This is a genomic window from Pseudomonas sp. 6D_7.1_Bac1, assembly GCF_025465945.1.
In the GTDB taxonomy this organism is placed as follows: Bacteria; Pseudomonadota; Gammaproteobacteria; order Pseudomonadales; family Pseudomonadaceae; genus Aquipseudomonas.
In genome coordinates this window covers 230,686-283,441 of the sequence record NZ_JANLNW010000074.1, presented here as the reverse complement: position 1 = coordinate 283,441, position 52,756 = coordinate 230,686, and the positions used below count along the sequence as shown (strand labels likewise).

General features: G+C 57.6%; 72 protein-coding genes (2 of these 72 running past the window's edge). 43 read left to right on the top strand and 29 right to left on the bottom strand.

Going from position 1 to position 52,756, the window contains the following annotated elements:
- From NTD87_RS22395 to NTD87_RS22370, 6 genes are all read right to left on the bottom strand, one after another.
- Positions 1-281 carry the 5' end (the start) of a tyrosine-type recombinase/integrase gene (locus NTD87_RS22395; protein WP_262116363.1) on the bottom strand. 769 nt of this gene lie to the left of the window's left edge, so the window shows 281 of its 1,050 coding nt (coding positions 1-281); the start codon lies at positions 279-281; its stop codon lies off the left edge, out of view.
- A gap of 1 nt (position 282) precedes the next feature.
- Positions 283-525, bottom strand: coding sequence for a DUF4224 domain-containing protein (locus NTD87_RS22390; protein ID WP_262116362.1), 243 nt, complete (start codon positions 523-525; stop codon positions 283-285).
- Positions 526-569: 44 nt separating this feature from the next.
- Positions 570-848, bottom strand: coding sequence for a hypothetical protein (locus NTD87_RS22385; RefSeq protein ID WP_262116361.1), 279 nt, complete (start codon positions 846-848; stop codon positions 570-572).
- Between the two features lie 218 nt (positions 849-1,066).
- The gene (locus NTD87_RS22380) at positions 1,067-1,510 is read right to left on the bottom strand and encodes a hypothetical protein (protein WP_262116360.1); all 444 of its coding nucleotides are present in this window, start codon (positions 1,508-1,510) and stop codon (positions 1,067-1,069) included.
- A 375-nt stretch (positions 1,511-1,885) separates the two neighbouring features.
- A complete protein-coding gene (locus NTD87_RS22375; protein WP_262116359.1) occupies positions 1,886-2,548 on the bottom strand; it encodes a hypothetical protein in 663 nt (220 codons plus the stop codon).
- A 394-nt stretch (positions 2,549-2,942) separates the two neighbouring features.
- A complete protein-coding gene (locus tag NTD87_RS22370; protein ID WP_262116358.1) occupies positions 2,943-5,000 on the bottom strand; it encodes a DNA cytosine methyltransferase in 2,058 nt (685 codons plus the stop codon).
- A gap of 85 nt (positions 5,001-5,085) precedes the next feature.
- Between NTD87_RS22370 and NTD87_RS22365 the strand changes: the two genes are divergently transcribed.
- Positions 5,086-5,346, top strand: a complete 261-nt coding sequence (locus tag NTD87_RS22365; protein ID WP_262116357.1) for a hypothetical protein — start codon at positions 5,086-5,088, stop codon at positions 5,344-5,346.
- Between the two features lie 7 nt (positions 5,347-5,353).
- Here the strand turns inward: NTD87_RS22365 and NTD87_RS22360 are convergent, their stop codons facing one another.
- From NTD87_RS22360 to NTD87_RS22350, 3 genes are read right to left on the bottom strand one after another with little or no spacing between them, the layout of a single operon-like run.
- Positions 5,354-5,566 carry a hypothetical protein gene (locus NTD87_RS22360; RefSeq protein WP_262116356.1) on the bottom strand — a complete coding sequence of 71 codons (213 nt, stop codon included), beginning with the start codon at positions 5,564-5,566 and terminating at the stop codon, positions 5,354-5,356.
- Positions 5,563-5,742: a hypothetical protein gene (locus tag NTD87_RS22355; RefSeq protein WP_262116355.1), complete on the bottom strand. Its 180-nt coding sequence runs from the start codon at positions 5,740-5,742 to the stop codon at positions 5,563-5,565. Before NTD87_RS22355 ends, NTD87_RS22360 begins: the two co-directional genes overlap by 4 nt.
- Complete coding sequence (locus tag NTD87_RS22350; RefSeq protein WP_262116354.1) at positions 5,739-7,037, bottom strand: DNA-methyltransferase; 1,299 nt, start codon at positions 7,035-7,037, stop codon at positions 5,739-5,741. Before NTD87_RS22350 ends, NTD87_RS22355 begins: the two co-directional genes overlap by 4 nt.
- 139 nt (positions 7,038-7,176) lie before the next feature.
- On the opposite strand from NTD87_RS22350, the gene NTD87_RS22345 reads away from it, so the two are divergent.
- Positions 7,177-7,791 (top strand): hypothetical protein, encoded by a 615-nt coding sequence (locus NTD87_RS22345; protein ID WP_262116353.1) that lies wholly within the window; start codon positions 7,177-7,179, stop codon positions 7,789-7,791.
- 97 nt (positions 7,792-7,888) lie between these two features.
- On the opposite strand, the gene yejK is transcribed toward NTD87_RS22345, so the two are convergent.
- Positions 7,889-8,896, bottom strand: a complete 1,008-nt coding sequence (gene yejK / locus NTD87_RS22340) for a nucleoid-associated protein YejK (RefSeq protein ID WP_262116352.1) — start codon at positions 8,894-8,896, stop codon at positions 7,889-7,891.
- 107 nt (positions 8,897-9,003) lie between these two features.
- Here yejK and NTD87_RS22335 point away from each other — a divergent pair, with 107 nt between their 5' ends.
- Positions 9,004-9,180 carry a hypothetical protein gene (locus tag NTD87_RS22335; protein WP_262116351.1) on the top strand — a complete coding sequence of 59 codons (177 nt, stop codon included), beginning with the start codon at positions 9,004-9,006 and terminating at the stop codon, positions 9,178-9,180.
- Here NTD87_RS22335 and NTD87_RS22330 read toward each other — a convergent pair.
- From NTD87_RS22330 to NTD87_RS22270, 13 genes are all read right to left on the bottom strand, one after another.
- Positions 9,162-9,503 carry a hypothetical protein gene (locus tag NTD87_RS22330; RefSeq protein WP_262116350.1) on the bottom strand — a complete coding sequence of 114 codons (342 nt, stop codon included), beginning with the start codon at positions 9,501-9,503 and terminating at the stop codon, positions 9,162-9,164. The two genes, NTD87_RS22335 and NTD87_RS22330, sit on opposite strands and share 19 nt — an antisense overlap.
- Positions 9,504-9,584: 81 nt before the next feature.
- Entirely contained in the window at positions 9,585-11,219 is a 1,635-nt protein-coding gene (locus tag NTD87_RS22325) for a YqaJ viral recombinase family protein (protein ID WP_262116349.1), read from the bottom strand.
- Positions 11,216-12,073 (bottom strand): ERF family protein, encoded by an 858-nt coding sequence (locus NTD87_RS22320; protein WP_262116348.1) that lies wholly within the window; start codon positions 12,071-12,073, stop codon positions 11,216-11,218. Before NTD87_RS22320 ends, NTD87_RS22325 begins: the two co-directional genes overlap by 4 nt.
- A gap of 155 nt (positions 12,074-12,228) precedes the next feature.
- Complete coding sequence (locus tag NTD87_RS22315) at positions 12,229-12,405, bottom strand: hypothetical protein (protein ID WP_262116346.1); 177 nt, start codon at positions 12,403-12,405, stop codon at positions 12,229-12,231.
- Positions 12,402-12,602 carry a hypothetical protein gene (locus NTD87_RS22310; protein WP_262116345.1) on the bottom strand — a complete coding sequence of 67 codons (201 nt, stop codon included), beginning with the start codon at positions 12,600-12,602 and terminating at the stop codon, positions 12,402-12,404. The genes NTD87_RS22315 and NTD87_RS22310 overlap by 4 nt, the downstream gene beginning before the upstream one ends.
- Complete coding sequence (locus NTD87_RS22305) at positions 12,602-12,790, bottom strand: hypothetical protein (protein ID WP_262116344.1); 189 nt, start codon at positions 12,788-12,790, stop codon at positions 12,602-12,604. Before NTD87_RS22305 ends, NTD87_RS22310 begins: the two co-directional genes overlap by 1 nt.
- On the bottom strand, positions 12,787-13,191 hold the full coding sequence (locus NTD87_RS22300) for a hypothetical protein (RefSeq protein ID WP_262116343.1): 405 nt from the start codon (positions 13,189-13,191) through the stop codon (positions 12,787-12,789). The genes NTD87_RS22305 and NTD87_RS22300 overlap by 4 nt, the downstream gene beginning before the upstream one ends.
- A 23-nt stretch (positions 13,192-13,214) precedes the next feature.
- Entirely contained in the window at positions 13,215-13,451 is a 237-nt protein-coding gene (locus NTD87_RS22295; protein WP_262116342.1) for a DUF551 domain-containing protein, read from the bottom strand.
- Positions 13,452-13,472: 21 nt separating this feature from the next.
- Complete coding sequence (locus tag NTD87_RS22290) at positions 13,473-13,712, bottom strand: hypothetical protein (RefSeq protein ID WP_262116341.1); 240 nt, start codon at positions 13,710-13,712, stop codon at positions 13,473-13,475.
- Between the two features lie 433 nt (positions 13,713-14,145).
- On the bottom strand, positions 14,146-14,928 hold the full coding sequence (locus tag NTD87_RS22285; protein WP_262116339.1) for a hypothetical protein: 783 nt from the start codon (positions 14,926-14,928) through the stop codon (positions 14,146-14,148).
- 76 nt (positions 14,929-15,004) lie between these two features.
- The gene (locus NTD87_RS22280; RefSeq protein ID WP_262116338.1) at positions 15,005-15,388 is read right to left on the bottom strand and encodes a response regulator transcription factor; all 384 of its coding nucleotides are present in this window, start codon (positions 15,386-15,388) and stop codon (positions 15,005-15,007) included.
- A gap of 1,768 nt (positions 15,389-17,156) precedes the next feature.
- Positions 17,157-17,801 carry a hypothetical protein gene (locus NTD87_RS22275; protein ID WP_262116337.1) on the bottom strand — a complete coding sequence of 215 codons (645 nt, stop codon included), beginning with the start codon at positions 17,799-17,801 and terminating at the stop codon, positions 17,157-17,159.
- A gap of 64 nt (positions 17,802-17,865) precedes the next feature.
- The gene (locus NTD87_RS22270; RefSeq protein WP_262116336.1) at positions 17,866-18,627 is read right to left on the bottom strand and encodes a helix-turn-helix transcriptional regulator; all 762 of its coding nucleotides are present in this window, start codon (positions 18,625-18,627) and stop codon (positions 17,866-17,868) included.
- 98 nt (positions 18,628-18,725) lie between these two features.
- Here NTD87_RS22270 and NTD87_RS22265 point away from each other — a divergent pair, with 98 nt between their 5' ends.
- The 12 genes from NTD87_RS22265 (at position 18,726) to NTD87_RS22210 (ending at position 25,173) form a co-directional block, all read left to right on the top strand.
- Positions 18,726-18,947 (top strand): transcriptional regulator, encoded by a 222-nt coding sequence (locus NTD87_RS22265; protein WP_262116335.1) that lies wholly within the window; start codon positions 18,726-18,728, stop codon positions 18,945-18,947.
- 158 nt (positions 18,948-19,105) lie between these two features.
- A complete protein-coding gene (locus NTD87_RS22260; protein WP_262116334.1) occupies positions 19,106-19,903 on the top strand; it encodes a phage regulatory protein/antirepressor Ant in 798 nt (265 codons plus the stop codon).
- Positions 19,900-20,232, top strand: a complete 333-nt coding sequence (locus NTD87_RS22255) for a hypothetical protein (RefSeq protein ID WP_262116333.1) — start codon at positions 19,900-19,902, stop codon at positions 20,230-20,232. Before NTD87_RS22260 ends, NTD87_RS22255 begins: the two co-directional genes overlap by 4 nt.
- Positions 20,232-21,029 (top strand): Pyocin large subunit-like protein, encoded by a 798-nt coding sequence (locus NTD87_RS22250; RefSeq protein WP_262116332.1) that lies wholly within the window; start codon positions 20,232-20,234, stop codon positions 21,027-21,029. The genes NTD87_RS22255 and NTD87_RS22250 overlap by 1 nt, the downstream gene beginning before the upstream one ends.
- Entirely contained in the window at positions 21,010-21,831 is an 822-nt protein-coding gene (locus NTD87_RS22245; protein ID WP_262116331.1) for an ATP-binding protein, read from the top strand. The genes NTD87_RS22250 and NTD87_RS22245 overlap by 20 nt, the downstream gene beginning before the upstream one ends.
- Positions 21,831-22,268, top strand: coding sequence for a hypothetical protein (locus tag NTD87_RS22240; RefSeq protein ID WP_262116330.1), 438 nt, complete (start codon positions 21,831-21,833; stop codon positions 22,266-22,268). The genes NTD87_RS22245 and NTD87_RS22240 overlap by 1 nt, the downstream gene beginning before the upstream one ends.
- Positions 22,261-22,848: a DUF1367 family protein gene (locus NTD87_RS22235; RefSeq protein ID WP_262116329.1), complete on the top strand. Its 588-nt coding sequence runs from the start codon at positions 22,261-22,263 to the stop codon at positions 22,846-22,848. The genes NTD87_RS22240 and NTD87_RS22235 overlap by 8 nt, the downstream gene beginning before the upstream one ends.
- The gene (locus tag NTD87_RS22230) at positions 22,845-23,426 is read left to right on the top strand and encodes a recombination protein NinG (protein ID WP_262116328.1); all 582 of its coding nucleotides are present in this window, start codon (positions 22,845-22,847) and stop codon (positions 23,424-23,426) included. The genes NTD87_RS22235 and NTD87_RS22230 overlap by 4 nt, the downstream gene beginning before the upstream one ends.
- Positions 23,423-24,100, top strand: coding sequence for a hypothetical protein (locus NTD87_RS22225; RefSeq protein ID WP_262116327.1), 678 nt, complete (start codon positions 23,423-23,425; stop codon positions 24,098-24,100). The genes NTD87_RS22230 and NTD87_RS22225 overlap by 4 nt, the downstream gene beginning before the upstream one ends.
- A 166-nt stretch (positions 24,101-24,266) precedes the next feature.
- Positions 24,267-24,536 (top strand): DUF2513 domain-containing protein, encoded by a 270-nt coding sequence (locus tag NTD87_RS22220; protein WP_262116326.1) that lies wholly within the window; start codon positions 24,267-24,269, stop codon positions 24,534-24,536.
- 62 nt (positions 24,537-24,598) lie between these two features.
- Entirely contained in the window at positions 24,599-24,910 is a 312-nt protein-coding gene (locus NTD87_RS22215; RefSeq protein WP_262116325.1) for a peptidase M48, Ste24p, read from the top strand.
- A 2-nt stretch (positions 24,911-24,912) separates the two neighbouring features.
- Complete coding sequence (locus NTD87_RS22210) at positions 24,913-25,173, top strand: hypothetical protein (protein ID WP_262116324.1); 261 nt, start codon at positions 24,913-24,915, stop codon at positions 25,171-25,173.
- Between the two features lie 48 nt (positions 25,174-25,221).
- Here NTD87_RS22210 and NTD87_RS22205 read toward each other — a convergent pair whose 3' ends face one another.
- Entirely contained in the window at positions 25,222-25,608 is a 387-nt protein-coding gene (locus NTD87_RS22205) for a hypothetical protein (protein ID WP_262116323.1), read from the bottom strand.
- A gap of 67 nt (positions 25,609-25,675) precedes the next feature.
- Positions 25,676-25,885 carry a hypothetical protein gene (locus NTD87_RS22200; protein WP_262116322.1) on the bottom strand — a complete coding sequence of 70 codons (210 nt, stop codon included), beginning with the start codon at positions 25,883-25,885 and terminating at the stop codon, positions 25,676-25,678.
- A gap of 89 nt (positions 25,886-25,974) precedes the next feature.
- Here NTD87_RS22200 and NTD87_RS22195 point away from each other — a divergent pair, with 89 nt between their 5' ends.
- From NTD87_RS22195 to NTD87_RS22105, 19 genes are all read left to right on the top strand, one after another.
- Positions 25,975-26,499: a hypothetical protein gene (locus tag NTD87_RS22195; protein WP_262116321.1), complete on the top strand. Its 525-nt coding sequence runs from the start codon at positions 25,975-25,977 to the stop codon at positions 26,497-26,499.
- A 1-nt stretch (position 26,500) separates the two neighbouring features.
- The gene (locus tag NTD87_RS22190; protein ID WP_262116320.1) at positions 26,501-27,988 is read left to right on the top strand and encodes a terminase; all 1,488 of its coding nucleotides are present in this window, start codon (positions 26,501-26,503) and stop codon (positions 27,986-27,988) included.
- The gene (locus NTD87_RS22185) at positions 27,988-29,451 is read left to right on the top strand and encodes a DUF4055 domain-containing protein (RefSeq protein WP_262116319.1); all 1,464 of its coding nucleotides are present in this window, start codon (positions 27,988-27,990) and stop codon (positions 29,449-29,451) included. The genes NTD87_RS22190 and NTD87_RS22185 overlap by 1 nt, the downstream gene beginning before the upstream one ends.
- Positions 29,426-30,517, top strand: a complete 1,092-nt coding sequence (locus NTD87_RS22180; protein ID WP_262116318.1) for a minor capsid protein — start codon at positions 29,426-29,428, stop codon at positions 30,515-30,517. Before NTD87_RS22185 ends, NTD87_RS22180 begins: the two co-directional genes overlap by 26 nt.
- A gap of 62 nt (positions 30,518-30,579) precedes the next feature.
- On the top strand, positions 30,580-30,864 hold the full coding sequence (locus tag NTD87_RS22175) for a hypothetical protein (protein ID WP_262116317.1): 285 nt from the start codon (positions 30,580-30,582) through the stop codon (positions 30,862-30,864).
- 121 nt (positions 30,865-30,985) lie between these two features.
- On the top strand, positions 30,986-31,702 hold the full coding sequence (locus NTD87_RS22170) for a hypothetical protein (protein ID WP_262116316.1): 717 nt from the start codon (positions 30,986-30,988) through the stop codon (positions 31,700-31,702).
- Between the two features lie 11 nt (positions 31,703-31,713).
- Positions 31,714-32,661, top strand: a complete 948-nt coding sequence (locus tag NTD87_RS22165) for a major capsid protein (protein ID WP_262116315.1) — start codon at positions 31,714-31,716, stop codon at positions 32,659-32,661.
- Positions 32,662-32,709: 48 nt separating this feature from the next.
- Positions 32,710-33,024: a hypothetical protein gene (locus tag NTD87_RS22160; protein WP_262116314.1), complete on the top strand. Its 315-nt coding sequence runs from the start codon at positions 32,710-32,712 to the stop codon at positions 33,022-33,024.
- A 3-nt stretch (positions 33,025-33,027) separates the two neighbouring features.
- Positions 33,028-33,531: a DnaT-like ssDNA-binding protein gene (locus NTD87_RS22155; RefSeq protein WP_262116313.1), complete on the top strand. Its 504-nt coding sequence runs from the start codon at positions 33,028-33,030 to the stop codon at positions 33,529-33,531.
- 16 nt (positions 33,532-33,547) lie between these two features.
- The gene (locus NTD87_RS22150; RefSeq protein ID WP_262116312.1) at positions 33,548-33,919 is read left to right on the top strand and encodes a hypothetical protein; all 372 of its coding nucleotides are present in this window, start codon (positions 33,548-33,550) and stop codon (positions 33,917-33,919) included.
- Positions 33,916-34,572 carry a hypothetical protein gene (locus tag NTD87_RS22145; protein ID WP_262116311.1) on the top strand — a complete coding sequence of 219 codons (657 nt, stop codon included), beginning with the start codon at positions 33,916-33,918 and terminating at the stop codon, positions 34,570-34,572. The genes NTD87_RS22150 and NTD87_RS22145 overlap by 4 nt, the downstream gene beginning before the upstream one ends.
- Positions 34,569-34,985, top strand: coding sequence for a DUF4128 domain-containing protein (locus tag NTD87_RS22140; RefSeq protein WP_262116310.1), 417 nt, complete (start codon positions 34,569-34,571; stop codon positions 34,983-34,985). Before NTD87_RS22145 ends, NTD87_RS22140 begins: the two co-directional genes overlap by 4 nt.
- A 69-nt stretch (positions 34,986-35,054) precedes the next feature.
- A complete protein-coding gene (locus NTD87_RS22135; RefSeq protein WP_262116309.1) occupies positions 35,055-35,711 on the top strand; it encodes a phage tail protein in 657 nt (218 codons plus the stop codon).
- Between the two features lie 3 nt (positions 35,712-35,714).
- Positions 35,715-36,095, top strand: a complete 381-nt coding sequence (locus tag NTD87_RS22130; protein ID WP_262116308.1) for a phage tail assembly chaperone — start codon at positions 35,715-35,717, stop codon at positions 36,093-36,095.
- Between the two features lie 62 nt (positions 36,096-36,157).
- A complete protein-coding gene (locus NTD87_RS22125; RefSeq protein WP_262116307.1) occupies positions 36,158-36,412 on the top strand; it encodes a DUF1799 domain-containing protein in 255 nt (84 codons plus the stop codon).
- Complete coding sequence (locus tag NTD87_RS22120) at positions 36,409-39,660, top strand: phage tail tape measure protein (RefSeq protein ID WP_262116306.1); 3,252 nt, start codon at positions 36,409-36,411, stop codon at positions 39,658-39,660. The genes NTD87_RS22125 and NTD87_RS22120 overlap by 4 nt, the downstream gene beginning before the upstream one ends.
- A gap of 6 nt (positions 39,661-39,666) precedes the next feature.
- A complete protein-coding gene (locus tag NTD87_RS22115; protein ID WP_262116305.1) occupies positions 39,667-40,005 on the top strand; it encodes a phage tail protein in 339 nt (112 codons plus the stop codon).
- A gap of 11 nt (positions 40,006-40,016) precedes the next feature.
- A complete protein-coding gene (locus tag NTD87_RS22110) occupies positions 40,017-40,769 on the top strand; it encodes a phage minor tail protein L (RefSeq protein ID WP_262116304.1) in 753 nt (250 codons plus the stop codon).
- Positions 40,770-40,771: 2 nt separating this feature from the next.
- On the top strand, positions 40,772-41,536 hold the full coding sequence (locus NTD87_RS22105; protein WP_262116303.1) for a C40 family peptidase: 765 nt from the start codon (positions 40,772-40,774) through the stop codon (positions 41,534-41,536).
- Between the two features lie 122 nt (positions 41,537-41,658).
- Here NTD87_RS22105 and NTD87_RS22100 read toward each other — a convergent pair whose 3' ends face one another.
- Both NTD87_RS22100 and NTD87_RS22095 read right to left on the bottom strand, forming a co-directional pair.
- Positions 41,659-41,892 (bottom strand): hypothetical protein, encoded by a 234-nt coding sequence (locus tag NTD87_RS22100; RefSeq protein ID WP_262116302.1) that lies wholly within the window; start codon positions 41,890-41,892, stop codon positions 41,659-41,661.
- Between the two features lie 80 nt (positions 41,893-41,972).
- A complete protein-coding gene (locus tag NTD87_RS22095) occupies positions 41,973-42,239 on the bottom strand; it encodes a hypothetical protein (protein WP_262116301.1) in 267 nt (88 codons plus the stop codon).
- Between the two features lie 139 nt (positions 42,240-42,378).
- Here NTD87_RS22095 and NTD87_RS22090 point away from each other — a divergent pair, with 139 nt between their 5' ends.
- From NTD87_RS22090 to NTD87_RS22050, 9 genes are all read left to right on the top strand, one after another.
- Entirely contained in the window at positions 42,379-43,110 is a 732-nt protein-coding gene (locus tag NTD87_RS22090) for a zeta toxin family protein (protein ID WP_262116300.1), read from the top strand.
- 294 nt (positions 43,111-43,404) lie between these two features.
- The gene (locus NTD87_RS22085) at positions 43,405-43,827 is read left to right on the top strand and encodes a hypothetical protein (RefSeq protein WP_262116299.1); all 423 of its coding nucleotides are present in this window, start codon (positions 43,405-43,407) and stop codon (positions 43,825-43,827) included.
- 50 nt (positions 43,828-43,877) lie between these two features.
- Complete coding sequence (locus NTD87_RS22080) at positions 43,878-44,471, top strand: tail assembly protein (protein ID WP_262116298.1); 594 nt, start codon at positions 43,878-43,880, stop codon at positions 44,469-44,471.
- 59 nt (positions 44,472-44,530) lie between these two features.
- Positions 44,531-48,379 (top strand): phage tail protein, encoded by a 3,849-nt coding sequence (locus NTD87_RS22075; protein WP_262116297.1) that lies wholly within the window; start codon positions 44,531-44,533, stop codon positions 48,377-48,379.
- A 299-nt stretch (positions 48,380-48,678) separates the two neighbouring features.
- A complete protein-coding gene (locus NTD87_RS22070) occupies positions 48,679-49,575 on the top strand; it encodes a hypothetical protein (protein ID WP_262116296.1) in 897 nt (298 codons plus the stop codon).
- Between the two features lie 64 nt (positions 49,576-49,639).
- Positions 49,640-50,362 (top strand): hypothetical protein, encoded by a 723-nt coding sequence (locus tag NTD87_RS22065; protein ID WP_262116295.1) that lies wholly within the window; start codon positions 49,640-49,642, stop codon positions 50,360-50,362.
- Between the two features lie 2 nt (positions 50,363-50,364).
- Positions 50,365-50,721, top strand: a complete 357-nt coding sequence (locus NTD87_RS22060) for a phage tail protein (RefSeq protein ID WP_262116294.1) — start codon at positions 50,365-50,367, stop codon at positions 50,719-50,721.
- A gap of 422 nt (positions 50,722-51,143) precedes the next feature.
- Positions 51,144-51,569 carry a cell wall hydrolase gene (locus NTD87_RS22055; RefSeq protein WP_262116293.1) on the top strand — a complete coding sequence of 142 codons (426 nt, stop codon included), beginning with the start codon at positions 51,144-51,146 and terminating at the stop codon, positions 51,567-51,569.
- Positions 51,566-52,081: a lysis system i-spanin subunit Rz gene (locus tag NTD87_RS22050; RefSeq protein ID WP_410017505.1), complete on the top strand. Its 516-nt coding sequence runs from the start codon at positions 51,566-51,568 to the stop codon at positions 52,079-52,081. Before NTD87_RS22055 ends, NTD87_RS22050 begins: the two co-directional genes overlap by 4 nt.
- 36 nt (positions 52,082-52,117) lie before the next feature.
- Here the strand turns inward: NTD87_RS22050 and NTD87_RS22045 are convergent, their stop codons facing one another.
- Both NTD87_RS22045 and NTD87_RS22040 read right to left on the bottom strand, forming a co-directional pair.
- Complete coding sequence (locus NTD87_RS22045; protein WP_262116292.1) at positions 52,118-52,531, bottom strand: PepSY domain-containing protein; 414 nt, start codon at positions 52,529-52,531, stop codon at positions 52,118-52,120.
- Positions 52,528-52,756: the 3' end of a hypothetical protein gene (locus NTD87_RS22040; protein ID WP_262116291.1), read on the bottom strand. The gene runs 377 nt beyond the window's last position; the window shows 229 of its 606 coding nt (coding positions 378-606); the start codon falls outside the window, past its right edge; its stop codon occupies positions 52,528-52,530. The genes NTD87_RS22045 and NTD87_RS22040 overlap by 4 nt, the downstream gene beginning before the upstream one ends.

The window sequence follows — 52,756 nt, the reverse complement described above, 5'->3', positions numbered from 1 at the left end:
GACAGATTGTCCTTCTGGGTGCGTGGCGCTTTCTTGGAGACGATATCGCGGATGTACCTGTCGAATATGCCTTTCATGGTGCGCAGGTCGAGCGGCTTTTCCTTGGCTTCGAGTTCCGCCCATTTGATCCTGGCCAGGTCCAGGTCTTTGCCCAGCGGGATCGCCTTTCCGGCCATGTCCAGGTAGTAATAGGCAATCCAATCCTTTCCGCTTTTCCGTGGTCGCGTCCACTGGTACATCCGGGGCGGCAAATTGCGTGTTTCGGCCTTGCGGGGTCGCATATCAGTTCACTCGTGAGAAGTCGGGCGTCCATGCGGGCGCGGCCGGCGGCGGGTTGGGATCGTGGATGGTCGGCGTCACCATGCCCAGCTTCATGCGGGCGTACTGCCGTCCCACCAGCGGGCGCTTGCCTCGGCTCTCGACATAGAGCCACTTGCGGTCATCGAGCCAGCGCCGCTGATAGGCTCTGGCCTTGTAGCCGGTGATGTCGGCCAGTTCTTCGTCCGATAGGATTTCGGATTGCATGCTGTGCTCCATGCCGCGCGTGGCGGCAGAAGGTGGGGAGGGGGTCAGATGATTGCGGTCAGGGTCTGGCTGCCATCCGCATGAGTGGTGGTGATGTGCATTGCAGAACGGCTAGGCGGCCTGATGATGTTCAGCGCCTGGACAAACTTCTCGCACGACACCTCATCCGTGCCGGGCAGGATGGTGGTGCAGAACAGCTCCCGTTCATCCTCGTCCTCAAGCTGAGCTGAAAGCAGCAGGGCAATTTCATGCTCTCGGCAGATGTCGATGATCTGGCGAACCAGCGGACTGATTTGCTCGTCGTACACGTTTTCTTTGGTCATGAGGATTCTTCGCCCGCCGTTCACCGGCAGGCTGGTAGGTGGGTTATGGGTATCTGATGAAGGGGGCGAGGAAAGTTCGGCAGGTGAGCTAGCCTCTAATCGTTCGCCTCACCAACTGCAAACCGATCAGCCCCCTTCCTGACGCAGCTGGCGGGGCGAGCCTTACCGTGGCCCCGTGTAGATGAGCCAGGCCATGTAGGTGAGAGCTTGGAGGATCATCAGTAATCCCCCCAGCCAAGTTCTTGGATGTATTCGCTCGGGATCACCGCGCAATCTGGCGTCTCGGTCACGTCGACGGACGAGTCACCGAAATAACCGATAGCGGCTTTTGCCCGTTCGAGAGCAAGCGTGGCGTGCCGGATCTGCCATTGCTTGCGCATCTTGTACGAGTTCAAGGCCCGCTCTTTATCCGGATAGGCGAAGCACCTGGATGCAAGGTATTGATGCTTCAGCACGCGCTTACGACGGCGCTTTAGGCTGCTGGCGGTCCAGCCGTACTGGTGACCTTTGACCAGCTCGCGATAGTCCGACTCGCTCGCCAAGTACCAGCACTTATCGGTTTCGGCGTAAGCCACCCATTTTTGCAGCGTGACTGTCAGGCCTTCCGGTCCGATCGTGTCGACGTATCGGAAATGGTCAGGGCCGGGATTTTGGTTTTCCATGGGCAATACCTGTCCTTTGCCGCTATAGCGGCTGACTTTGACGGGGGAGGGAGAATGGGCCGGTGACGGCCCTAAGGCCGCCAGCGGTTAGACGTCTAGCAGGGGTCGCCTTGTCTGTGCTTTAGCAAAAGACCCAAACATCTAAATGATGCGCAATGACCGCAACAATGACAGCAAGCAAGAAGCCGGAAACGAAGTACTGATCATCTTCGTTCGACTTGGTTGTGCAGCAGCGGCATTTACGTTTACCTAGCATCAAGCAGTACCTCTATCATGTTCATTGAGTAGTGGAATGACCCACATGCATATGTAATGAGAGGGGAAAGCCCCCGATTTGAAGGTTTCCGTATACCGTTCGTCGGGTGTTGAGAAGTTTTATGAAGTTTTGCGCTCGCAGGCCGTTTTCATCTCCGGCGTTTCCTGGCGCAGGGCCTCTTGAACTGCTTCGACGACGCGGCGCAGATATGTGAACTGATGGTTCTCCTCGACCGCTTTGTCACCTACCGGGTAGTGCCACTCCTCGCCGAAAAGCTCTGTGAGGATCTTGTCGTGGTGCCATGTCTCGTTGGGCGTCTCGATGCTGCGCAGAACATCGATGTCATGCCAAAGCTCGCAGGCTTCACCTTTGCTCAGCTCGCCCAGTTCCCAGTCGTGGCGCCCGGTCTGTTGTCGACGGCGCTGGACGATGCACTTCTTGGCCAGGGTGTGCAGCGCGTCACCGCTGAAGACAGTGGAACTGATACCGCGATCCAAGCAGTTCAGAACATAGTCCCAACCGCAGTCGGCGACGAACTCTGCGACGGTGCGCGGCCCCATTCCGCTCCAGTAAGCGTTCCAACTCTTGTCCCAGCAGTTGATCGTGATCTTGCCCTGGGCGGTCTGGTAGTTCGGGTTGGATTCGGTCGGGCAGTCGCGCCGGCCGAAGTCCTCGAGGAACACCGTGATCGGGTCGAGGCGTGGTGCGCCGGTGATGACCAGCTTCGTCACTGTCGAGCGCGCAACCTTCAGCGGCTCAGCAATTTTGTTTTCTGTGGGCATGGGGCGTCCTATGCCGGGTCATGCCCGGGCGGTGGAGTGATTGATGCTTTACCTTGCAGATTCCGAATTATCTTGAGAGCTCATACGAAAAGCTGAGGTCGTTATGAGCCAAAAGATGAACTGCAAGAATTGCGGAAAGGAATTCTCGTCGGTCGCGTCACGACCAGAAGTGGTGTCAAGGGGGAAAGCTGTAGGAAGCGGGAAGTCAGGTTTCGGGTATACAGCCCAAAAAGTCGTGACGGCATGCTGGCTACATAACTTGAGCCGGAGTGCATCGCATGAAACGAATCGTTGAAGACCTGTTATTCCAAATGCTAGTTGACCAGGTGATGAGCCAGTTACATCACCTGATCGAATGGCTTAACACGATACCTTGGCAGGCTTTATGCGGATGTTAAGCCGCTTCCGCTTGCCGCTCAGTCACCCGCCATGGATCGTTGGCGCGGGCCAGTGCTGCCATGGGCGGCGGACTGACGCTGTTCCCGCACATGTGCACTTGTTGGGTCTTGGTGAACGGCTTGCCATCGGCGCCGTGGCTGATGATGTAGTCGGCGGGAAAGCCCTGAGCCTTGTACAGCTCGGTCGGTTGCAGCATCCGCAGGCAGATATCGACGATCACGTACGGCGTGCCTTTTATAGTCACGGTGACCAGTGCCAGGCGATCCTTGGTGGTGATCGTCGGTGCTGGCTCGCTGGCGCCGCTCACGTTCTCGGTGCCGTAATAGCTGATCAGGAATGCCGCGACCCGCAAAGCACCGGCTTCAATCTCCGGCGAAAGTTGCAGCTCGACCAACGAGCTTTTTCCGCCGCCACCGGCCGTGATGGTTGGTGCTGGTTCATTCACGCCTTGGCCGACGCTGGCGCCGAACTGACGCTCCATGAATGCAGTGACCAGCCCGTGATGGGTTCCGCCGGCGCTGATGGTGTGAAGTGGCTCGGCCGTGTCCCGCGCATCGCAGTTGCCGCGAAGGTGCACCAGGTTGGCGGTTACCAGCTGCTGTTGGCTGCCGGTGTTGGTCACCGTGGTCATGGGGGCTTCGATGCTCTTGGCGTCGGTGGTGTTGAAACCACCGTTCATCTGGGCCATGAACACCGTGGAGATGCCCATGGCATGTGCGGCACCGGCCGGGCGCTGGTAGTTGCCGCCGCTGGTGATGGTCGGCAGCGGTTGGTCGAGCGCTTTGCCTTCATCGGAAAACCTGAACTTGACCAGGTGTGCGGCGGCGATAGCGTGCTTCACGCCGCCGGCGACCACGGTGCCTAGTGGCTGATCCAGTCCCGGCACGCGCGGCTCTTGGCCAGCGCGCTCTCCGTAACCGGTTTGAATCAGGGTGGGACTGATCAGCATCAGCTCGCCACGGTTGGCGCTGGTCACAGTAGGTAGCGGCTCCGCTGGATCGTTCACACGGTCGCTGCCTTGGTGTGTGGCCGGCGCGATGATCGGGCTGGCCATGGCGAAAGAACCGCCGCGTGGCCAAGAGGTCACAGTGCGCAGAGGATCGTGTGCCGACTGAACGCTTTCGCCGGACCAGTTCGCGATTGGTACGATGAATGGGTCCGCGGCATCGATGACGAACTTCTTCATGCCCTTAGCGATCCGGCGCAGGGTGGCGGGTGCCAGCGGCTTGGGCCGATCGAAGATGCTTTTGCTTGGAATCGCCCAGTCGATGCACTCGGCGGCGGTGCGCCACTTCTGTTGGCCTTTGACTGGGTGCTTGGCGTGGGTCGGTGCTGGCCAGACAATTGACTGATCGTCGCAACGGGCGATCATGAACAATCGTTCGCGGCTGGTCGGGGCCCCGAAGTCGCAGGCCTTCAGCACGCGCCACTCGACGGCGTAGCCTAGGTGCTGCAGCTCGGCGACAAACGTGGCCCAGGTCTGGCCGCGACGCTTCGGGTCGGGCACCAGGAACTGCTGGCCGACCGGTACAACCTCACCTGGCTCGGCAACACCGCCGCCTAACTTAACGACGCGACCGGTCGCCTTGCAGCGCTTGGCGATCAATGGCCCCCACTGGAGGATCTGTTTCACGTTCTCCAGGCTGATGACGCGGGGCTTTTTCTTGCCGGCCCACTTCAGGCCGATCCACGACAGGTTGCGAATCTCACGCTTGCGCGGCTGGCCGCCTGCGGCCTGGCTATGATGCGTGCAGTCCGGTGACATGTGGAACCAGCCAACGGCCTTGCCGCCACATTCGGTGTCCGGATCGCCGTCGAACACGTCAGTGGTGTAGTGCACCGCGCCCGGGTGATTCACGGTGTGCATGCTGATCGCGCTGGCGCTGTGGTTCTTGGCGACATTCACCGCGCGGCCCAGGCCCATTTCCATCCCGGTACCGGCCCCGCCGCCACCGCAGAAGAAGTCGACAACGATTTCATCGTCCTGAGGATTGAAGCCAAGTCCGTATTGGGTCTTAAAGTTGGCGGCGTGCATCTTCTGGTGAACGAACATAGGGAGTCCTCGCCGGTTGGCGTGATTTGAGTTTGTGGGCTATTGGTTGACGGCCCGGCATGAGGCCGGATCAAGGAGAGGCAAGATGGTGCAGCGAACTTCAGCATTTGATCAGTGGTCCCCCGAGGAAGGGGACAAGCTCACCGAGTACAGTCATAGCAATGGCTGCTTTTCCGAAATTCGCTTGCGCCGAACACATGGAGGGCTGTCCGGCATCATGTTCATAGGCGTTTACCGCGAAGATGGCCGAGCCATTGCTGAGCAAATTTTTGATATCTCAGATGAGAGCGACAATGAAGCTACGATTTGGGGTATGGATGAGGCGAAGCGTTGGGTAAATAGGTGAGGGTGGGTCAGGCTGCCTGCTCAACCTTCACCGGCGGCCACTCCGTAAACCCAACCTTCGGCGTCTTTGTCTTCGGGTTGATGATCGGCTCGCCCTGGGCGTCGACCATCACCCGCTTTGCCCTGATCCGCATGTCACGGCATTTGCCGGTCTTGCGGGCCAACTCAATGAACTGCTGGGCGTACTGTGGTGCGTCGAATAGTGGGCTGAGCTGCCTCACCTTGCCCCCCCCATGATCTGATCGGCCTTCTGACCGACCTTGTGCAGCCATTCATCGACCGTCAGCTCGATCTTCTGGCCGAGGTTCTTCGGATCAGGTCGGGTGGTTTTGACCGTCTTCTTGGCTTCGGTCATGGCGACATCGCGGGTCATTCCGAATACGGCAAATGTGCTCATAACGCACCTTCCTTTGAGGTGAACAGGGATAGTTGGTTGTCGACCCATCGAGAGGGCGCGCTCTGCTTGTCGAGCTCGTGCTGAATGCGTGCTCGGGCGATTGCTGCGTACTGCTCGTCGATTTCGCAGCCGATGAATTGGAAGCCCTCGCGCATCGCCGCTTTGCCGGTGCTGCCCGAGCCCATGAACGGATCGAGCGCGGTACCGCCTGGCGGCGTGATCAGGCGAAGCAGATAGGCCATCAGGTCGGTGGGTTTCACCGTCGGGTGTGTATTGCCGGTGGTGGCAGTGTTCTCGACCTTGCGAAGCGTATTGCCCCGCTTGAACTGAGGACCTGGGTTAGTCAGGCCTTCGTGCCGATCGGCGCGACTCGTCTTGGCGCAGTAGAAGAAGCGGGCGGCGCTGCCGGTGTCACCATGAAATGCACCGGCCACTCGATCGCGCTTGCCAGTGATCTCGCCAGTACTCGCCGCGCTAGCTTCGTTACCGCGCACTGGTGCGCTGGCACCGGCCTCCGCCGGAAACATCGCAACCACGCAGTCGCTTCCGTCGTGAATCAGATTGGCTGGCCAGCGCCCGGCCTTCCGCTCGCCGGTGAACTCTGCGTCTTGCTTCCATTTGCCGGTTTCATTGACGTGGTGCCCTGGAGCCATCCGCATCTGGGTGTATTCGCCACCGGCGGCATCCGGTCCATGAATTCGACAGGCATCGACGTTGATTGGTCCGGTGCCGTGTGTCAGAGCATTGGCCGCTACCGTGCCGATCAGCGGTTTGCGAGCCATGCAGATTGGTTCATGTGCTGGCTTGAGTGCTGTGCCCCAACCTTCGTGATCACCCTTTAAATTGTGCGATTTGGGAAAGCCCGAGCCAAACACCCACATAATCTGATCGCGGATCTCGAAGCCCGCCATCTCGATGCCGACCGCCATGTGGTGGTAGGTGCGAGCCGCGGCGAACGACAGCAGGTGTCCGCCGGGTTTGAGTACCCGAAGCGCTTCTGTTGCCCACTCCAGGGTGAAGGACTGGAAGGCGCGCATGCCGTTGGGTGTCAGGTCGTACTTTCCGGCTTCGGCCGCAACCGATCGGTGTCCGCCGCTCGGCCCACAAGCTGAAGCGTGCGACGGCATACTGGCGCGGTAGGCGGCGCGATTTTCAATGTCCTGGCCATCCCAGCTCTTGCCCATGAACCGAATCCCGTAGGGTGGATCGGTCACGACGCTGTCGACCGAGTTGTCTGGCATCTGTCGCATCAGCTCTAGGCAGTCGCCGACCAGTATCTGGTGGGAGGGGGTCATAAGTTATTTCCAGTCAGGCGCGCGTTTTATTGCGGGAGGAAGTAGCGGGATTGGCTTTAGTGGTCTATTTATATTTGGTACAGCGCGTTTTTTCGTAATACAAGTCCTGCCGTTAATCTAATTATGGAGTGATCCTGGTATGTCTTTTCCGAGTGAGGCTGCTGGAAAGCGGATTCGATGGAACGTAGGTCTTATTAATGCGGGGCAGGACAAAATAATTACATTTATGAAGTATGAAATCCTCAATATAGCTAATAAAAAAATGGAAAAAACATTAGAATCTGTACAAGGTGATAATGCTATGGCTTGTCATGCAACAGTTTGCTCCCGTAAAACAGCCGCAGCGAAAAGCGAAGAGATTGCAGGCGACTATTGTGCAAGAACCTGTATTCATGCTGAGATGGAAGCTCTAGAGAAGTATATGAAGCTGGTTGGTAGTGCGCTTAACAATAAAGAAATGAAAAATGATTTAGTGAGAATTACTGTTACGTCGCCTCCATGTCTTTCGTGCGCCTTTGTGTTGGAGTTATTTGGCGTGCTGGATAAAATTAAAACTACGAAGGATGTATATAAGGGGTTTACTTCGTCATGGAAATGGCCGGACGGTTTGAAAAAAATTGCCGATTTTGATCCGGGCTTTTGGCTAAGTATTCAGGCAGGATTTAAAGACTCTGGGTGCACCGATGATGACATAGTTAAAATGATGGTCAAAATCATAGAAGGCGGTGGTGGAAGTCGAGTGCGACATGAATAGACAACAACATAATTCGGATTAGTCTTGGACAGGTTCTTTATCGTGAGGCTTCGGTCAGGCGCCGCCCTCCGTCCAGAGCGCGGCGTTGCGGTGGGCGTCAGGCGACTGCGCGCTTGAGTTGATCTGTGAGCTGGGCTGGCAGATTGCGCAACGTCAGCGTGCCGCCGGCTTCGTCGAACTCGACCTTGTCCCCGAGCAGATGCTGCTCAAAACTGATCGATAGGCCATTGGCGCGCCCGGTGAAGCGTCGGAATTTGTTCAGGGTTTTTTTGTCCAGTGGGATCGAAGCCGAAAGGCCGTAGTCCTTGCCCTGGATGAACTCGGCAAACGCCTTTGGCAGGTCTTCGTCGAGTACTTCGGACAACTCGTCGAGTGTGAGCGGCTCACCCAGCTTCACCTGAGCCATTGCACAGCTGACCAAGGTGTTGGTCTTCTCGCGGGCCGATTCCTCGCCGAGGTCTTCGCTTTCAACGAAGTCGCTGAACGCCTTGAGCAGGGTTCGGGTTTCACCTGGTCCGTCGATGCCTTCCTGCACGCCGATGAAATCGCGAAAGTATTCGGTGACGCGACGACCTTTCTTCGCCTTGAGGAACGACACGTACTGCTTCGAGGCTGGGTTGTTTCTCCATTCGGACAGATTGATCCGCGCCGCGAGGAAGATGCTGTCGAGGTCCAGACGTCGCATTGGCCAAAGCACCAGGCCATCACTAAGAATCACCGCCTCGGTTTCTTGCATCAGGGCGATGACCAGGTACTCGGTCATGCCCTGCCGGTAATGGCAGAAGAGGACGTTTCCGCCGACCGTCAGGTTGGATTCTTCCATGAGCTTTTGCAGGTGCTCGATGGCGATATTGCTGAACTCCATGAAGTCTTCGGTACCGGCCAGGTAGTTGCTGAGCCAGCCGCTGAATGGATGGGCGCCGGATTCGGCATGGAAGAAACCCCAGCCTTTACCGGGCTTGGCGTTGTAGCTTTCGTTGAATTGTTGAATCAGTTCGTCGCGGGCCTGGCTCTCGACCAGCTCACCGGCGCTGCGGTGCAGGATGGCCGGGTTACCGTCGGGCTTCTTGTCGATCTTGTGGATCACACTGTGGAGAACGGGCATTGCGAATTCCTCGGGTAGGCGCCGCCCTCCGTGACCGGATGCGACAGTGGCTTGATGTGGTGGCTAATTGCAATTACGATCGCGCCCTTCTTCAAGGGAGTGACACGATGTTTCCAAAATATTTTCGCTGGATTGCAGTGCTGGGCATTGTTGCTGCTGTGGCTGTTTTCATAACATCGGGACTGGGTATTTACACCGGCCGGGCTCCAGCGACGGACCTGATCAGGCCGATCATTGCTGCTGCCGCTTTTGCATGGATCTTCACTCAGTCGACCAAGGCCTGACTTGGCTCGACGATCTCGTCGCCCGGGTCGTTGCGCAGCTCCCGCAAACTCTCATTCCGAAACATCCGCGCCACGTTTTCGCTTATCTGCACTTTGTGGCGCGGACTCTGAATCGCCTGATATGACAGCGTCGGCCCGAGCGCATGAGCGTTCAGGATCAGGTTCTGCACCGCCTCGTTGATTTCCGAGATGTCGTTCCAGGCCATCAACTCGTCAAGCTTCTGTCGGATGCCGAGCCTGACCCGGTGCCGCAATTCCTTCTCGTCGTACTCGATCCGCTTCTGTGCCGCCTTGGCAGAGCGTGCTTTTCCATCCATTGCCATCGCCTACCTCTTCGATTCCGCTGGCCCGCAGATCCAGCCAGGGCTGCCGACGTCGTTGATTTACCACTCGCTTGATCTTGCTCATGCCGCAGCATTCACCAGGGTTACGCCGGCCATGCTGAAAAGCGAACCTTGTTGAGCAACCAGGGCGTCGAGCTCGTCCCAGTTCACAGTCAGCACGCTGAGCGGGGCGAGACCACCGGCAACGGCGTGCACCAGTGCTTCCAGATCCGTAACTTCCGCTCGGTAGATCACCGGTTTTGCTGTCGCTGCGGGCTTCGCAATTGCCGCAACCGCTGGAGCGGCTTTAACCGGGGAAGGCGTCGGTGCTGGTTGTGCAGGTGCTGGCTCGATGACAGCCTTTGCTTTCGCTTCGTCTTCGATCCGCTGCAGCTCTTCCTTCCGAATCCGCTCCCGTTGAGCTTCAGCCTTCACTTCTTCGGCTTTCTGATGATCCGAGATCCGCAGCTTGATCAGCGCCACCAGGTCGTCATTGGCCTTGAGCACCAACTGCTGGATATCGTTGAACAGGAACATGTAGTCGGCGGCGAGCTCGACGAGACTGGCCAGGTTGGCGCGAATGCTGTCACCGATTTGGCTTGCTGCGATTTTCGCCCGGGCCAGTTCCGAGTCGGCAGCGTCGCGTAGGCTGCTGATGCTTTTCTTGCCTTTGATGGCGCCGGCGAAGTCCGCCGGTACCGCAGGCATGCGAGCCTTGTCGCCCAGCGACGTGTTGATCTGGTCAATATGCGTTTGCAGCGCTTTAGCCGCATCCATGACGATGTCTTCGCGGATGCTGAGCTTGCGGGCCTTCACCAGCTTTTCTAACTCCAGGCGCTTTCTGCGAACCTCAGCGCTGATCTCGGTAATAGTGCGGAAGAGGACGTCGATGCTTTCGGTTTGGCTTAATGCATGCTGCTTGGCCGCCTCAAGACGCTCTTCAACATCGCCACACCATTTAACTCTCTTCTCGGCGTCGGCAAAGTGCTGATCGGTTTCCAAGACGGTATTGATCGACTCAAGTGCCGCCATCGAATGGGCCTTGAACTGCTCCAGGTTGCTGGCGGTGACCATGCCGGTGACTTCGATACGCAGCGCCGGCAGGCTTTCAGGTGTCTTGCCTACGGCCTCAGGCAGAGCCTCGGCAGGTGTGAAGTCGAGCAAGTCAGCCTGGAACTGCTTCCACCCGGCAACGAGTGTTGCAGCGCGGCCCGGTACCGGCGTGTATTCCATCGACACGAAATTGTCTTCAGTGCCGTCGGAGCAAACGAAAATCACTTTCTCAGCGCCGCTCACCAGCAGTTGCTGCTCAAGCTGCCAGTAGTAGTGTGGGTCCAGCGTGCCGGCCAGCACGTCGGCGGCGAGCTGCTCGTTCCACATTTTGTGCTCGAACAGTGTTTCGCCGAGCATGGTGCAGCCGTCGAGCGAGGCGAGCAGGTCGCCCTTGGTGCCAACAACAGGGAACAGGTCTTCGCCGATCCGCACTTCCAAGATTGGCCGCGCCATGGCTTCGGCTTCATGGCCCTTGTCGAACAGGTATTTCTGCACCCACCACGACACGTCGCGGTCGAGACCGGTCTTCTTGGCGTGAAGTAGTTCGGTGCGCTTCATCTGCTTCGATGCGCCCATCATCGCCGGGGCTTCGGAGGCAGTGAAGTAGTTGGCGCGGAGTGCGTGCCAGGCTTCTGAGCCTTGGATTACCGAGTGAATTTTCAAGATGCGTCTCCTTCTTGTGACGGCGCGATGATTGCGAGGATGGTTTTTTTCTGGTGCTCGGTTAGAGATGCCTTAAGCCCGAGCATCACGACGATGTGTTCAGCTGTTTTTTGTCCGCTCAGAATCATGGCGACCCACTTTGGGAAGTTCTCGGTGAACTTTTCGGGTGGATACGGGGGAAGGGCTTCAGGCTCTGGTGGTAAAGCCTCAGTGGGAGGAGCTCCCGAATTCCCGTCATCGTCGTCATCGGTCGTGGTGACGTTGAAAATCATCTGGGTCAGGTATCGACGGCCGTAGCTGATCGTCGAGCCGTTCGCCTGCACACCGGTTTTGTTTGTCTTCCCGCCAGAACCTGCGGCATCGATCGGCAGGTCGAGCTGGTAGAGCTTCGTGTGGCCTCCGGCGTGCATGCAGTCGCAGGTGATGCGGAGATGGCCAGGCAGGCGAGAGTCAGCGGTACCGAAGGACAGCGAGAAACCTTCCTCGGTGAAGATCGGGCTGATCTCCCGATCGATGTCTTCGAGCCTGGCGTAAGTGCTGGCGGTGTGTTTGTTGAGCGCTTTGCGCGTCACCGGCTTGATTCGCTTTTGCGCGTTGACCATGGCGACACTGAATGCCGCCGAAGCCTGTCGGTCGACGTGGCGCTCGTGCATCTGCATCAGTCGCTCCATGTTGCCGACGTCGACATTTGGAGTGGCAGCGACCTGCATGATCACGGACATGATGCTGGCAGCGTCATTACCCTGAGCTGCAACCGCAGTTGCGTTGGTGGGCGGCCGGTGCTGGTCGATGGTGGTGACCACGGTCGCCTCGATTGGCTCTATCGCCTGGTCGAGTTTGCGTACTTGGGGCACGGGGAATCCTCGCCGCGCCACGCGCAGCCTTGAAATGTGTGGTTATTGGGTTACGTGATTTGCGAAGGCGGTAAGCAACATCGCGGCAGTGCAAAGGGCGTGAACTGTGAACGAGCTTCGCCAAAATAAGATCCGACGGATACGCTGGCGGATCGTCATGCAGGCTCAGTCAGAGATAGAAGGCGCTCGCCCAACTGGATCTTGGTGGAGACCTGTTCCTTCGTTACGCCGGCGATCCGAGCGACCTCAGAAAGCGACAGTCCTTCACGTCGAAGCTTTGCGCAGCGCTTGGCCAGATGCTGGCCGCGCAGATGTGCGCCGTAACCGCTCACTGATCACGCTCCAGTTGAGCAACTCGGTAGCGCAGCACCTGAAGGACGCGACCGCCATAGCCCGGCTCGGCGTACTGCTCAATCGGCGCGCCGAAGAAGCCGCGCCGTTCGGCCAGGCCGTAAGCTTCGCGCAGGTTGTGGGCGCTGATGTCCTCAAGCTGTTCGTCGATCAGCGTTTTGACTGGTGATGTGGTCATCATGCCTCCTTGCGCCGCTGGCAGATTTCCCGCAGCCGCTTGCAGTAGTGGTTGAACTCTTCGGTGGTGATTGCCCCGTCGGTGAACAGGCGGGTGATCAGTGATTGCACCAAGAGGCTTATGTCCTCCTGGCCAACTGGTTCGGCCACACCGTCGAGGGCCTGGTCTATGAGAATGTGAGGGCTCAAAACCCGCACTCCTGCTCCACGCGATCGCTCTCACGTTTTGCATCGCGGTACTCGTTGGCATGCACCGCGATCAAATCGACTGCCATGGCGCGGACAGTGAGCGGGTCGCCGCCAACTGCGCGGACCGCCCAGCGATGCAATAAGCTGCCGTCCTCTCGCTTGACCAGCTCGATCAAGATCTTCTCGATGCAATGGTCTGGATCAGGTTGCGTGGCCATGTGATCTGCCAGGGCCTCAGGCAAGTGGTTGGCATTTACCAGAACAACGCTTCGGCCAACCGGGTTTGGCGCTTCCACATCGCGCCGACTCAACAGGTCATCCACAGACTCAGCCAGCCAATCCTGACCAGTCTGAGTTTCGAGAAAGTCGTCTTCCGGGATTGGCTTGCGCAGTGCTGACATGGTCGGCTCCAAAGTGGCGGGGATTATTCGGCGGGCGGGGCAGGGAGTGGCTGCCAGTGGGTGATCTCGGTCGGATGCATGAAGTCGTAATCACCTCCGTATAGCTTCCAGGTGCGATCAAGGCGCATATGAGCTATGCCAAGCGATTGCGCTTCGTGGCAATCGGTGACGAGAACCGTCCGCGAAACCATTGTTTCGTCGCTGGTGCACTCGTGATTACAAGCCGGCAGCAGGTCGCTGCATTTGATCCAATCGCTCATGGCGGTCTCTCGTGTTTGGGGTTATTTGACTGCGTTGGCCACCCTGGCCTTGGCGCGCTTCTTTTGCTGACGTCGACGCTGACTTTTAGTCAGGCCGCCGACTGGCTTCATGTCGGTCGACACCAAAGGCTTGAGCTTCTTCGGTGCGTGATTTGCTTCGCACGACTTGCAGAAGCGCGCATACCCAACATCAGCGCCAATGAACTGGCAGCAGCTTCCGCAGTGGCTGCCGTCAGCAACGTTGTCCTCATAGAAACTCATGACTTGCTCCATTTGTTGATCCAACAACATTCGGCTGCGACCTCACAGCACGGCCAGCAGCCGGAGGGCGCCGTGGGAAGTCGCATGCGGGTGGTGTCGGAGGGTGTAAATGAAAAGCCCGAGGAATCCCGGGCTTTCGTTGCGCGTCACATAGACCTCCCTATGTGAGCGCTGGTGCCTTCGCAGGGAAGGGCTTCGTCATGAGCTATTTCACTGCCAATCCTCCGTGCTGTGTGGGCTGATCAATACAGGTGGCCGGTATGAGCCGGGGACTCGTCCGCATCGGGGTGTGATCTGGCCGCCACTGTGAAGCGATGACCCGACATAGGCCAGGCAAAATGGGTCTGGACCAGATCACACTCCGATGCGGCCTGGTGCTGGGGAGTACCAGGTGCTCGGGCAGTTATCGTCAGACTGACGTGGCACTGGTTGGTCAGTCGTCGAATCCGTAGGAGAAGTCGTCCGGATCGCAGTCGATCACCAGGATGGCGTTGCCAAAGTAAAGGGACGCGAGCATGCGTTCCCACTTCGTGCGGATTCGCATGTTGATTGCCACTTTGTTGTCGTCGAGCTTGGCGCTCATCACTTCACCAAACTGTTCTTTCGCGCGGAACCGGTCACCAGTTTCGCGCTCACCCTTGATATGGACGTGAAGCGAATGCTTCAGGCTATGGATACCGCGCTCGCTGGAACTATAAATGCGCCGGTCTCGACTGCCTTCCGGCTCAGGGTCGAATGCGATGTAGAGGAATTCAGACGAATGGGAGCTGCTTTCTTCGAATCGGATTTCAGGTTGACTCCAGCGCTCTTCGGCGGCCCGCTCTTTGTGATCATCGATGAATTCGTCGAGCAGGGCCTTCAGCGAAACCTCGCCGGTAAGTAGTCCGTCGGCAGAAAGAAGCTCGGTGATGCTCTTGTCGGCGTGCTCCAAGATGACCGAGCCCATGGCCGCTTCTTCCCAGCGCTGACGCAGGGCGTTGGCGATGAGCGAGTTGTACCGCTGAAGCTCGAACATGTCGGAAACGTTCGCTGGTAGGGCAGCCTTTACCGCTTCTTTGATCTGGCCTGAGAAGTCACCGTAGGAGCGGAATGCATCCTCGACGACGGACTTGAACATCTTTTCAATACCTTCGTCGATCAGCTCGCGCGGCCGATCGGATGCAGCATAAGTGGCGACCCGTTCGGCCAGAAGCTGCTGAAGTGTTTGCTCGCTCATTTGGTGCTCCGTGCATGTTCGTTGATTTCCCGTCTGGCCCTGTCGCCAAGGCCAGCCAGTGAAATCTGTGTTTCGGTTATACGGTCAGGGCAGGGCATTCGGCCCGCCGCACCATCCGGACTTGAGCTGTGCGACGATCAGGCACGCGGCGATCACGACGTATCAATTCGTCATCAAGCATTGAGTGGATGGCGACCAGCGCCGCCAGGACAAAGCACATCGGCGTGATGATCTGCCGTTTCATGGCCTCGGCCACCAGGGCGGTGCGCCGCGTGACGCCGAGCTTGAACATCGCATTGGTGAGGCGCTTTTTGACAGTGCCGGCTTCGATGCCAGCCTCTCTGGCGATCTCTTTCGAGGTGAATCCCTGGGCGATCCAGAGAAGGAACTGAAGCTCTCGTGGTGCAAGGCCACGACCGAGGTGACCCTTCCATGCGCCGTTGATGATTGTTGCTTCCATCGTCGTGACTCCCGGGTGGTTTCCCGCTGCACCCGGCAGGCCAGGTACAGTGGTGAAACTGTGTGTGAAGCCCCGGCCTCGCTACTGGCGACAGGCCGGGGTTATTACGTCAGCGATGTGGTGTTGCCTGAGGCCTATTCCCCGCTTGCTGATGGCAGGTTTCGGTACGTAGGTGCGGCGGTGGGCTTCCCTGTTCGCGCCAGCTCGATCAGCGTTGCTGGTGCGGTCATCGGGTATTTACAACATGCGACGTACAGCCCTGTACCTAGGTGATTTTTACGGCACGCCACATGAGGTCCGGCGCTCCTCTAAGCCGAAGCTCAGAGCGCTAATTCTGTTCAGTTGAATCTCCCTTCATCCGCTGGGATTCGCGGGGCGCATTGCATACCCGGGTCGTTCTCTCGGTTCTGGCGTTTCACCATCGATCAGCCGTACAGGGTTTTCCTGTCGTGGGCGGGCTATCTGACCCGTCTGATCGCCGGTCGCCGGTAGAGGCAATACGGTCTGTTGGTATTGCTTGTGTTGCGCTGACTGTTAAAGAGCGGTCGCAGCTTTCGCTGCTGGGCCGGTGATGCTTGATGGCTTGGAGCTAATGTTAGGCATTGGCTAATATTATGTAAATAGGTAATGCCTAATTATTTTTCATTAGGCATGAAAAAGCCCGCGCTGGGCGGGCTTGGCTTGTGCTGAAATTCTTCTAAAGGGTCGTTATCGGCTATTCTGTTGGGGAGACCCAGCGCGCCAGTGTCCAGTAAGTGAATTGGCCTAGGTCAGGGTCCTTCGAATAATCAACGGCGCGTTTCAGGCCGATTTGCATCAGATCGTCACGTACTTGCATCACAGTCCACGAGATATCCGAACTACGTCTTTCTGGTGGAAGCAGCGTCTGTTTACCGTGACATCCGCCCAGGCCGTGAACTCGGATTGGTTATAGTGAAAAAGCGCCTTTCTGAGATCGGATGACAGCATGCACCCGAACGCTGACGAATTGAGAGTCACCAACTCATCAGCCTTTGGTTGATAGGTGGCGACGGCTGATTGCGGCGCGAGACCAGGTTGCTGCAGGATTGCCCGGTAGAGAATTCCAACGATAATTGTACCGAGGGCAAGACAGAGTGCCCAGAATTTCGAATTGTCACTTTTTGGTTCGGACAGGCTTTCAGCAGGAACGGGCGTGACAACTGCGTCATCTTACGGTGCCGTGCCTGGGCTGGAATATCAGTACCGCAGTGCTTGCACTTGATGGCGGCGCTCTTAATTGTCTCCGCACACAAGGGGCAGGGGTGTGAATCGCTCTCAGATATCAATTAGGTCGTCGCAGTCTTTCTACCGAGTAAGATCATAAGCAGGCCAGCCAAGGCAATGATCCCGCCGAGGATGGTGTGAGTCTGTCGATCAGCCATAAACCCAAGGTTGTTCACTCTGCTACCGGAGCCCGTCGACACTGATACATCCATGTTGGGCGCGAACACCGCCCAGCAAGCACCAACAAACGAGATTAACTTGCCGAATCCTTTTATTGAAGTTCTCCAGAAATTAGCTTGATCGTTACTGTTTGGGACTGAGGATATGATCAGTGTGCCAAGCTGTAGGGTGATTACTAGGGAGCACGGCTCAGTCTAGCTCTAGCTCCTTCAATATAAACATGCTTTACTTTATATATTCGGAACTCTTGCTGGACTGAATTGAATTGTACAGCGCGAGCTCGCTAATAAAGTATGGTTTCGGCAGACCCGCATCGCAATATAAAAATATTGCTCCCAAAGTTTCAAACTAAACTTTTAAAAGATTCTGGTCGTTTATTTTCTTTCAGTTTGGTAGCGATTTTTTTTAGCTCTTTCTGTGTTTTGTCGTGAGCTGCCTTATCGGACCAGTCTCGATAAAGTCTCGCGATACTCTCGTAAACGACATGATCCTCATCATCTCTTGCATGCGCGATATACGGCAAAAAACCTTCGATGTTGGAAAGAATAAAGTTATGCTCTAACTTGTAGCATAGCTCCTCGTCTGTAATGCCGGAGTAAATGTAGTGAGCAAAATTTTCCATGTCATTAAGGGCGAGCGTAACGAGGTGGCTAAAAGGGATGGCGTCATCGCTTTCATACCAATCCAACCATTCTTGATTGAATGTTGATTCTGCAGATGAAAGCCCGATTATTTCTCCACTAAATTCAGGGCTGTCTAGGTATGAACTTTCCCTGAAGGCGTTGGTGGCATACTCCTCGATGCTCTGCAATTTCCTGTCTAGTATGGAAATACTCATTGCAATGGTCTCACGCTGGAATCTTGTTTTAGCCTCCTTCTTGAATGCTTTAAGCTGGTAGATTGCAACCGCAACACCAAGGAGAATTAAAGGCCAGGAAACAAAATATGCAAACTCTGCATAGGGTCTGTATTTTTCAATAAATTCCATTGTTTTTACTCATCCCTAGAGATTTTTATTTTTTGGCTGGCTAGCGGGTGTGACTCATGTATTTTCAGCGCGCAAACATTCCCCACCAGAACACGTGCCCCAATATAGCGATCTGATTGTCCTGGATCTCGGCGAAGGTGTAGTCCTCGTCTGGGTGCTCATCACGATTGAAGCTGCGCAGGCGAATGCCGGTGGGCAGGCGATAGACCTGCTTCACGCGGAGCTGGCCATTATGGTTGATCGCGTACATGTCCCCGTCGACAATATCGCCCAGCGAGTTCTTTCCGACGTTGATGCCCACGGTAGCGCCATCACGCAGCACCGGCAGCATGCTGTTGCCGCTGACGACAACGCATTTCGCGTTGCTGAACTGTACGTTATTGTGGCGAAGATCCTTCTTGAAGAAGCGCAGCTTGGCGCTACTGCTCTCCTCAATAACGAAGCGGCCTGAGCCGGCAGCCAACTCCACTTCTCGCAGGAATGGGACGTAGACCTCGTCATCGTCGAGAGGGGTATTGTCGTCCCAAGGCTTGATATCGGAGAGGTGGACGTCAGCTCGAACAGCAGGCATTGAGCCCGCCTCAACTCCTGGCGCGGAAAGAATATCGCCCATTCGCTCACTCAAGCCCCAGTGAGCAGGTGTCACGACGCCTGAGAAATACTCGATCAGCTCCATGAGCTTCGATTTATCGATTCGACCCGTCTTCACCCAGCCTTGGACAGACGGACCCGCCACGCCGAAATCTTCGGCGAGCTTCTTCTTTGTAACGCCTTTGGCGACCCGAGCTTGCTCGATGGCTGCGCCTAATTCTGGACCTGTAAGCATTGCCTAATTAAGCCTATCCATTGTCTGAGTAGGCAATGGCTTGTTAGAAATTAGCTAATGCCTTATATTTGGCGCATTACAAACCGGAGCCCCCCCCCATGACACCAGCAGAAGCGGTTCGAAAGGCAGCCGGTATTTTGGGTAGCCAAACAGCGCTAGCCGGCCGTCTTGATGTTCGAGCCCCAACTGTTAGCCAGTGGTGTTCGGGAGATCGGCCAGTTCCGGCAGCAAGAGCAATTCAGATTGAGGCGTTCACAAATGGCGAAGTGAAGAGGGAGGAGCTTTGCCCGTCATTCCCTTGGGCCGAGATGGCCGCCTGAAGCGACCCTGTCCACCGATCCATGTAGCCAGTATCGGCCTTGCCGGCTTGCACAGATAGAAACCTGAAGTCGCTGTTGATTCATCCAGTACTCAAATCCCAGACACAAAAAAGCCGACGGAGAGGTCGGCTGATTCGCGAAACTAGAGAAGGCCGATTATGCAGAGTCAACCCATTTCAAGCAATACCCCGAACAATGTTGCGACACGTTTTCACAATTTGCAAAATGTGTCGCGTACCACGATGTCTACGCGAGAAATTGCACAGCTGACAGGCAAGTCGCACGATAGCGTGCTCCGCGATGCTCGCATTTTGGTCGCAGGGGGTGTCCTCAAAACTGAGGAGACCCCCTACACCCACCCTCAGAATGGTCAGGCGTACCCTGAGTTCCTACTGAGCGAGCGCGACTGTCTCGTTTTGGTTTCTGGCTACGATGCGCAGCTGCGCGCCAAGATCGTTGATCGCTGGCTTGAACTGGAAGCGAAGCCCGCTTTCAACTACGCCGCCGCGTTCAGCGACCCGCGCACATTACTGGCTCTGCTCACTGAGAACGTGACCAAGGTCGTCGCCCTGGAAGCGGACAACAGCGAGCTGTCCCACGAAAACCTGATGCTCGAGCAGAAGGTCGCGGCCGACGCGCCAAAGGTTGGCTTTTTCGATGCAGTGACCGTTACGCACGAAACTTATTCGGTGGCTGAAGCCACCAAACTGATCGGCACTGGCCAGAACCGTCTGATGGCGTTTCTGCGCCAGCGCCGGTGGGTAACTCTTCGTAAGAACGAACCGATGCAGGCCCCCATCGAATCCGGGTATCTCACTGCGAAACTCAGCACCTTTGAGCATCCAGAAAACGGAACCACTCCAGTTTCAACTCCTCGCGTCACTGGCAAGGGACTGACAAAGCTCCGCGCTCTTTGGGCCGCCCGTGATGCCGATCTGCTGGGAGGTGCGCGGTGATCACCACCGAACGCCTTCAGCTGTCCCTCCGTGTTGCCGATCGAGCGATGGCCCACCAGCGTGCTGTCGACGATCTTGCCGAAGCGCAGCGCCGGCTTGACCAAGGCTACGCCGACTTCTTCGAAGAGCATGGCCGCCCATTTGACGATCGCCGTCCAATCAATCCGGAAGTCGAAGAGTTCCTTCCGGTAATCGACGCAACTCGTCACCTCTACATTGCTCGCTGCAACGCCCGTCAAGCCGCCAACACCGCTAAGCGCAAACTCAAGCTGGCCGTTCGTGCTGTCGAGCTTTATGACGCAGCCATCACCACACAGGAAGCCGTGTAATGGCTGGAGATTGGATAAAAATGCGCATCGACCTTCAGACCCATCCGAAAGTTTTCCGCATGGTGTCCGCATTGAAAGCGGACAGACTTCGGATCATTGGCGGACTGCACATCGCTTGGAGCATCTTTGACACCCATTGTGATGATGGCGTGTTGGTCGGCTACACCACTGATGCAATGGACGCAGTCATTGGCTGGCCAGGCTTCACCCAGGCCATGATCGACGTTGAGTGGGCGGCCCTTGATGACTGTGGAAGCCTTGTAATGCCTCGCTTTGACGAGCACAACGGCAAGAGTGCGAAGCGCCGCGCCAATGACAATGAGCGCAAGCGCAACTCTCGTAATCCCGGATCTGTCCCAGAAATGTCCGCTAGTGATGCGGACAAAAAGCGGACCAGAGAAGAGAAGAGTAGAGAAGAGAAGAAAGAGCAAGATCAAAAGACTTGCTCGGCGAGCGAGCAGGACGAACTGTTCTCAAAATTCTGGACGCTCTACCCGCTGAAGGTGGGGAAGGCCAATGCCCTTAAGTCTTGGATGAAACTCAAGCTCACCGACGAACTGTTCGCTGAAATCGTCGGCGGCCTGGCCAAGCAGGTCGTTTGCGCTGACTGGACCAAGGAGGCTGGAAAGTACATCCCGCACCCGACGACCTGGCTCAACGGCAAGCGCTGGGAAGACGAGGTCAAAGTCGCCAGCAATGTGCACCAGTTCCCCGGCAAGTCCCGTCACACCGAGCTTGATCAGATCGACCATGCCGCAAACCTCGAGGTGAATGCCGATGGCTCGTATCGCATCTAACATCGTGAGTGTGATCGGCGTGTTCGGCCAGATCCTGGAGTCGCAGAAGCGCCAGTGCCCAACGCATGGCGAATACACCGACTTCCTGACCGGTCTGGGCAAGGCTCGCTCGGCGGTGTGGTCTGGCTGCCAGCGCTGCGCCGATGAGAAACGGGCCGAGGCTGATCGTGTCGAGCAGGAAGCGTTGATTCGCGAGAACGCGCGGCGTGCCATCGAGTCCCGGGTCGGTCGGTCCTGCATCCCGCCACGCTTCGCTGATCGCAGTTTTGCCAATTACCGCGCCGGCAACCCTGGGCAGAAGAGTGCGCTGGCCATCTGCACGGAATACGCCGAGAGCTTCCCGTCGCACGCCCAGCGCGGCCGCAGCCTGATGCTCCTGGGTAATGTCGGCACTGGCAAGACACACCTTGCAGCAGCCATCGGTAACCACGTCATGCGTGAGTTCGGCCTGACTGCGCTCTATGTCACCGCCGGCGCCGTGATTCGCCACGTCAAAGCATCATTCGACCGCGACACCGCGCACAACGAGGTACAGGCCTACCAACTCTTTGCAGCGCCGGACCTGCTGATCCTCGACGAGGTTGGCGTGCAGAACTCCACGGAGTTCGAGCGGACCGTGATGTTCGAGCTGATCAACTCCCGGTACGAAGCCATGAAGCCGACGATCGTGATCTCCAACCGTAGCCGGGACGACTTGCCGATGTACATGGGGGACCGCGTCGTCGACCGTCTGCGTGAGAACGGCGGGAAGCTGATCTTGTTCAACTGGGAGTCGCAGCGTGGCAACGGGGAGGGCGCGTGATGACCGATTACAGCGAACTGAAGAAGGCAGCCGAGTACGCCCAGGACTTCACAAACCACGCTGATGAGGCCGAAGAGATGCGTGCGTTGTCGGCATTTTACGACGAGGTTGATCCTGCTGATGTTCTGGCCTTGATCGCCGAGCGCGATCACCTGAAGGCGGAGAACACTGGTCTTCGCGGCCAGGCTGAGATCGCTCGGAAGGGCGCAGGCCAACTCAAGGCCGACCTGCAGATTGCGGACACCGCCTGCTTCCTGAGTATCGCGGAGAACAAGAAGCTCAAGTTTGAGAACGAGGTGCTGCACAAAGACGCCGAGCGGTACCGCCGAATGCGCGCCATGACATTAAAGCAAATCGATGACACCCCAGATGAGTTTGATGCTGAATTCGACGGTCAGCTTGGCGCCGCCATGAGCAAGGAGGCTCTCCATGGCTGAGCTCGCACTGATCCGCACTGCTCAAGGACTGGTGCCCGCCACCGAAGCTGATCGCGAAACTGTCCAGAAGTGGAAGGCTGGCCAAGTCATCCACGGCAAGTTCACCCGGATGCGCAACGGCAAGTTCCACGGCAAGTTCTTCTCGATGCTCGATCTGGCCTGGGAGTACTGGGAGCCGGTCGGCGGCCTGATCCCGCGCCAAGAGATGCGGGGCATCCAGGGGCTGGCCAAGTTCTTCGAGGCGCAAAGCGGTAAGCCGGGGCAGCTTTCGCATGCAGTTGCGGCGTACATCACCGGGCTGGAGCAGGCTCGCGCGGAACGCTTCCCGGCAGTCGACAAGAGCCGTGAGGCATTCCGCGAGTGGGTAACGATCGAGGCCGGTCACTTTCACCTGGTGCGCACGCCCGAAGGCATCCGTAAAGAGGCCAAGTCGATCAGTTGGGCGAACATGGATGAGTCGGATTTTGAGCCTCTCTACAAGGATGTTTTCGCAGCCTGTTGGCGGTTGGTGCTGTCCACGGTTTTTGAGAATGAGGCTGACGCGCTGGCTGCTGCTGATCAGTTGGGGAGTTACGCATGAGGATTGCTCTCAAGGAGCTCCGCAAGAAGAAATGCCGCAACGCCGCGTGCAAGGCCGAGTTCGTTCCGGCGCGCTCGATGCAGGTGGTGTGCAGCCCCCTGTGCGGCCTGGCAGTTGCCAAGGCCAAACGTGAGAAGGATCGGAAGTCCATCGACCAGCGCGAGCGCCGGGAGATCCGCGTAGCAAAAGAGCGCATCAAGCCGAAGGCGGACCACGTGCGCGAGGCTCAGCAGGCGTTTAACGAATTCATTCGCCTGCGCGACAAGGATCTGCCGTGTGTGAGCTGCGGTCGGTACCACGAAGGCCAGTATCACGCCGGGCACTACCGCACCGTGGGAGCGAACCCAGAGCTGCGGTTCGAGCCGCTGAACGTGTGGAAGCAGTGCGCTCCGTGCAACAACCACAAGTCCGGCGACATCGTGAATTACCGCATTGAGCTGGTTAAGCGCATCGGCACCGAGCGGGTTGAGTGGCTGGAGGGGCCGCATGAGCCGAAGCGCTACACCATTGAAAACCTGAAAGCCATGAAGGCGGATTACCGGGAAAAAATCAAAGAACTGAAGAGGGCAGCAGCATGAAGCTAATCGGAGCACGTCAGGCATGGACTGACTCTCAACACGAATCAAACGCCTCGATCACCGCGGCGGCCATCGACTCCGCACAGTCGGCGGCAACACTGAAGAAGACCCGGGCCCGCCAGCATGAGGTGGTGTTCGCTGCGATGGGGGATGACAAGGAAGAACGCATTCTGGCCACCCGCCAGCGGATCAGCATCAGCGAGACGCGTCGCAAGCCAATTGGCCGGTCCACCGCTCGGGCCGCGCATCTGGTCACGATGGGGAAGATCCAGCGCGCGATTGAAACACTGCCATTCCAGGTGCAGCAGCTCGGGCATTTCCTGTATCACCCGTGTATTACGATGCTGCATGTCATGAATGCCGAGAAGCTGATTTCGGCAAGGGCTGATTTCTCTGGCCTGTCCGATGCCAAGAAGATCAAGGCTGAATGCCTGATCACTATGGCTTTACGGTCATACAAGGGTGAGGTGAGTCGAGCAGCAGAGTGGGGCCCGGTTCGCATCTCTGAGGAGATGAAGGCCTTCTATGGCGTGGTGATTGAGATCACTCAGTGGGCTCGGGACTGGAAAGGGGTGTGGGATTCACTGAAAGAGGTGATCAAGGAAGTGGATCTAGATGCTCAACAGCCAGTTTGGCAGGTGATTCACTCGGAAAATGAAGAAAGTGCGGCATAAACATATTGACATGTCGAGTGTTTTGCGGTAATTTCCCCATACTGCGCAACTTACCACTGCCGCAACGACATCATGAAGACCCGGCCACCGAGCCGGGTTTTTGTTGTGTGTGATTGCATTATGGTATTACCTGCTTTCCGGCTAATCGGATCAACAGGAGATATCTATGAGACGTAACTTGGATCACGTGAAGCATCTGCTGGACCTTGTGCAGGCATACGCTAACGAAGACGGAATTTACTTGGTTGAGCTGCTGGATAAGTGGAGCTCCTCAAGTGGCAACCCAGACAAGCCTTTGGATGAGCCAGAATGCATCTATTTGGCCAATCTTTGTGCTGGCGCAGGCTTCCTATCTATTGCCGGGTCGAACTTGATCCAATTAACCTGGGCTGGACATGACTATCTCGACTCCATCACGATCAAGCCAAATAGCTAATTAGTTGAAAATCTCATAAGAGCCTCGCCAAGTGCGGGGCTTTTTCATTTCTGGAGTATCAAATGGCTGAACCAGCAACTACAGCTGCGGCTGCGCTTGTTGCGAAGTACGGCGTAGCTGTCGCTGGTTTCGCGGGCGCCTGCGTATCACTAACCCTGTTGCAGGGGCTGACGCGCAAACAGGCATTTTGGGCGGTGGCCACCGGCTTTCTGTCCGCGATTTTCACCACGCCCCTGGCTGTTCACCAGTTCGGCCTTCCGCCAGATAGTGACACCCAGAACGGTGTTGCCTTTCTGATTGGTCTGTTGGCGATGAACATCATCCCTGGCCTCAAGGCGCTGGCGGGACGTTTCGGCGCAACCGGGAGTGCCTGATCATGAATCCTATCTTGGGAGGCGTAGACGCATTTCTGTGTGTGCTGGTGGTGATCGCCTCGATTGACTACCTGCGCCGCGTCCGACCGATTGAGCAGCCCATGCTCAGCATCTCGTTCTACCTGGTGGCCATCGGTGCGTTCGGCGATTTCGCTGCTGCGGTTCAGGGGCACTACGTGAGCCCGTTCACTGTGATGATCCATGCCGGAGTGGTGGCTTATGCCTGGACTCGGCGCGGACATGTGTTTGAGGTGGCGGGGTAGCTCGCAACACGTTTCGAGAATTATCAAATTGTGTCGCGACATTGATGGCTATGAGTTCTTTTTAAGGTGTGCCTCAAGGCTGTACAGGAAGTAAGAGAGTTCAGACTCTACTTCGTGCAGGCCTCTCGCCCAGGCCGAGCTCACTGGGCTTGTATCGGTGCGCATTCTGAAGTTGGACGAGGCGCCTCTGACAGCGGGCCCGAAGAATGCCTGCTCGAGCTCGGTCTTGGAGGCTTTCCGACGAGACAGTGTTTCGTTCTTGGCTGCGTCCTTGATGTCTTGTTTGATGGTCGTCAGCCGCTCTTTGAGCGAGGCGGTGCTGTTTACAGTGAGCCGTGATTTGTCGTCGGCGTCGCTGATAAGGCTGCGAATATCGTCATGCATCCTTTTCAGCTCAGCAATGATTGCCTGAGCCTCTTCTTGGTCTAATTCCACGTAGGCGGTCCATGTTGAGCGGGTGCTTGAGCCAAAGTGTGCCGCAGGTGAGTGCGGCACGGATGGATCACTCGACTTTTAGCGCTGCCTGGATCAAGTCAGCGTACTCCCCAAGGCGCCCCATCTCGCGCTCCAGAAGTGTGGCGTTGGCGCCGCTTTGCCCGGCCTTGGCTGCGATTACTTCCAGGGCTGCAGCCACTGCATATGACCGACGCTGCTCAGCCGAAAAATCATTATCGCCGGCTGCCTTAACTGCACTGAGTATTGTTTGCGACATGTTGCATTCCTTGCGTTGAGTTGAGTCTCATCAATACCGGCAACCCGCCACCATTTCAATCCCTGCTTTCGGCTCACCTGAGACATTTTATGACAACTAAGCAACCCGACTGGGAGGCAATCGAGCGCGCCTACCGGGCAGGATTGCTTTCACTGCGCGGTATCGCCGACAAGTACGGTTCAAGTGAAGGGACGATTCGCAGTAGAGCCAAGAAGCATGGGTGGCAGCGAGACCTGACTGATCAGGTGCGAGCAGCCACCAACGGAAAGCTTTCACGCACAGCTTCACGCACTGATGTCACGCAGCGTGAAGTGCGTGAAGACGAACAAATTATAGATGAGGCATCCGACGAGGCTGCCTCAGTAGTGTTGGCTCACCGCACGGATCTCGCTCAGTGGCGTGGCATTGCGAACAAGCTTTGCGACGCGCTATCCGATATGGACGTGGACAAGGACAACATTGGCGACTTCGCTCGATCCTTGAACGCCGGCGTCGACGCTCAGCTCAAAGTCATCAAGGGCGAGCGCCAGGCCTATAACCTCGACACAGAGACAGGTGACAAGACAGTCGACGACCTAGCCGCACTGATGGACGAACTATCGAAGGAAGCCTGACATGAAGCCCGAGCACATGAAGCTGCTCCGGGACAAGCGATGGCGCCTGAACAACCTCTACTTCATCACGGACAAGCAGGGCAAGAAGGTCCGCTTCCGGATGACGGACGAGCAGGTTGAATACTTTGAAGGGATGCACACTCGCAACATCATCCTGAAGGCTCGCCAGCTCGGCTTCACCACAGAGTGCTGCATCATCCAGCTTGACGCCGCGCTGTTCGAGTCGGCCAAGTGCGCGTTGATTGCTCACACCCTGACTGATGCAAAGCGTCTGTTCCGAGAGAAGGTGAAATACGCCTACGACAACCTGCCGTCAGCTATTCGAATGGCCAACCCGGCGAAGAATGATGCTGCCGGCGAGCTGGTGTTCAAGAAGGGTGGCTCGCTTTACGTTTCCACTTCATTCCGAGGCGGCACGCTGCGTTACCTGCATGTGTCCGAGTTCGGGAAGATCTGTGCCAAGTTCCCACACAAGGCACGCGAGATTGTCACCGGTGCCTTTGAGGCTGTGGCCACCGATTGTTTCGTCACCATTGAATCGACGGCAGAGGGCCGAGCTGGGTACTTCTTCGACTACAGCCAAGCTGCTGAACGCCAGCAACTCGCCGGTGTGTCCCTCGGTCTGCTGGACTGGAAGTTCTTCTTTTTCAGTTGGTGGAAGAACAAAGCTTACTGGCTTGACCCGACTGATGTGGTCATCCCGCAGCGTCTGACCGATTACTTCAACGAGCTGCACGCGAAACACGGCATCGTCACAAATGACGGGCAGCGCGCCTGGTATGCGGCCAAGGAGAAGACGCTCGGCGACGACATGAAGCGGGAATACCCGTCGATACCGGTTGAGGCTTTCCAGCAGTCGGTAGAGGGCGCCTATTACGCCCAGCAGTTCACCAAGCTTTATGCCCAGCAGCGAATTGGCGCGATCCCGAACAACAGCCACCAACCGGTGATGACGTTCTGGGATATCGGCGTCGGCGACTCCACGGCCATCTGGTTCGTGCGCCAGATCGGCACCGAGTACCACGTTATCGACTATTACGAAAACTCGGGCGAAGGCCTGCGGCACTACATGAAAGTGCTCAAGGACAAGGGTTACACCTACTCCGAGCACTGGGGGCCGCACGATATCGATAACCGTGAGTTCGGCAGCGATGCCAAAACCCGCCGGGAGCTCGCCCAAGAGGGCTACGAGATTGACGGGCAGAAATACTGCATGACGTTCCAGGTGGTTCCGAAGATCGGCATCAACGACGGCATCGAGGCGGTGCGGGAGATTCTTCCGCTCTGTGTTTTCGATGAGTCGAAGTGCGAAAAAGGCATCGGCTGCCTGGAGAACTATCGCAAGGAATGGGACGACAAGCGCGGCTGCTGGAAAGACCGGCCGCTGCATGACTGGACCTCTCACGGCTCCGACGGTTTTCGTTACTTCGCTGTTGCGAAGAGCGCCAACAAGCCGGCCACCTCTATGAAAATGGGAATCGCACGCTGATGAGCGACGTCACTTTCACACGCCCCGAGTACGACGCGGCGCGAAACCGCTGGCGCTTGGTGCGCGACGTCTGCAAAGGCTCGGAAACCATCAAGGCTGCTGGCGACCTGTATCTGCCACGACCAAACGCAGCGGACACGAGCAAGGACAACAAAGAACGCTACGACGCTTACAAGAAGCGCGCCGTGTTCTACAACGCTACCGGCCGAACGAAACACAGCCTGGTCGGTGCCGTGTTCCGTACCTGGCCAACGCTGACTGTTCCCGGCGCGCTCAACTATGTGTCGAAGGACATCGACGGGCAGGGCGTGAGCATCTACCAGCAGTCACAGTCGGTCATCGGGCACCTGCTTGAAGTCGGCCGGCACGGGCTACTGGTGGACTACGCAAGTGTTGAGCCCGGCACCGTAAGCAAGGCTGACGAGCAGGCAGGCCGGGCCCGAGCGAACATCGCCAGTTATCCAACTGAGGCGATCATCAACTGGAAGACTCGCCAAGTCGGTGGCCAGCACCTGCTGAGTCTTGTTGTGCTGCGTGAAGTGGTCGACGTCGATACCGATGATGGTTTCGGCAGCGAGCAGGTTGTGCAGTTTCGAGTGCTTCGCCTCGACGCGGCCGGCGTTTACACGCAGGAAGTATGGAAAGAAGGCGCCAGCGAGACGTTGATGACCACCGCGCCTTTCACTCCACTGAACGGTACCGGTCAACCGTGGCGTGTTATCCCATTCCAGTTCCTGGGCAGCGAGAACAACGACAGCAGTATTGATGACTCGCCGTTGTACGACATGGCCGAAGTGAACATCGGTCATTACCGGAACAGCGCGGACTACGAGGAAGCGGCTTATCTGGTGGGCCAGCCTCAGCCATGGATGAGCGGGCTTTCCGAAGCCTGGCGTAAGCACATGGAAGATCAGGGCATCTTTCTCGGTTCCCGGGCACCCTGGCTGCTTCCTCAAGGCGGCGCATGCGGCGTCTGGCAAGCGCAGCCGAACATCGTCGCCAAGGAGGCTATGGACGGCAAAAAAGAGGACATGGTGTCGCTCGGCGCCCGCCTGATCGAGCGCGGTAGCGCGGTGAAGACTGCCACTCAGGCCGACAATGACAGCGCGGCAGAGCACAGCGTGCTTTCCCTGATTGTGAGCAACGTCAGCGAGGCCTATTCGCAGTGCCTGGTCTGGATGGTCGAGTTTGTGAACGTCACCGGCGAAGCGCTCTACAAACTCAATCAGGACTTCAGTCAGATCAGTCTCGACGCAACGATCCTCACTGCGCTGTTCAATGCGGTGCAGGGCGGCAGGCTGCCGGAGGGTGATTTCTGGCAATACCTGCGTGACCGCGGGGTGATCGATCCGGAGAAGACCGACGACGAGATCCGGGACGAGCTGCAGACGGCAAACGCCGGCCCACAATTGGACGATTTGACTGGAGCGAACGCAAATGGCGGCCAACCAAGCGATCCTTGATGCCTCCATTCGGCACGCTGTGTTCCTTGAGCAGCTGAAGTCGGGAGAAGTCGCCAAGTTCGGGCCTTTCCTCAAGGAGATTGACCGCTCGATTCGCGAACGCCTGTCCAGTACCGACCTGACGGAGTACACAACTCGGCGTCTTGAGGTGTTGCTGCAAGAGGTCGACAGCCTGCTGCTGGGCATCTTCGATCGCTACAGCGCGCAGTTGAACCTCGATCTGATCGAAATTGCGAACTACGAGGCCGAGTTCGAAGCCACCAGCCTGACTCGAGCGGCACCGGTGGGCGTCTCGTTCGATGCGGCGGTGCCTGGTGCTGCTGCAATTCGAGCTGCGATCCTCACCAATCCGCTCAGCGTGCGCGGCGCGGACGGCGGGAAGCTGCTCAAGGCGTTCATTGATGGGTTCACCGCCAATGAACGACAGCGCCTCACAGGCGCGATCCGGCAGGGCTTCTTCGAAGGCCAGACCAACTTTCAGATCATCAAGAACATCCGCGGGACCAAGGCGCTCAACTACAACGACGGCATCTTGGCCACGACCAATCGGAATGCCGGCGCTGTGGTGCGAACGGCAGTGCAGCACGTGGCCACTCAGGCACGCATGGAGACGCTGAAGGAAAATCCTGATGTCGTCCAGGCGGTGGAATGGGTCAGCACACTGGATTTGAAGACCACCAGCCAATGCCGATCGCTCGACAAACAGCGCTTCAAGTTGACCGAGGGGCCTCGACCACCGATTCACATCAACTGTCGCTCGACAGTGGTGGCGGTGACGCGCTTCAGCAAAATGTTCGCCGAGGGAGCCACCCGGGCATCGATTGGAGAGGATGGCCCGCAGCAGGTGAGGGCGGACCTCAGCTACTACGACTGGCTCAAGCAGCAGCCGGAGGCGTTCCAGGACAAAGCCATTGGCCCGGTTCGCGCGAAGCTTTTCCGCGAAGGCGGCCTGAGCATTGAGCGGTTCTCTGAACTGCAGCTTGATCGCAACTTTTCGCCGCTGACGCTTGTTGAGATGAGGGCTCTGGAGCCTTTGGCCTTTGAGCGGGCTGGATTGGTGGTGTAGCAGGCTTTAGGATCTGGCATCTTCGTTCAACATCTGAGCGAAGTAACTACAGGGAATGAGTGATGGCTGTCCCATATGAGTATTCGCTAGAGCAGGCGCCAGTGGATGAAGTGCTTAACCGGCAAACCGATTATCAGCTGGTGAGAAATTACGCTCAGGGAACGCACAGTGTTTATGAGCTGAATGACGAGCAGTTTCATGAAATTAGCGTAATCGTCTTTGGATCTGGTTCCGTTTTCAAAAATAATTGGGTTGAAGGCAGGCCAGTGACCATTAATGGTGAAAGACTTCTGTGGATCAAAGGGCGCGGGGACCATGTCAAAATCGTCACCACTGTCCACACGTAGATTCGAGTTGATCCTCGAATCGTAAGATACAAGAGCTTTTCAAATTTTAAACCCCGGCCGACGCTGGGGTTTTTTTATGCCTGCAGACAGGGTCTGCATCTACGTCTCTGGGAGACAACCAATGCTGAAATTCCAACTGGACAGCCTGGACGGTGTCGATGAAGCCGTGCGCGCTCTTTACACCGAGAAGGACGGCAAGTTCGTGCTCGGTATCGAGGGACTGCCACAACCGGAAGACGTTTCGGGCCTGAAAGCTCAGGTTCAAACGCTTCTGGATGAAAAGAAATCCGAGCAGCGCAAGCGCCAAGAAGCCGAAGACGCAGCTCGCCTGGAGCGTGAAGAAGCCGCTCGCAAGTCCGGCAACGTCGAAGAACTCGAAAAGTCCTGGTCTGAAAAGTACACCCGCCGCGAAGCTGAGCTGAACGGCATGCTGGAGCAGGAGCGTGGAACGCTGGGCAATCAAATCCGGGATCTGACTGTCGGCCGTACCGCTACTGACATTGCATCTGCCCTGGCAATCCCGGGCAGTTCCAAAGCCCTGTTGCCGCACATCGAGCGTCGTCTGAGCGTTGAGCAGCGCGATGGGAAGCCTGTTGTGGTCGTGCTCGACCAGCAGGGCAAGCTCTCGGCGGCAACGCTGGATGAGCTGAAAGCAGAATTTGCCAACGACACGGCCTTCGCGCCGCTGATTGCTGGCAGCAAGGCATCTGGCGGCGGGGCCGGGGGTGCCGGTCATGGCGGTGGTGCCGCTTTGAAACGTTCCGAAATGACGCCGGTGGCCAAGCGTGAGTTCATCACTGCCAACGGCCAAGACGCATACCTAAAATTGCCCAAATAATGGAGTAACCCATGCCGACTACCGTTAACTCGGACATGATCGTTTACAACGATCTTGCCCAAACCGCTTACCTGGAGCGTATCCAGGACGTTATCGACATCTTCAACACCTCTTCGAACGGCGCGCTGATTCTCGATAACGAGCTGATCGAAGGTGACCTGCGCAAGCGTGCTTTCTACAAGCTCGGCGGCTCGATCGCTCACCGCGACGTCAACTCGACCGCCGGCGTTTCCGGCCAAAAGATCGGTTCCGGCGAGATGATCGGTGTGAAGGTGCCGTTCAAGTACGGTCCTTATGAGACCACTGAAGAGGCGTTCAAGCGCCGTGCGCGTTCGCCGGAAGAGTTCTCTGAACTGGTCGGCCAGGACTACGCCGACGCAGTGCTGGAGGGCTACATCCAGTACGCCATGGCCGCGCTCAAGGCTGCCATCGGCGCCAACGCCAACATGGTCGCCAAGGCGAGCTTTGCCACTGATGGCAAGAAGGCGCTGACCAAGGGTATGCGCAAGTTTGGTGACCGCTTCGGTCGCATCGCGCTCTGGACCATGGACTCGGCCACCTACTTCGACATGGTCGACCAGGCCATCACCGAGAAGGTCTACGAAGAGGCGGGCGTGGTCATCTACGGCGGCCAGCCGGGCACCATGGGCAAGCCGGTCCTGGTATCGGACACCATTCCCGCAGAAACCATCTTCGGCCTGCAGGCAGGCGCAATCAAAATCACCGAGTCGCAGGCTCCGGGCTTCCGCTCGTACCCGATCAACACCCAGGAAAACTTGGCGATGGGCTTCCGCGCCGAGGGCACCTTCAACATGGACATGCTGGGCTACAGCTGGAAGGACTCCGTCGGTGGTGTGAATCCGAACCTGGCCGCAATCGGCGCCGGCGCCAACTGGTCCAAGTACGCGACCAGCGACAAGGTCACTGCCGGCGTCCTGATCGATCTGTCCGCGCCTTAATCGCCCCCTCACAGCAAGTGGCCGACACGGGCCACTTTGGAGAACTCCATGGAACTGACTTACTCTGCGCAGAAGACGGACTTCGATCCGGACAAGCGCTATCGCAATCCCGAGTACTTTGAACGGCCGGAAGCTGGCGCGACCAAAGTCACGGTGGTGGGTGACTGGCCGGACGTGGTCGAAGCCTACAGGGCGGCCAAAGTTGATCTGGAAATCGTCGATGCTCACGGCGATGATGGTGCTGAAACCGATCCTGCAAAAATGGGTGTCGGTGCGCTGCGTGAGTTTTTGACTGCGCAAGGCATCGAATTCGATCCGAAGGCCCCCAAAGCCGAAATCCTGAAACTCATTCCAGCGAGCTGATTCATGACTTTGATCGTCGAGGACGGTACCGGTAAGCCAGACGCCGAAAGCTACGCGAGCGCTGCGGACATGGTCATGTACGCGAGGAAGTTCGGCGTGACCATCCCAGCGGACGAGCTCGCACAAGAGGCACTGCTTCGCCGGGCCGCCTTGGCGATGGATGGCATGACCTGGAAAGGTCGCAAGATGGATGGTGACCAAGCGCTGGCCTGGCCACGCCGCGGCGTTGAGCTGGACGGTCAAGTCAAGCCCAACAACTACCTGCCGGCGCGCATCCAGTATGGGCAGATGGCGCTGGCGGCCGAGATCCACACCGATGACATTGACCCGGTCGAGAAGCGCAAAGGCGCGGTGCTGCTGGATCGTGTCGAAGGGGCGGTGACTCGCCAGTACGCAGCAATCCCCAATACCAGCAACCGACTGCTGCCGGCGGCACCGGATCGGCCGAGCGCGACGCAGTTCGCCGATTACCTACAAAAGCGGGGCTTGTTCGCCGTCCGCGCATAACTGAAACGGAGTTTTCATGGCCACCTTCTACGACGAAATGGCCGTGATGGCTCTGGAGATGATTTCAGAGTTCGGCCAGCCCGTAACTATTCGGGACATTATCAAAGGTGCGTACGACCCGAGTACCAGCAAAACGCGGCCTGACTCCGTCGTTGAGCGCACAGCCCAAGGCATCATGCTCGACTTCACCGGGCAAGAGTTTCAGAACAACTCACTGATCAAGGTCGGCGACAAAAAGCTGAAGATCGCCGCAAGCGGGTTGACCTCGCCACCGACGTTGCTGAGTAAGGTCGTTGCCCAAGGGCGCATCTGGACCATTGTCCCGCCACTGAAAGAGATCAACCCAGCCGGCACCCCGATCCTGTACGAGCTGCAGGTGCGGTCATGAGCAATCGATACGCCGGCATGAACGGCAGCTTCGCCGAGAACATCCAGCAGTTTGCCGAACAGGCGAAGGCGGGCATCGACGCCACCTTCCGCGAGATCGTGATCGAGATCGGCAGCAGCGTTATTCGAATGTCACCGGTGGGCAATCCAGAAATTTGGGCAGCCAACGTCGCACATCGCCAGGCGAACACTCGGGCGGCCGACGACTACGACTTCAAGGTCGCCGTGCGCAATACGCTCATTAACCTGACCGACAGCAACTTCACCAAGGCCGGCAAGCTCAAGCGCGGTGTGAAGTACGCCAAGCCACTGACCAAGACCGAGCGCGAGCAGAACTTCAGCGTGAACGGTCTGGTGGCGGGGAAGGGCTACGTCGGCGGGCGATTCCGTGGCAACTGGCAGTTCTCAATCGATACTCCGGCCGAGGGAGTTCTCGATCAGATTGACCCATCAGGCAACGTGTCGGTTGCGGTGCTCATAGCTCAGGTTCAGTCGCTGACCATCGGCCAGACTGCGTACATCGTGAACAACCTTCCGTACGGCGTGCCATTGGAATATGGGCATTCGAAGCAGGCACCCGGTGGCATGGTCCGCGTGACCTTGGCCCGCTTCCAGCAGGTCGTCGACGAAGCCATCAGGAACAACCAGGTATGAGCCACGCAATCATTCGACAGCTATTTGAGGCGCGCCTGACAGACTGGGCAGCGGCTCGCACACCCGCGCTGCGTATCGCCTACGAAGGTGCGGCCTTTACGCCGGCAGACGGCGAAATCTATTTGAAAGCTTTCGCCATTCCGGCCGGCACGGGCAGCAACACGCTTGGTGGTGACCACCGCGTTTACACCGGCGTATTTCAGGTGAGCATCGTGACGCCATCGGGTTCAGGCCCTGGTGCGGCGGAAGGGTTGGTGGACGAACTCGCCGAGCTGTACGCGCTCTACCTTCGACTCAACCGCGCAGACTTCGAAGTCATCGTGCTGACGCCGGTGGAGCCAAGTCCTGGCATTCCTGACGACACCACCTACACCGTTGCCGCGTCTTTTCAGTACCGCGCCGACACCAACTAATTTGCCCACTGGGCTACCCCAGAACCCGCCTTGTGCGGGTTTTGTTATTTCTGAAGAGAGGAAACACCCATGGCGTTCAAATTACCCAACGGCGGCACCGTTCAGCACGCCGCCACCTATGCCGCCGCGCTCGCATTCACTGCGCTTTCCAATGCCTCCGAAGCAGTAGCAACGGTAGCTGGCGGCACTCTTGCTGCTGGTGACATTGTGCTGCTTACTTCCGGCTGGAGTCGCCTGAACAACAAGGTCGTCCGGGTCAAGGTAGCTACTGCAACCGCTATCACTTTCGAGGCCATTGATACTACTGATACTCAGGTTTATCCGGTCGGTGGCGGCACTGGGACCATGAAAAAGATTTTGACTTGGGTGCAGATCCCGCAAGTTAACGACGTCGCGTTCTCGGGCGGCGAGCAAAACTATCTTGATGTTGTGTTCCTGGAAGACGACCAAGGCAAACAGATCCCGACCGACAAATCTGCCGCCAGCATGGTGCTGACCATTGCCGATGACCCGGCCCAAGCCTTCAACGCCGTGTTGCTGGCTGCCGACGCGGGCAAGCAGGTGCAGGCCGCACGCCTCAACCTGCCAGGCAATGACACGCTGTTCTATGGCACCTACACCTCGTTCTCGAAACAGCCGGCGGTTTCGCGCAACAACCTACTGACCCGCACCGTCAACCTGGCGTTGCAGGCCGAGCCAACCCGCTACCTGACTGCGGTGGCGTAACCCATGGCCAAGTTCAAGCTGATTCAAAACCCTACGTTCAAGGCTGACGTGATGATCCCTCGGGTCGGCGGCGATCCGATGAAGGTGCCGTTCGAGTTCAAGTATCGAGACCGGACTGAGCTCGCGGCGCTGTATACCGAATGGGGTGAGCGTAACAAGGCGCTGGGCCTGAAAGTCGAGGAGATGGGCCTCGAAGAGTTCACAGCAGCGCAGATCGACATCCAGGTCGAGCAGATCAAGGCGGTGGTCGTCAGCTGGGACTTCGACGAGAAGTTCACCGACGAGAACATTCGCATACTGGTCAGCTCGATCGTCTCGACACCCAGCGCGGTGTTGGCGGCGTACTCCGAGGCCTTCAACCAGTCCCGCTTGGGAAACTCCTAAACGTCGCGCGCGCCCTCTACGAGCAAGGGCCTTCGGCTGAAGAGCTGAAGACCTTCGGCTTCATGGTTGGCGACCTGACTGGGCAGGACTGTGAAGTCTGGCCGGATGTCTGGTCGTCATTCCAGGTCTTCGAGGCCATGAGCACCCAGTGGCGTACAGGGGCGTGCGGCGCAACGGGATTGGACTACGGCGTTCTGCCCAACGTGATTCGAATGTGTGGCGTGCCTCTCGGTGAGCGGCAAAGCATCTTCAGCGATATCCGACACATGGAAGCTGAAGCCCTGCAGGTGATGGCGGAACAGAGAGAACACAAATGAGTACCACCTTCGCATCGCTTGGCATCGCGGTAGAGTCCTCGCAAGCCGTCAAAGCTGCCGACGACCTGGACAAGCTGGTTGATGCGGCAGCGGGCGCCGAAAAGGCGATCGACGATCTTGGCAAGACCGGTGCCGAGCTCGCTGATACCGGAAAGAAGATTGTTCAGGCTGAGACGGACGTAGCGCAGGGGATCGATAAAACCACCGGCGCCCGGGAGCGGCAGGCCGGCGCAAGCCGTAAGGCGGCCGATAGTGCAGTCTCCGAAATCAGCATCATCCGCAACCTGAACAATGCGATGGAGCGCAGCGGCGATAGCTACACCTCGCTGGCTACTGCTGGCGACCTGCTGAACAAGGCACGCGCTAAAGGACTGGTCACCGCGGAAGATGAGCTCGAGTTCGAGAACAAGATCCTCGCCTCCCATGAGCGGCTTGAGAAGGCTGCCGCCAAGGAGATGGCGCAAAAGCAGCGTCTGATCGAGGCTGAAAACCGGCGTATTGATGCGCTGAAGCGCACGGTCAACGGTATAGATCCGGTCACAAACAAACTGGCCAAGCTGGAGGCTCGCGAGAAGGCTCTCAACGAACTGCACAAGATTGGAGAATATGACGCCAAGCGTTATAGCGACGCGCTAGCCAAGATTGGCAAGGATCGGGCGGGACTGACAGAGGCCACCGGAGCATTCGACAAACTGAAGCTCGGCACCCGCCAGGCTCAGGAGAATGTTGTGCAGCTGGGTAACGCGTTGTCGTCCGGTGACTGGGGGAGCGGTGTCCGTGCGGTGGCTCAACTTGGAGCTGGCGCTGGTGCATCTGCTGCCGGTCTGCTGGCAACTCTCGCTCCGCTGGCTCTGGCCACCGCGGCGGTGGGCGGTCTTGGGTATGCCTATTACAAGGGCAGCGAAGAGCAGGATGCGTTTAATAAATCTCTGATCCTGACCGGTGGATCGGCGGGATTCACCTCGTCCCAGCTTGGCGCCATGGCTCGTCAGGTGAGTGATACGGTCGGGACAACGGGGCAGGCTGCCGAGGTTCTGGCAACGTTGGCCGGCAATGGAAAGATCGCAGGCGAGAGCTTTCTGGGAATCACTCAGGCTGCCGTCTCTATGCAGGAAGCCACCGGCAAGGCCGTTGGCGAGACGATCGCTGAGTTCGTAAAGCTGTCCGACGAGCCGGTTAAGGCATCCGCGGCGCTGAATGAGCAGTACCACTACCTGACTGCCTCGGTTTATTCACAGATCGTGGCGCTCAAAGAACAGGGCAATCACGCCGGCGCGGTAAAGTTGGCGACCGAGCAATACGCTGACGGGATCAACGAGCGAACCCCGAGGATCTTGGAGAACCTGAGCCTTTGGGAGAAGGGCTACAACCTCGTTGCCAAGGCCGCAGACAGCCTAAAGAACGCTGGGCGAGAGACGAGCAACGCCGAGCGCATTCAGACCGCAAAAGAGGCTTTGGGGCGGCTTGAAGCCCGCGGTGGCAGCGAAAGGATTCCTGGCGAAGATCCTGTTTATATCGGCGAGAAGGGAAAGCAAAGCCTCAGGGATTACATCAAAGGCCTAGAGGTAAAGGATGCCGCAGAGACGGAGGCGGCGAAGAAAAAGAAAGCTCGTGATGAGATTGAGCTTGCTGGTCAGAAGGCGATGGAAAAAGTCGATGCACTGACCAAGTCTTCCTGGACGAATGAGCAAAAGCGGGCAGATGCGCTGAAGGAATACCGCCGGCAGCTCGACGATATTCGCAAGGCCGACCCCAAAGACAAGCGTCTTGATCAGTCGGTCGTCGACAAGAACATTGCGAACATCAATGACAAGTTTAAGGACTCAAAAGCCGCAGCGGGCAGTGTCGATCTCACCAGCTTCAACGACGCCAAAAATCAGCTCGCCTCGATCGTGGCCGAATACAGCAACGTCCAAAAACAGCTGGAAGCCGCGCAGAAAGCTGGTCTCATCTCCCAGGCTGAATATGCCCAAAAGCGGGATGGCCTGATCGGCAACGAACGGGATGAGGTCACGGCAGCCTACGAAGCCGAGATTGCGGCGCTGGAAGCTGTGAAGAACAAGTCCAGCACCACGGCAGCGCAGCGCATCCAGCTGGACCAGAAGATCGCTGACGCACGTACAGCCATGGTCAAGGCGCAGAAGGACGCCGACAGCCAGCAGGAGGTGCTGGCCACCGCAGAGAAGGGCCGACTCGACAAGCAGACGTACGCAATCAGCCAGTACGTTGCAGCCCTCGGGCAGCAGCAGAAAGCCCTGGAGCTTGCCGGGCAGCGCGCCGTCAATGGCGTGGGCCAAGGTGACCGGCAGAACGCACTCAGCGGTGAGCTCAACAGCCAGCAAGACCGGTTTGCTCAGCAGTCGCTGGAGCTGGAAAACCAACGCTCAGACCCGTCGCGCAATATGTCCGACGAAGAGTTCACCCGCAAATCCCAAGCCCTCGCAGACGCGAACAAGGCAGCAACCGACCAGATCCGGCAGAACTATGCCGACGTCGAAGCGGCGCAGGGTGACTGGACGAAAGGCGCGACTTCGGCCTGGGCCAACTACCTGGATTCGGCGCAGAACGTTGCCGGCCAGACCAAGAGCCTGTTCGGCAATGCCTTCAGCTCGATGGAAGACGCGGTCGTCAACTTCGCCATGACCGGGAAGCTGTCGTTCGCCGATTTCACCAAGTCGATTCTGGCGGACATGGCGCGGATTGCTGCGCGGCAGGCCAGCTCGGCGTTGCTGAGTAGCCTGGTCGGCGCTGGCATCAGCTACTTCACCGGCAGCGGTACCGGAGCAACAGGTGCTGCAACGGCCGGCGGTGCAGAGGCTGGAGCGCAGAGCTTCGGCAGTCAGTTTGATGCGAGCTCCGCCTCGGTGAATTTCGGTGGTGGCCGGGCTTCGGGTGGCGGTGTTGATCCCAACACCCTGTACGAAGTGAACGAGAAGGGACCGGAGCTGTTCAGTCAGGGCGGCAGGTCCTACCTGATGACCGGTGCTGCTGGCGGCAGTGTCACGCCGCTGACTACCGGCGGCGGCCCTGGCGTTGCGGCAATGGGCGGCGGTGGCGGGACAACTGTCAGCCTCAGCATGCCGATCATGGTGATGACTGATCAGGAGTCGGGGCGTCCGGATGGTGCTGAACTCGACACCGAGGCTTTCCAGCGGAACATGCAGGAGCGCATGCGCACGGTTGCGAAAGAGGAAATCGCCAAATCCTGGCGTCAGGGTGGAGCGAGTTATCGACAAGTTAAAGGATGATGATTTATGGCACTCGAAACCTTCACCTGGCAGATCGAGAAGGGCGCGGCTGGCGAGATCAAGCAGCGCGTCCGTACCAAGCAGTTTGGCGATGGATACGGTCAATCGGTGTCGGACGGCATCAACAACAAAATGCAGTCCTGGCCCTACAGCCACACCGGCAGCTCGGCGGGGACCAAGGAGATCATGGCCTTCCTCGATCGCCACCAGGGCGCGAAAGCGTTTCTCTGGACACCACCACTTGGTGAGTTAGGCCTCTACAAATGCAACGGCTACAAGCCAACTCATAAGGGCGGCAACGTCTACACGCTGACCGCCACCTTCGAGCAAACCTTTCACCCATAAGGGAAACCCTGATGGCATTAATCACGGACATCCAGAAACTGGAGCCCGGCGGGGAAGTGCGGCTGTTTGAAATCGACGGTACCGAGTACGGCGCCAACGTTCTGCGCTTCCATGCTCACGCAATCCCGCATACACCGGAAGAGCTCCTGACCTATGCCGGTTCGCCGGATGAGCTTCCGGCGAAGTCGATCTGGTGGCAGGGCAACGAGTACGCGGCCTGGCCGGTGCAGATCGAAGGCATTGGCGCGGACAGCAACGGTACAGCCACTCGCCCAACCTTCAGTACTGGCAACGTTAACGGTCGCATCACAGCGCTGTGCCTGGCATTTGAGGACCTGCTGAAGTTCCAACTGACGGTTCGCGAGACGCTGGCCCAGTACCTGGACGCGGCGAACTTTCCCGAGGGCAACCCGACCGCCGACCCGACGCAGGAGGCGCTCGAGATCTGGTACATCGACCAGAAGACCGGCGAAGACGGCGAGGTCGTGCAGTGGGAGCTGTCCTCCCCGGGCGAGATCGATAACCACGGGCTGCCCGGTCGGCAGATGACGACCTTTTGCCACTGGGCCATGACTGGCGGTTACCGCGGGCCGAATTGTGGTCACACCAGCAGCGCCATGTTTGACGACGAGGACAACCCCACGGATGACCCGAGCAAGGATCAGTGTAAGGGTGGTTTGAAGTCCTGCAAGTTGCGCTTCGGTGAAAACCAACCACTCAGTCACGGTGGCTTTCCAGCCGTCGCCCTGATTGCACGGAGCTGACTATGCGCAAGCATATCCTGAGCGCGATACAGGCGCATGCGGCTGCCCAGTACCCGAAAGAGTGCTGTGGTCTCTTGCTGGCGATCGGCAGGAAGCAACAGTACTTCCCGTGCCGGAATATCGCGACCGAGCCGAAGGAAGAGTTTCGGCTTGATCCAGAGGACTATGCCGCTGCCGAGGACTTGGGCGAGGTGATCGGCATTGTCCACTCACATCCGGACGCCACCAGTCGACCGTCACCGCATGACCTGGCCATGTGTGAGGCTACGGCGTTGTCCTGGCACATTCTCAGTTGGCCCGAGGCGGATCTACGCACCATCGTGCCGACCGGAAGCACGCCGCTGCTCAATCGGCCATTCGTTCATGGCGCCTGGGACTGCTGGGCGGTCTGCGAGGAGTTCTACAGGCGCGAATACGGCATTGAGTTCGAAGCCTTTAAGCGCGCGGACGGCTGGTGGGAAAGCACTGACAGCGCCAGTCTGTACGAGGCAAATTACGAGGCGGCCGGATTTTACAAGGTCGATCAACCGCAGCGCGGCGACTTGATCGTGATGGCGGTCGGCCGGACTGTGCATCCGAACCACGCAGGGATCTATCTCGGTGCAGATCCGACGCTACCGGGCGAACAGTCAGGTGCGTTCGGACCGGGGCCTTTCCTGCTGCACCACCTGTACGGACGGCCGAGCGAGATCATCGTATTTGGTGGGCCCTGGCTGGACCGTACACGCCTGATCCTCAGGCACAAAGATGCACAAACAACCACATGATGCGGCTAAGTCGCAGGAGGCTCGCATGAGCAAAGAAAAAGAGGAATCAAGCGGCATGACAGATGACCGCTTCCCTGGTCATCGCGACGCAGGGAAGGTGCTGCAGTGGCTTAGTCGTCAGATTACGACGACTGAGTTGGGTGCAAGCCTTTTATCAGCGCTCGAAGTGCCAGCTGATGACCCGAGGAGCCGTCCGCGTACTCGCGATCAACAGGCAGCTCTTCGATAAGAGACTGCGCGGCATCGCTGATTAGCGTGCGCTTCGATACGTCTAGCGTTGCGAGTGCGGTCCCTATCAGGGTGATCGCGGCGAGCGTGCCCGTCTCGAATGAACTCAGTACTTTCTTGTCACTCATTTCACTTTCCTTGCGTTGTCCGCGCCGAAATTGGCGCAATCCCAGTCCTTGGGCTTGCAGGCAAAGGACTCGGAAATCCTCTATCTGCTAAAGCTTTTGTTGGTGTCTTCGATGGTTGATGCGACAGCATCTATTACTTCGTCGAATGCCTCTTTTTGTAGCCCTGAGAGTTCCTGTGTGACTACCTCGTCTCTAGAAAGGTCGGCAATTAATTCCTGAAAATCTGATCGGAAATCTGAAGGGAGCCTTACCGTAATCGTCGAGGAAAGCCTTTTGAGGATTTCAATGACAGCGACATTTACGCCGGCTTGAGCTTCAAGTTGGTCGGCAATTTCTTCTGGGGTCATTTTTGGCGCACATAAGTTATTGATGGTGTCCGAACGCTACTATGGTCGGATCCATTCACGCCACTGGCATTCCATCCATGCTGGATGCCTGGACAGGGTATAGAGTGCTAGAGTCCGGGTTCTCGTGAAGGATGAGACCATGACCCAGGAAGAGCAGGAAATTTCTGATCGTGCGCTGGAGTTTGCAAAGGAAAATCGAACTCGAGTCACGCGCGAGCTGACGTGTTTAAATACCTATCCCGGTGATGAATACCCTGTTTCCGTATTCATGGCTGGATCTCCAGGTGCTGGGAAGACCGAGGTGTCTAAGGCTTTCATTGAGGTGATGCAGGCCCGCGGATCGAGGGCATTGCGAATTGATCCAGACGACTTCAGAGATTACTTCCCCGAGTACACAGGCCGAAACTCTAGCCTTTTCCAGCGTGGAGTGACAAAGTTTGTTGAGCGAACCATAGACCTAGTCTACAACCAGCGACAATCCTTCCTGCTGGACGGGACGCTTGCAAACCTTGAGGTCGCGCGGCGAAATATCGCGCGAGCCCTTGATAAGGTAAACAGGTCGGCACAGATCATTTACGTGTATCAGCGGCCTGAACTCGCTTGGGAATTTGTGCTCGCCAGGGAGAAAAAGGACGGAAGGAACATTCCTTGCCCTGAGTTTGTCAGACAGTTCTACGCAGCAAAAGTATCTGTTTGCGCGCTCAAGCGACAATTCGAAGGCTCGTTGCAGGTAGACGTGATCATCAAGGATAACGATGGCGAAAACGCTGACATCGGCATCGACCTTTCAGCCGACGAAATTGACGGGTTCGTCAACCAGCCCTATGCTCACGAAGAGCTTGAAAATATTTTGAACGGAGTAACCCAATGAAAGGCGAAAAGGTGGCAGACGTTACGACGAAGGCCTCTGGCTCTTCGACGATGTCTGATTTTTTCCGCCACGGGTCCGTGGAGGAAAGACGAGAGGTCTATCGGATAGCCGCAACTGCCGCGATTTGCGAGCAGAAAGCCGTCATTAACTCAGCCAGTTCTGGCGAGATTAAGACCACAAGAAAGTAAGTGGCCGCCATTGCGATTGCGTACTTAAGCCCAGCCCACCCGCTGGGCTTTTTCGTTTCCGCCCACCCAATGCTAAAGTCTCGCCAAATCTCAACGAGGGAACGACATGAAATTGCTCGTAGGAGCTTGGGCGGTGGCGATGCTGGCGGGGTGCGCCTCGTCTGCTATTTCAGTACGAGATGCAACGCCGGTTCCAAGGGATGAAATCTACGGCTTCCAGACTAAGCCAGCTGAGCCATCAGGAAAAATCACTGTGGTTCGTGATGGCGGGGCTGTTGGGTCTGGTTGCGACTTGGTGTTTTACATCGATGGGCGCAAGGCGGCCAAGCTTGGTCAAGGGCAAAGAGCAACATTTCTCGTGCCTGCAGGCGCGGTTAATGTTGGAGCAGGTCTTGCCAACTCAGGCTTGTGCGGCGGTGCCGCAGTTAGAACCATCTCAGCAAGCGTGAAGGCAAATCAAGAGAGCCTTTTCAGACTGAGCGTGGATATGAGTGGGTTTTATCTGAGTCCTTATGTGGATTACGAGTAACCAATCACAATCGCCGCCTACGGGGGCTTTTTATTGCCTGGAGAAAAGTGATGTCGACTGTAGCAATAGAGTACCAACCGTTAACCACGATCAAGCTGTACGGTGCCCTTCGGCAGTTTGGTCGTTCTTTCAGGCTGTCCGTACGCTCGCCGGCTGAAGCGATAAAGGCGCTGTGTGTCCAAATCCCTGGTTTCGAACGCTTCATATCCAATGCAAAGTCTAGAGGAATGGAGTTCGCCATCTTCCGTGGATCAAAGAACCTTAAGGAGAAAGAGCTCGGTTATGGAGGAGATGGAGACATTCGCATTGCTCCAATAATCACTGGCAGCAAACGCGCTGGAATTCTCCAGACGATAGTCGGGGCAATTTTGATAGTTGCTGGTACGTTTCTGTCTACAACCCCTTTTGGTGCCCCACTGATTGGCGCGGGTATTGCGATGGTCGCCGGCGGCGTAATCCAAATGCTCAGCCCCCAGCCCAAAGGCCTCAAGACCAGCGCCGCCCCAGAAAACACCCCTGGCTACGCCTTCGGCAGCGCCAAGAACACCACGGCGTCGGGTAACCCTGTACCGCTCTGTATCGGCAAACGCCGTTGGGGTGGGGCAATCATCAGCGCCGCGATCTACGCCGAAGACCAGATGTAGGCAACTCACCAAACACCGCAGCCGCCCATGAGGCGGTTTTTTATTGCCTGGAGAAAAGCATGGGCGCAGCACAACAAATCGACATTTACGGCGCCAAGGGCGGATCGGACAAGCCCAAGACCCCGATCGAAGCGCCGGACAGTCTGCGCTCGGTGGCGATGGCCAAGATCCTGATCGCCGTTGGCGAGGGTGAATTCGCCGGAAACCCGACCGCGCAGGACATCTACCTGGACAACACGCCGCTGCAAGATCCACAGGGCAACATGAACTTCCCGAATGTGAAGTGGGAGTACCGCAGCGGCTCAGTTGAGCAGGGCTATATCCAGGGTATCCCCTCGGTCGAAAATGAAACTTCCCTCGGCATCGAGCTGCGCAGTGGCACCCCCTGGGTTCGTGCGATCAGTAACACCGAGCTTTCGGCCGTACGCCTGCGCTTTGCCTGGCCAATGCTGCAATCGGTGGACTCCAACGGCAACGTCAACGGCTACCGAATTGAATACAAGGTCGAGGTGGCCACTGATGGCGGCGGCTATATGGATGCTCTGTATGAGGCGGTAGACGGGAAAACCACCAGCACCTACGAGCGTACCCGCCGCATCGATCTGCCAGCGGCGTCCAGCGGCTGGCTGATCCGCGTGACTCGTCTCACACCCAACCAGAACAACAATAAAATCGCTGACACCATGCAGATCGCCGGATTCACCGAGGTGATCGACGCCAAGCTGCGATACCCGAACACCGCCTTGCTCTACATCGAGTTTTCGGCCGAGCAGTTCCGCAACATCCCGGCAGTTACCGTGGACTGCCGGGCCCGCAAGTGGCAGGTACCAAGCAACTACGATCCGGACAGTCGCAGTTACATTGGTATCTGGGACGGCACCTTCAAGCTGGCTTGGACCGACAACCCGGCCTGGGTCACCTACGGCATCACCGTCAACGACCGCTTCGGCCTCGGCCGGCGCATCAAACCCTGGCAGGTCGATAAGTGGGAGCTGTACCGGATCGCCCAATATTGTGACCAGTTGGTACCGGACGGGAAGGGTGGCCAAGAACCACGCTTCATCTGCAACCTGAACCTGCAGGGTAAAGCCGACGCCTGGTCGCTGCTCCGCGACATTTCCGCGATCTACCGCGGCATGACCTACTGGGCTCAAGGCCAAGTCTTCACTCTGTCCGACATGCCGCGTGCGACCGACTTCGATTTTGCTTACACCCGGGCGAATGTCATCGACGGCAAGTTCACCTACTCGAGTGCGTCGGAGCGCACCCGGTACAGCCGCGCACTGATCAGCTACGACAACCCGGCGAACAACTACGACACGGACGTCACCGCGGTTACCGATACCAAGTTGCAACGGCGATACGGCGACAATCCGCTGGAGATCAGTGCGATCGGCTGCACTCGCGAGTCGGAGGCACAGCGCCGCGGTAAGTGGGCGCTGCTGACAAACTCGAAGGACCGCGGTATCTCGTTCAAGGTGGGTCTCGATGGTCGCATTCCGCTGCCTGGCTACGTGATCCCCGTGGCGGACGAGCTGTTGGCGGGCCGTGCCGTCGGTGGGCGGATTGCGACGGTGTCCGGCCGCGTCATCACCCTGGACCGCGATACTCAAGCCAAGGCCGGTGACCGGCTGATTCTCAACCTGCCGAACGGTAAGTGCGAGGGCCGGACGGTGCAGTTGGTCAGCGGCCGCAAGGTCACCGTGACCGTCGCTTATTCGGCGGCGCCTGAACCGCAGCTGGTGTGGGCACTGGATGCCGACGACCTGGCCATTCCGCTGTACCGGGTGACCAGCGTGTCGCGGCCAGAGCCAGGTGTATTCGAAATCTCGGCCGTGCAGTACGACCCGAGCAAGTTCGCGCACATCGACACCGGCGCGCGCCTGGAAGAACGACCGATCAGCGTGATTCCGATTACCGTCGTATCGCCGCCGGCCAGCGTCACCTTGTCCTCGAACTATTCGGTCGATCAGGGTATTGCGATCAGCACCATGAACATCTCCTGGCCTGCTGTAACCGGCGCCGTGGCCTATGACGTGGAATGGCGCAAGGACAGCGGCAACTGGATCAAGGTGCAGCGCACGGGCTCGACCAGTGTCGATGTGACTGGCATTTATGCTGGCGCCTATCTGGCCCGAGTGAGGGCGGTGAGCGCCTTCGACATCTCGTCGATTTGGAAGAGTTCGAACCTGACCCAACTCAAGGGCAAGGAGGGCTTGCCGCCGGCGGTGTCGTACCTGAACACCAGCAGCCTGCTGTTCGGCATCGGCCTCAAGTGGGGCTTTCCCGCTGGCGCCGAGGATACCCAGCGCACAGAGATCTGGTACGGGTCGACCAACAACCAGGAGGCAGCGACCAAGCTGGCGGATCTGGTGTACCCGCAAAACGACTACGCGATGCAGAGCCTGAAGGCGGGCGCGACGTTCTTCTTCTGGGCGCGGCTGATCGATCGGACCGGCAACGTCGGGCCATTCTATCCAGCTGGCAATGGGGTGATGGGGCAGGCCAGTTCGGACGCTTCGCCAGTGCTGGACATGCTGGTCGGTAAACTCACCGAGTCGGAGCTGGGCAAGCACCTGCTCGACCGCATCGAGTTGATCGATGGCACTGGTCCGGGGTCGGTGAATGATCGTCTGGACCAGGCCAAGGCGGAGCTGGCAGAGCTGATCGATCAGGTCACCGATGCCCTGGCGTATGACCCGACCAAGACCTACGTCGCCGGCGAGATCGTTCGGCAAGGCCAGCACCTGTACCAGGCGATCAGCGCGGTACCGGTGGATGCAGCGCCACCGAACGCCACTTACTGGACGGATGTCGGAACCCTGCTGCAATCCGCCAACGCGCTGGCCGAACAGGTGGCGCTCGACACCACCAAGATCACCGAGGTGGACGGCAAGGTCACCGCGTCGGCAACGGCCTTGCAGTCGCTGCGGGCGGCGTATCGCGCCGATGACGGCTCGGCATCACTGGCCGGAGCGCTCAACGACTGGGAGGTCAGCGCCTCGTTTGCGCAGCAGGTGAAGGTTCAGGCGTCCGACAACCTGGCGCAGGTCGAGCGCACCACGGCACTGGATGCGGCGGTGGGCGAGAACAAGGCGGGCATCCGCTCGCTGGAATCCGTGGTCGCGACGGACAAGCTGGCCACCGCCGAACGCCTGGATCAACTGAAGGCCGGCGTCGACGGCAACGCAGCGGATATTCAGCAGGTCGAGACGGCTCAGGCGGCTACTGATGAGGCGGTTGCCGGTGTGAAGAACACCGTGCGCGCGGTGTACACCCTAGGCCGGGATGACAGCGGTGATGGTGCTTTATCCGGGGTTATCAAGGATTGGCAGAGCACGGCGCTGTTTGCGCAGGAAACCCGCGCCTTGGCCTCGGCGGACAAAGCCCTGGTAGAGCGCTCGGAGCAGTTGCAGGCCTCGATCAATGGCAACACTGCTGCGGTACAGACGGTCTCCAAGGCCCAGGCAACCGTCGAGGGCAAGATGGAGACGCTGTGGTCGGTGAAGATGGAGACCACCGCCGGCGGTCAAAAGTACGCCGCATCGTTTGGGCTCGGTCTTCAGGTCGATCCATCTGGGGTGTCGTCCCAGTTCGTCGTCAGGGCCGACACCTTCATGTTGCTGAACCTGGCCAACGGCACGCCCGTCTCACCGTTTGCAGTCTCGGGCGGGCAGACGTTTATTCGGGACGCGTTCATTCAGGACGGCACCATCACCAACGCCAAGATCGGCGATTACATTTGCTCAACCAACTACGTGTGGGGGCAGACCGGCTGGGCAATTTTCAAAAATGGAGGGTTTGAGATGAATGGACAGGGCGCAGGGCAGAGTCGGCTGGCGATCAATAACAGTTCCGTGAGGCTGTATCACCCGAACGGAAACCTAGCGATCAACCTTAGCGTATGACCGGACTAACCACCTATGACGCCTCCGGGCGTCTTTTGGTAGACATGACCATGAACCTAAGCCAGTTGCAGGGCTTCGTAGATACCAACTCTGTTAGCGGATCAATAGCAATACTTCCACCGCCAGCGGGGAAGACGCCATTTTTTATTGTCGTTTCACTAGTCGACACTCAGAGAGATAGCGGTAAAAAGCCCGGAGTAATGCTATCAGGAGGAACACTCTCTTGGAGGTATGCTTTTGCAACAAACGGGTGGGGTTTTTTTGCAGTAAATTGCCGAATTTTTTACGGGTATTACTGAATGTCAACTTTTCAAGCATTTAAAGATGATGGGGCAATTCTATTTGATACTAACCTTATATGCTGTGGCTTGGTAAAAAGCGGGAATATGCAATATATTGAGTCATGGCTTAGGCGAACACTTAGATCTGCGCAGCTAGATCCTAATGATGGTGCGAATTGGACAAGGTCAGGGGCTACAGCATCAGCTGACTGGGCAGATCAGCTGCATGGATTTACAGTATATAATGCCGTATCACCAATTGTGTTCATAGTTGGAAAGGGTTGCTACAACGGAACCCTAGTATCAGGCAACGCCACAACCTTCTACTACGTCAATTCAGATCCATCAACAAAGTTCTATTGCTTTGATCTGATGGCAGATAATATGCCGGGATCTACGTTCCTTAAGACGTATAGCGACAACGGCCGTATAACATTCAACTCATTGCAGCCGCCGCTAAATGTTATAGCGGCAATTCAGGCCCCACCATATCAGGGCGGTCAGGGTTCGCAGTACCCTCCACTGAATAGTCTCGCATACGTTGGCGGGCGGTTTGTTAGGCAGCAACTCCCAGTTAATAGACTGACGGCACAACTTACATTTGTTGTTGATATACCTATTGCCGCAGGAGTTGAGTTTGCTGCCTTCCTACCTTGGTCTAGGGGATGCAAGATCCTAGACTTTCCTCCTGTCGGCGTCGGCAGGCCCGTATACCAGTACGATGGTGTTGAGGGGTGCGCAGGCTATGTAGGAGGAATAACGTTCATGTTCGGTCCTGCCGGTGGAACTCCAGAGGCATACCCTATTATTGGTCCCGGTACTCCACGCCCACCAAATTTTTACCAGATAGCCATAGACCGATATCCGGTTGCGCTTGTTATCAACACGACAAACTACCCATTCCCATTCAACTGATTCGCCTCATTCAATTTTGCCCGCCCAGTGCGGGTTTTTTATTGCCTAAATTAAGGAAAACTCTATGCCCTGGTACAGAGAAGGAAAGGTAACGGTCACCAACGGCTCAACGAGCGTGACTGGCGTGGGCACCGACTTCGCGTCGAACAGCCGGGTGGGCGATGCATTCATCGGTCCAAATGGCGCGCTGCACGAAGTGACCAACGTCGCCAGTGCAACAGTGCTGGCGATCTTTCCACCGTATGCCGGCCCCACGGCCGCCGGTGCGAGCTATACGGTGGCGCCGATTCAGGGGTACGTGAAGCAGCTTGCCGATCAGGCGCAGAGCATTATCCAGCAGTGGGGCTCGACGCTGGCTGGCCTCGGCTCGGTCTCGACTGAAAACGTGGTGCCGGTGGAGAAAGGCGGGACGGGTGGCAAAACCCAGGCTGCTGCGCGATCCGGGCTTGGCTTGGGAACTGCCTCGACCGTAAATACTGGTTCGGCTCCTGGCCAAGCAATGATCGTCGGCGACAGGTTTTCGCCACTTGCGTCAACAACCAACACCTGGGGGAATTCGTTCCAAATTTGGAACAACACAACCGCTGGCGCTCCTATTGTCACTGGTGACTCAGGAACAATTCTCAACCTGGGGTGGAACGGCGGCAACTATGGCTCGCAGATTATGCTGGCTTTTACAGGACGCATTTTCTTTCGATCAGGTGATTACGCTACTGCCTTGACGCGGGAGATTTACCACACCGGCAACACCACCCGTGCCACTGACGGCACATTGAAGGCGATCTAACTATGGCAAGAGCAGCAATCAACGTTCTCGGCGCAACCGGGGCGAAATACGACCTTGTTTCCAATGGATCTACCGATGTGGATTCGTATCGCAAATCAAAAGGTGTGTATGTAATAACCGGTTCACTGGGAATGGTTCCCTTTCCGCCAGTAGATGTCGGATGGGGCTACACGGTGAACCAGATGGACAGCCGGGCCGATGTGGATATCGACTTCGCGGACGACCTGCTGACGGTGACGGTCACCAAGGACGGCCAGCCCTATGATCTGAAGCACATGATCACGTTGCACATCCTGGTACCGGATGCGCCGACGGTAGAGATGCCCGTAATGACAGACGTACCTGCCGCCGAAGTCTGACCCCCAATCGAACACCAATACCCGCCTTGAGCGGGTTTTTTTATGCCTGGAGAAAAGTGAGGTCCATCACTCAGTTGTACGGCTAGTTTCGTAAAGCGAACTTCAGGTCGAGTCATTTCCAAGGTGACGGGTAATTCTGGTAACAACCCGGCTGATTCACCGGAGGTTCGCCACAAGAAACTGCATTGAAACCTTTCTGCCCGTCGGGTTTTTGGGAGAAGGTTCCGCCGCATCCTGAAAGAGTCAGCACCATCAAGATGCTGGCAACCATTGCACTTTTCATAACCTATCCCTGTATTAAAAAAGAGTGTGGTAGCAGTGGCCAGATCAGAGTCTGAGCGCACGCCAATTCACCGTAAGCAAATGAATTTTATCCGAGAACCCCGCCACTGAGCGGGGTTTTTATTGCCTGGAGAAAAGTGATGACCGTTACCGATAAAGACCGCGACATTCTCGCCCGTACCCTGTGGGCTGAGGCTCGCGGCGAAGGCCCGGCCGGCCAGATCGCCGTTGCCTGGACGATCCGCAACCGCGTGAATGACGGCAAGGCCAACTCCTGGTGGGGCGAGGGCTACACCGGCGTGTGCCTGAAGCCGTACCAGTTCAGTTGCTGGAACAAGAACGATCCGAACTTCGCCTATCTCAGTGGCGCGAAGCCGATCCCGGCCGGGCAGTTCGCCCAGGCGCAGAAAGCCGCTGACCAGGTGATCGCCGGTACTGCAGCAGATCCCACCGACGGGGCCACGCACTATTACGCGACCACGATGCCGAAGGCTCCGGTCTGGGCAGCGAAGGCCAAGCAGACGCTGAAGCTTGGGCACCACGTCTTCTTTAAGGATGTTCCGTGAGCCCCGGCGCGCTGAAGGCGGCGCTTGCCGGTGTGCTCGCGCTGCTGCTGGCCACCGCCGGTGGCACATGGAAGGTTCAGGACTGGCGTTACGGAAAGCAGCTTGCCGAGCAGGCCGGCCTGCATCAGGACGACCTGAACGCCATCAGCAACGCGGCTGCCGCCCAACAACGGGCCGACCAGGACAAACGCCTTGCGCTCGAGCAGCGCCTGGCGGCCAGCAACCAAACCCACTATGAGGCTTTGACCAATGCTCAAAAAGACCAGGCTCGTCTGCGCGATCGCCTTGCTACTTCCGATCTACGGCTGTCAGTCCTCCTCGACGCAGCGGATTCAGCCAGTGGTTGCGCAGTGCCAGCCGCTACCGGCGCCGGCGGCGTGGTTCATGGAGGCGCGCGCGCCCGACTTGACCCAGCGCATGCTCAACGAATTATCGGCATCACCGGAGACGGCGACAAAGGACTAACTGCTCTGGCTGCGTGCCAGGCGTATGTGAGGGGGGTATCACACTGAGGCGGAATGACTGCAATTTTCGGCAATGGTCGGTCGCTAGCCCGCGCCGCGCTTACTTGGTTTTGGAGGCGCGTCAGGACACTCATTGGCCCATCGCGTAACCGTCATGTCATTGAATTGCTCCCCGATAGTGTCTACGCGCAGGCAAACGCCGTTCTTTGAGTAGAACAAGATGCAACGCGAGCTATCAAAAGAGCAGACATCGACCTCGTAGTACTTGTGTGCAGCCAGCTCACGCTCCACGCCACTATATTCATAGCCGTCGGTGGTATGCATCCGCGTCGGCTTCCATCCTTGTTTGATGAGCTTGGCCCTGGCCGCGGCCAGGGGCTCACCGACGGCGATGCCTGCCGGCCCGCGCCTATCGCTTGTCGCCTGCGAGCCATCCGCAAACGCTGCGCTGGTGCCAATGCAATAAAGTGCGACGAGCGCGAGGATTGAAAACTTCATTTGACAGTCCCTCCAGCCGATTTGTAGCTCTCCAAAAACTTTGGATACTCGGCATATGGTTGCGGCGGATAATGATTTTTCTTACCAGGCCCTTCGGGAAGTGCCGCCCACCTCGTTGCCGCCTTCGGCATTGCTCCCGGGATGTCGCCGGTCTTGATCTTGTCGATCACACCGAGGGTGCGCAGAATGTCGACCGCGATAAGGTCTTGTGTATTAGGCGTAAAG

Bases quoted from the DNA above. Each gene is read 5' to 3' on its own strand.
- NTD87_RS22365 (WP_262116357.1), top strand. From the start codon at position 5,086: ATGGTGCAGCGAACTTCAGCATTTGATCAGTGGTCCCCCGAGGAAGGG.
- NTD87_RS22215 (WP_262116325.1), top strand. From the start codon at position 24,599: ATGGCTGAACCAGCAACTACAGCTGCGGCTGCGCTTGTTGCGAAGTAC.
- NTD87_RS22370 (WP_262116358.1), bottom strand. From the start codon at position 5,000: ATGTTCGTTCACCAGAAGATGCACGCCGCCAACTTTAAGACCCAATAC.
- NTD87_RS22115 (WP_262116305.1), top strand. From the start codon at position 39,667: ATGGCACTCGAAACCTTCACCTGGCAGATCGAGAAGGGCGCGGCTGGC.
- NTD87_RS22300 (WP_262116343.1), bottom strand. From the start codon at position 13,191: ATGTCAGCACTGCGCAAGCCAATCCCGGAAGACGACTTTCTCGAAACT.
- NTD87_RS22335 (WP_262116351.1), top strand. From the start codon at position 9,004: ATGTTTCCAAAATATTTTCGCTGGATTGCAGTGCTGGGCATTGTTGCT.
- NTD87_RS22110 (WP_262116304.1), top strand. From the start codon at position 40,017: ATGGCATTAATCACGGACATCCAGAAACTGGAGCCCGGCGGGGAAGTG.
- NTD87_RS22210 (WP_262116324.1), top strand. From the start codon at position 24,913: ATGAATCCTATCTTGGGAGGCGTAGACGCATTTCTGTGTGTGCTGGTG.
- NTD87_RS22140 (WP_262116310.1), top strand. From the start codon at position 34,569: ATGAGCCACGCAATCATTCGACAGCTATTTGAGGCGCGCCTGACAGAC.
- NTD87_RS22345 (WP_262116353.1), top strand. From the start codon at position 7,177: ATGTCTTTTCCGAGTGAGGCTGCTGGAAAGCGGATTCGATGGAACGTA.
- NTD87_RS22135 (WP_262116309.1), top strand. From the start codon at position 35,055: ATGGCGTTCAAATTACCCAACGGCGGCACCGTTCAGCACGCCGCCACC.
- NTD87_RS22220 (WP_262116326.1), top strand. From the start codon at position 24,267: ATGAGACGTAACTTGGATCACGTGAAGCATCTGCTGGACCTTGTGCAG.
- NTD87_RS22380 (WP_262116360.1), bottom strand. From the start codon at position 1,510: ATGGAAAACCAAAATCCCGGCCCTGACCATTTCCGATACGTCGACACG.
- NTD87_RS22085 (WP_262116299.1), top strand. From the start codon at position 43,405: ATGAAATTGCTCGTAGGAGCTTGGGCGGTGGCGATGCTGGCGGGGTGC.
- NTD87_RS22175 (WP_262116317.1), top strand. From the start codon at position 30,580: ATGGCTGTCCCATATGAGTATTCGCTAGAGCAGGCGCCAGTGGATGAA.
- NTD87_RS22250 (WP_262116332.1), top strand. From the start codon at position 20,232: ATGGCTGGAGATTGGATAAAAATGCGCATCGACCTTCAGACCCATCCG.
- NTD87_RS22120 (WP_262116306.1), top strand. From the start codon at position 36,409: ATGAGTACCACCTTCGCATCGCTTGGCATCGCGGTAGAGTCCTCGCAA.
- NTD87_RS22130 (WP_262116308.1), top strand. From the start codon at position 35,715: ATGGCCAAGTTCAAGCTGATTCAAAACCCTACGTTCAAGGCTGACGTG.
- NTD87_RS22235 (WP_262116329.1), top strand. From the start codon at position 22,261: ATGGCTGAGCTCGCACTGATCCGCACTGCTCAAGGACTGGTGCCCGCC.
- NTD87_RS22090 (WP_262116300.1), top strand. From the start codon at position 42,379: ATGACCCAGGAAGAGCAGGAAATTTCTGATCGTGCGCTGGAGTTTGCA.
- NTD87_RS22075 (WP_262116297.1), top strand. From the start codon at position 44,531: ATGGGCGCAGCACAACAAATCGACATTTACGGCGCCAAGGGCGGATCG.
- NTD87_RS22375 (WP_262116359.1), bottom strand. From the start codon at position 2,548: ATGCCCACAGAAAACAAAATTGCTGAGCCGCTGAAGGTTGCGCGCTCG.
- NTD87_RS22280 (WP_262116338.1), bottom strand. From the start codon at position 15,388: ATGGAAGCAACAATCATCAACGGCGCATGGAAGGGTCACCTCGGTCGT.
- NTD87_RS22200 (WP_262116322.1), bottom strand. From the start codon at position 25,885: ATGTCGCAAACAATACTCAGTGCAGTTAAGGCAGCCGGCGATAATGAT.
- NTD87_RS22065 (WP_262116295.1), top strand. From the start codon at position 49,640: ATGCCCTGGTACAGAGAAGGAAAGGTAACGGTCACCAACGGCTCAACG.
- NTD87_RS22350 (WP_262116354.1), bottom strand. From the start codon at position 7,037: ATGACCCCCTCCCACCAGATACTGGTCGGCGACTGCCTAGAGCTGATG.
- NTD87_RS22330 (WP_262116350.1), bottom strand. From the start codon at position 9,503: ATGGCAATGGATGGAAAAGCACGCTCTGCCAAGGCGGCACAGAAGCGG.
- NTD87_RS22150 (WP_262116312.1), top strand. From the start codon at position 33,548: ATGGCCACCTTCTACGACGAAATGGCCGTGATGGCTCTGGAGATGATT.
- NTD87_RS22185 (WP_262116319.1), top strand. From the start codon at position 27,988: ATGAGCGACGTCACTTTCACACGCCCCGAGTACGACGCGGCGCGAAAC.
- NTD87_RS22270 (WP_262116336.1), bottom strand. From the start codon at position 18,627: ATGCTTACAGGTCCAGAATTAGGCGCAGCCATCGAGCAAGCTCGGGTC.
- yejK (WP_262116352.1), bottom strand. From the start codon at position 8,896: ATGCCCGTTCTCCACAGTGTGATCCACAAGATCGACAAGAAGCCCGAC.
- NTD87_RS22385 (WP_262116361.1), bottom strand. From the start codon at position 848: ATGACCAAAGAAAACGTGTACGACGAGCAAATCAGTCCGCTGGTTCGC.
- NTD87_RS22105 (WP_262116303.1), top strand. From the start codon at position 40,772: ATGCGCAAGCATATCCTGAGCGCGATACAGGCGCATGCGGCTGCCCAG.
- NTD87_RS22245 (WP_262116331.1), top strand. From the start codon at position 21,010: ATGGCTCGTATCGCATCTAACATCGTGAGTGTGATCGGCGTGTTCGGC.
- NTD87_RS22100 (WP_262116302.1), bottom strand. From the start codon at position 41,892: ATGAGTGACAAGAAAGTACTGAGTTCATTCGAGACGGGCACGCTCGCC.
- NTD87_RS22225 (WP_262116327.1), top strand. From the start codon at position 23,423: ATGAAGCTAATCGGAGCACGTCAGGCATGGACTGACTCTCAACACGAA.
- NTD87_RS22295 (WP_262116342.1), bottom strand. From the start codon at position 13,451: ATGAGCGATTGGATCAAATGCAGCGACCTGCTGCCGGCTTGTAATCAC.
- NTD87_RS22170 (WP_262116316.1), top strand. From the start codon at position 30,986: ATGCTGAAATTCCAACTGGACAGCCTGGACGGTGTCGATGAAGCCGTG.
- NTD87_RS22055 (WP_262116293.1), top strand. From the start codon at position 51,144: ATGACCGTTACCGATAAAGACCGCGACATTCTCGCCCGTACCCTGTGG.
- NTD87_RS22060 (WP_262116294.1), top strand. From the start codon at position 50,365: ATGGCAAGAGCAGCAATCAACGTTCTCGGCGCAACCGGGGCGAAATAC.
- NTD87_RS22160 (WP_262116314.1), top strand. From the start codon at position 32,710: ATGGAACTGACTTACTCTGCGCAGAAGACGGACTTCGATCCGGACAAG.
- NTD87_RS22195 (WP_262116321.1), top strand. From the start codon at position 25,975: ATGACAACTAAGCAACCCGACTGGGAGGCAATCGAGCGCGCCTACCGG.
- NTD87_RS22080 (WP_262116298.1), top strand. From the start codon at position 43,878: ATGTCGACTGTAGCAATAGAGTACCAACCGTTAACCACGATCAAGCTG.
- NTD87_RS22275 (WP_262116337.1), bottom strand. From the start codon at position 17,801: ATGGAATTTATTGAAAAATACAGACCCTATGCAGAGTTTGCATATTTT.
- NTD87_RS22260 (WP_262116334.1), top strand. From the start codon at position 19,106: ATGCAGAGTCAACCCATTTCAAGCAATACCCCGAACAATGTTGCGACA.
- NTD87_RS22095 (WP_262116301.1), bottom strand. From the start codon at position 42,239: ATGACCCCAGAAGAAATTGCCGACCAACTTGAAGCTCAAGCCGGCGTA.
- NTD87_RS22240 (WP_262116330.1), top strand. From the start codon at position 21,831: ATGACCGATTACAGCGAACTGAAGAAGGCAGCCGAGTACGCCCAGGAC.
- NTD87_RS22155 (WP_262116313.1), top strand. From the start codon at position 33,028: ATGACTTTGATCGTCGAGGACGGTACCGGTAAGCCAGACGCCGAAAGC.
- NTD87_RS22190 (WP_262116320.1), top strand. From the start codon at position 26,501: ATGAAGCCCGAGCACATGAAGCTGCTCCGGGACAAGCGATGGCGCCTG.
- NTD87_RS22355 (WP_262116355.1), bottom strand. From the start codon at position 5,742: ATGAGCACATTTGCCGTATTCGGAATGACCCGCGATGTCGCCATGACC.
- NTD87_RS22070 (WP_262116296.1), top strand. From the start codon at position 48,679: ATGTCAACTTTTCAAGCATTTAAAGATGATGGGGCAATTCTATTTGAT.
- NTD87_RS22390 (WP_262116362.1), bottom strand. From the start codon at position 525: ATGCAATCCGAAATCCTATCGGACGAAGAACTGGCCGACATCACCGGC.
- NTD87_RS22285 (WP_262116339.1), bottom strand. From the start codon at position 14,928: ATGAGCGAGCAAACACTTCAGCAGCTTCTGGCCGAACGGGTCGCCACT.
- NTD87_RS22265 (WP_262116335.1), top strand. From the start codon at position 18,726: ATGACACCAGCAGAAGCGGTTCGAAAGGCAGCCGGTATTTTGGGTAGC.
- NTD87_RS22165 (WP_262116315.1), top strand. From the start codon at position 31,714: ATGCCGACTACCGTTAACTCGGACATGATCGTTTACAACGATCTTGCC.
- NTD87_RS22125 (WP_262116307.1), top strand. From the start codon at position 36,158: ATGGTTGGCGACCTGACTGGGCAGGACTGTGAAGTCTGGCCGGATGTC.
- NTD87_RS22310 (WP_262116345.1), bottom strand. From the start codon at position 12,602: ATGACCACATCACCAGTCAAAACGCTGATCGACGAACAGCTTGAGGAC.
- NTD87_RS22230 (WP_262116328.1), top strand. From the start codon at position 22,845: ATGAGGATTGCTCTCAAGGAGCTCCGCAAGAAGAAATGCCGCAACGCC.
- NTD87_RS22290 (WP_262116341.1), bottom strand. From the start codon at position 13,712: ATGAGTTTCTATGAGGACAACGTTGCTGACGGCAGCCACTGCGGAAGC.
- NTD87_RS22045 (WP_262116292.1), bottom strand. From the start codon at position 52,531: ATGAAGTTTTCAATCCTCGCGCTCGTCGCACTTTATTGCATTGGCACC.
- NTD87_RS22145 (WP_262116311.1), top strand. From the start codon at position 33,916: ATGAGCAATCGATACGCCGGCATGAACGGCAGCTTCGCCGAGAACATC.
- NTD87_RS22180 (WP_262116318.1), top strand. From the start codon at position 29,426: ATGGCGGCCAACCAAGCGATCCTTGATGCCTCCATTCGGCACGCTGTG.